Consider the following 57,671-nt stretch of genomic DNA (forward strand, 5'->3'; position numbering starts at 1 on the left):
GTATCCCTCGTCTATGGGGGCGATATGGATAGGTCAAAAAACGGCTTGCAATCTTCCTTTTTCCTTCGACAATCAATCTCAAAGTGTTTAAGCCTGTTAAAATTAATATAGCGACATTTTTTACTGGGTTAACAAAATATAATTGCTTACCACAAAAATGATAACTAATCATTATAAATCGTATATTTGTATCGTTCTTTTGTAAGAAACTGACACGAGTTATTTAATTGTCTTTTAACTAAAATTCAATCTGTTATGAAAAAAAATCACTATTTACGGGTTGTGTTTAACCCTATGCCTATCTGTAATTGGGTGTTCGTCCAGTGATGTTGAGGAAACGAACAAGTTATCAACAAAAGAGGTACAAGCCCTAACAGAACTCAAGAGCGATTTGTATGCAGTTAATGCTGAGTATGCAAAAAGTAATACCCGAGGTCTCAAAAAGTGGCTAAGATGGTTGATCTTTGGTGCTGCAGATGCTGCAGGATTCGTTACAGGGGGAGGGGCGGTTGCGATTTCCGCTTCTACTCTTGCTTGGACAGTCACCAAAGCGGAGAAAGAAATTAGCACAAACTCAGACTTTAAAGACTGTGCAGAAGTAGCTCTTGATAAAGGATCAATTGGTTATGCACACAATGAACTTTCTCAAAAAATAGTAAGGGAACATCAGGACTCTTTACTAGGTATGCCTATTGACCAATTAGCAGAAATCGTCGAAGAAGAGTCAAAGGCTTATCCTGCCATTGAAAATAAATCAGTAGATAGAGAGATTCTAAAACAGATCATCTCTACTTTCAATGCGGATGCCTCCATACAAGATAACATGAATGCTTTTAAACAGTTTATAAATGACCCACAAAAACAAGAGGCTCTGGACATTTGTGGAATTGTTCTAGAAGGATTACAGAATGTCTCTGATGAAAATACTACATACATTGACCAAGTAAACAGGCTCGTTGATGCCTCACCCGTCGGTTTCCAAACCAAAAAGATGATAAAGGGTGGTATTTCAGTAGCTGATGCAAGTGCAAAGCTATGGAACAGCAGCGAGTTAGAAGAACTTCCAAAAGCAAAATAATGAAAAGTTTACTGTTGTCCTTTCTTTTAGCGATTCCCGCTCTTGCTTTCTCGCAAAAGGAAGATGTCCGGGCGGAGATCCATTTCCAAGGGAATGCGTTCTACCACGAATTTCGGCCTTATGAATTTGTAGGCAGCGTGGGCTACAACATCACCGATAGGTTTTTCGTCAATGTCAGAGGTGAGAGTACGGTTGCCTTGTTCAAGATCAACGGGCTCAAAGACTATTACACCAACGTGATGTATGGCGCGAACGTGGGCTATACGTTTCTGAAAAACGACCTCGGCAATTTCGATGTGCGCATCGGATTGGGAGACAACCTGCTCCGCAAGCAAGACTGGAAGTACAATTACTACGATGCAGGCGTCTATATGCACTTGGGCAAAGCGAAAATAAAGCCCGACTTCGGTTTCGGCATTAGGCGTTATCACTCCAAAGGTTCTATGTTTAAGAGCTACACCAGGGTGTTCGTGGCCATAGGCCTCAGCTTTGGCACATAGTTTCATGCGCATCTCTCGCTCCCTGGGAAGAGATGAATAAAGTGGGCGGGTGTACCGAAATGGGGCACACCCGCTCTCTTTTGTACAAAGTCCCAACTTTCTCAAACCAAGCCTTTTCTATTTGAGGGCGTGCCAGAAAACGGCCCGCAAGCATCGTGCGCGGTGAACGACATGGAGCAAGCACCAAGTAGTCTACCGTTATAACAAATCGGGACAAGCCGATTGCCGTCTTGGGCAACATCAATGTTTCAATTGCCCTTGCAACGCCAACAACCCAACGCTTTCTCTTAACCCAAACCGACAATGAACTTATTCCGAACTGCCGTAGCCTTATAAACCTATAAACTCAACAAAGCATAGTCTTAGTAGCTTATAAACTCACGAACTTAACAGTTCGCAAACTCACCAACTCATAAGCTTTCAACCTTACGAACTAATAAACTCGCAAACTCACCAACTCATAAGCTTGCAACCTTGCAAGCTCATAAAGTCCAACCGTTCATGGGTGTAAGAATACTTTACAAAAGAGGTCTTATTCGCCACCCTCTTCTAGCGAAAATAAAGGTGTTTAATCAAGCAATTTGCCTCAAATTACAAGTTTTCAGACTCCACGATTAGTCTATTTTTGAGAAGATTACCTGCATTTTGCACCATTTCACCTTTCTATTTTGCTTGCCGACACGCGTTTTTTCAACCCCAATAACTCACTTTTAGCCCCTAAAACTCCACTTTTAGATGGCCATTTTGCCCTTTTTAGCCCTATTTTTAATGGTTCGAAAAGGTTTTATTTATACCATTGCTGCGTATTTTTATGCTTTTCGTCTTGTATTTTGCAGCATTTTGCACTGCGTTTAGCACCATTTTACCTTGCGTTTAGCACCAAAACGCACTGCATTTAGCACCAAAACGCACTGCGTTTTGCAGCAAATTGCAGTACATTTAGCCGAAAATAGCCCCAAATGTGGTGCAAATGGCGGCCTTCTTAAATAAATATTCATTTCGCTGCATTCACATGCTAACCCCTTTTTGCATCAAAACAAACCTTCGCGAGAATCGATTTTTTGCGGCAAGGTGGGCGGTTGTGGATAAAAAGGGCACTCATAGTGTTAAAATTTCTGCTGAAAAGACGACAAATTTGGTTGGCGAGTAGACAAGTTAACGAGTAGACAAGTTAACGAGTAGACAAGTTAACAAGTAGACAAGTTAACAAGTAGACAAGTTAACAAGTAGACAAGTTAACGAGTAGGCAGGTTTACGAGTAGACAGGCTTACGAGTAAGCCAGTTAACAAGCTTACCGGTTGACTTGTTTGCCAACTCCAACTTGCCTATCGGCATGGCGTTTCGGTGTAAGAAGTGCTTAACGTCTCGGTTATCACGGCTAGAAAAGTGCTTTTTCTCATGAAATGGTGCGTAATAAGCAGGTTTTTACTTATATTTGCAACTTAAAAGCACTGATATGCACAGCATCCCCAAGAAAGGAAATGAGAGTAACGAATTGTTAGACACGGACGAACTGTCTTCGCCGCAACAATTGGCAGAAGATGGTAAGCCTTGGTATGCCGTGCGTTTGTTTTCGTTGCGGCTAAACGAGGCAATGACCTACTTCACCACTGCTGGTTTAACATGCTTTGTGCCGATGGAGTGGAGCGGAAAACGAACGGACGACAACGACGGCAAACCCATTTTTAAGCCTGTTGTGTTTAATTTGGTGTTCGTTAAGAAAGACAAAGAAGAATGCGAGCTGCGGCGCATCTTTGCTAACGCACGCTTTAAGATGTCGGTGATAAGGAAAGATAGAGTGGCTGGCACGTACTACGAAATCCCTTCTAAGCAAATGCTAGACTTTATGCTGATGTGCAGCCCTGAAATAGAAATGCGCAAGTTCTTATCGTCTACAGAGGCCAAGCTAAAAAGCGGTACGCCCGTGATAGTAAAACACGGACCGCTGAAAGGCCTTACGGGAAGGCTGGTGCGTAGCAGCAAAAAGTACTTTTTGTTGAAAGAAGTGCCCGAATTGGGCGTGATGATAAAAGTTAGTAGATGGTGCTGTGCGCCCATCGAACAACAATAATGATTAAGCAATTATGGACATTGACTTTGCACTTAGAATTTTTATTGCCGGCATGTTGGGCGGTGCTATCGGCTTAGAACGCGAATATCGCGCGAAAGAAGCTGGTTTTAGGACCCATTTCTTGGTGTCGTTGGGCAGTGCGCTTTTTATGATATTGTCGCATTCTGGTTTCGACTTCATCTTAGAACATGGAAAAAACGTTTCGCTCGACCCTTCTCGTATTGCCTCGCAGGTGGTTACGGGCATTGGTTTTATAGGTGCTGGCATCATTATTTTTCAGAAACATGTGGTACATGGGCTAACTACGGCGGCAGGACTTTGGGTTACGTCGGCCATTGGCTTGACATGTGGATCGGGCATGTATCTCTTGGCTACTTCGGCCACGGTAATGGTGCTTATCTGTTTAGAAGCGTTGCACTTAATACTGCGAAAGATTGGTACACGCCACATCGTGTTGACACTTTCCACACCTTCGCACGACAATATCAAGGCCGTGCTGAAAGACATGAGAGCTAAGAATATGACTATTGTTAGCTACGAAATGCAAGAAAAAGCCTTGGGCAATGGACAGCACTTGCTGGTGGCCACCATCGAACTGAAATTAAAGAAACAGATTTACGAGAATTGTTTGCTCCAATTTATGGAAGAATATGAGGGAGTAGACATTAACAAGATAGAATAAGGAGAAGATAACGATGACTAGTTTTGCCGACTTGATGCACCGCAGGCGTAGTTGCCGCAAGTTTACCCATGAGAAAATAGATGCCGATGAGTTGAGCATGGTGCTGAATGCCGCCCTTATTTCGCCCTCGGCCAAAAACAGGAGGTCGTGGCATTTTGTGGTGGTAGAAGACAAAGAGACGCTCGAAAAGCTGTCGGAATGTAAGGAATCGGGGGCTGCCCTGCTGAAAGATGCGGCCGTGGCAGTGGTGGTTCTGGGCAATGTTGCCGAGAACGACTGCTGGATTGAGGACTGTTCGATAGCTACTTTGGCCATGCAATTGCAGGCCGAGGACTTGGGACTGGGCAGCTGTTGGGTGCAGGTGCGCAATCGCGGACTGAATAGCGGCGAACGCGGAACCGACATCGTGCGCGGCATTTTGAACATCCCGGAGACGTTAGACACGCTTTGTGTCCTTGCATTGGGCCATAAGGCGAACGAATTGCCAATGAAAGACGACGAAGATGCACGCTGGGAACAGGTGCATGTGGGTGGTTTCTAACAAGCATGAGCAATATTAAAGCAACAAAAATAGTACTGCTTGGGGCTGGAAACCTTGCCACAAGTCTTGGTTTGGCTTTGCAAAGGGCTGGATTTAGCGTGGCGCAAGTGTACAGTAGAACGCAGACGGCAGCTGAAATATTGGCTGTGCGTTTGGGCGCAACGGCCATTAACAGCTTGGAAAGCCTTTCGGCCGATGCCGATGTGTATTTGTTGGCCTTGAAAGACGATGCTTTGGCAAGCGTACTGCCGCAAGTTTGCCAGCTAAACCCACACGCCGTGTATGCCCATACGGCAGGAAGTGTGCCCATGAACGTGTTTGAAGGGGTGGCTAAAAACTACGGTGTGTTTTATCCCTTGCAAACGTTTTCAAAACAAAAACCTTTGGATTTCTCTTCTATCCCTTGCTTGATAGAGGGTGCGAACGAGTTTTCGGAAGATGTTTTGCTGAAAATGGCGCGCGCTTTGAGTCACGAGGTGCGCTTAACTACCAGTGCCGACCGGCGCATCGTTCATTTGGCGGCGGTGTTTGGATGCAATTTCGTGAACTTGTGTTACTCGTTAGCCAACGAAACGCTGAAACGTAGGGGGCTTGACTTTGGGTTGTTGTTGCCGCTGATTGACGAAACGGCAGCCAAAGTGCATCGTCTGTCGCCCAAGGATGCACAAACAGGCCCTGCCGTTAGAATGGATAAGGCGGTGATGGAGCGACAAATGAGCCTTATCGACGATGCCGAAGAACGCCGACTTTACGAGCTAATGAGTGAAATGATACATAAATTGGCAAATACATAACGCAATGATAAACTACGATTTACAGCGCATTCGCGCCATCATTTTTGATGTAGACGGCGTGCTTTCGGCCTCTACCATCACGCTTTCTGCCGATGGCGAACCCCTGCGCACGGTGAATATCAAGGATGGTTATGCCATTCAGTTTGCCCAAAAGGTGGGTTTGCGCATCTGCATCATCACAGGTGGCGACACCAAGGCCGTGCGTATGCGGTTTGAAGGCTTAGGCGTAGAAGACATTTACATGAAGGCTGGCGTGAAGTTGCTAGCTTATGAGGACTTTAAGGCACGCTATGGCTATGCGGACGATGAGCTGATGTTTGTTGGCGACGACATTCCCGACTACGAAGTGATGTCTCGTTGTGGCTGTGCTTGTTGTCCTGCCGATGCTTGTGCCGACATTAAGTCTGTTAGTCGCTATGTAACCACGTGCGCAGGTGGTATGGGTTGCGGACGAGAAGTTATCGAACAGACCTTGCGCGCAAAGGGATTGTGGATGAAAGACGCTAAGGCCTTTGGCTGGTAAGCATTGAATAATAACAAGGAAAATGAAAAACAGATTGGTGTTGGCGAGTAATTCGCCAAGAAGAAAAGAGTTGTTACGTGGCTTGGGCATCGACTTCGAGGTGCGATTGATACGTGATATTGACGAGAGTTTCCCCGCAGCGTTGCCTGTAAACGACGTGGCTGTGCATATTTCGAAGGCTAAGGCGTCCGCATACTTGGACACAATGGCCGAGAACGAGGTGGTTTTGACGGCCGACACGGTTGTGGTGTGCGACGGACAAATACTAGGAAAGCCACAAGATGCCGAAGATGCAAGGCGCATGTTGGGCTTGTTGAGTGGCAAGAGCCATGAGGTGATAACGGGTGTTACGCTGTCTACACTTCAATGGCAGCGTAGTTTCGCTGTAACAACGGTGGTTTGGTTTAAAGAACTGACTGCCGACGAGATTGGTTTTTATGTAGATAGCTACCGTCCCTTTGACAAGGCGGGGGCGTATGGCATTCAAGAGTGGATTGGATATGTGGGCGTTCAGCGTATAGAAGGTAGTTATTTCAACGTCATGGGCTTGCCTGTGCAACGCATTTACGAAGAGTTAAAAGATTGTTTCGACTTTTTGCATCCCTTTGAAGTGTAGGTTGGTGGAGTTTATGAGTTGGCGAGAGTGTGAGTTTATAAGTTGGTGAGTTCATGGGTTTATAAGTTTGTGAGTTCGGGAGTTTATCAGGTTATAAGTTGTTGTTATTGTGAGTTGATGGGGTTATGAGTTTGTAACTTAATGGTTTTGTGTGTTAACAAGCTGACAACTCTTGTCTTTTCATCGTTTGTTTTTAAATCTCCTGTCCATCGTTTACGCCATATCCAAACAGAGCGAAGTCGGCTTTTAGTGGGTCGTTAGGGAATACTTTGGCCATTTCGGCAGTCAGTTTCTTGGCGATAGACATGGAGGTAGACTTGCTTTTGAGCAGTTTTAGGCGTTGTGCTTGCGTCAAAACGTGGGTGTCTAGCGGCATGATGAGGGTGCGTTTGTCGATGGTGTCTTTCCAAATGCCTAAGTCTACGGGCGAATTGTCGCGTACCATCCACCGCAGAAACATGCAAATGCGCTTGCAAGCAGAGCGTGCATTGATGGGAACGATACCTTCTTGCCCATGCGCTGCAAAGTATTTGCAAAGCGCAACCACGGCCGTTTCGGCATCGTTGGCGGCTGTTGCCTGTACGTATTGGTGCAGAGAATGGTGTTCAGTTAATAGCTTTTGCAGCGTTTTAAGGAAACTATTCATCATCCTTTTGGTGTAAAGGCGATAGTAACAGTCGTCGGTTGGCGGTATGTCTTGTTCAAACAGTCCGCTTTTCACCCAGTTGTAAGGTTCACCTTGCGACTTTTCCAGCACGAAATTTATCTTTGGAAAGAATTGCTTTCGGCTTCCATAGCTTAGGTTTGCCGCAATGAAAGCCATCGTTTCTTGGTTGTTTGCGCCCTGTACAAGGTGCATAAAGCGTGCAGGGTCTTCCTTTAAGAAGGCCGTTGTCTCGTAACGTGCGGCGTATTCTTTGAGCTGTGCTTTGGTCTTTAAGTTCATTTTGTGCTGTTTTTTTATTATCATACAGACTTTCTCTGGGCTTATCTAGCTAATGGTTTTTGCCAAAATGTTGCGCAATGGTACGCGAGAAGGCGTACAAAGCGTGTGCGCAATGGCTTGGCACGAACGGATAAAAAGCGTAAAAAGAGGATGTGCACAGGTTGTCACATCCTCTTTCATTTTGTTACTTGGCAGCCAATGGGCAGGCTATGAGCCTGATTTGGCTATGTGTTGTTAGCAAACTTTGCGCGAACCATCGCTAATTACCACATCGTAAACGGCGGGTTCGTGCTTGTATTTGGCTGCATATTTCTGCTTAGCGTCTGCTATAAACTTGTCGTAAAGTTCGTCTTTAACGAGGTTGATGGTGCAACCACCGAAACCACCACCCATGATACGGCTACCCGTAACGCCATTTTCCTTGGCCAATTCGTTCAGGTAGTCCAGCTCTTCGCACGAAACCTCGTACTCTTTGCTCAGTCCTTCGTGTGTTTCGTACATCTTCTTGCCCACTGTTTCGTAGTCGCCAGCGTTCAAAGCATCGCAAACGGCCAGCACTCGATCCTTCTCTCCAAGCACGAAATGTGCGCGTTTGAAGTCTTCTTCCGAAACGTTTGCCTTCACGGCATCAAGTTCTTGCCAGTCGGCATCGCGCAAAGTATCGAACTTCTTCTCAGGGAACTTGGCGTTAAGAGCGGCAACCACGTTCTCACAACTCTTTCTTCGGTGGTTGTAAGCCGAGGATGCGAGTTCGTGTTTCACCTTAGAATCGAGCAAGACAAGCTTATATCCCTGTGGGTTGAAGGGGAAATACTCGAACTCTCTCGACCTGCAATCAAGTCGCATTAGCTTTCCTTCTTGTCCGAATACGCTTGCAAATTGGTCCATAATGCCGCACATCACGCCACAATAGTTGTGTTCGGTGGCCTGTCCTGCAAGCACCATGTCCCATTTAGACACCTTGTTGTCGCCAAAGAGGTCGTTTAGTGCAAAAGCAAAGCAGCTTTCGAGTGCGGCCGATGATGACATTCCTGCTCCAAGTGGCACGTCGCCAGAGAAGGCGGTGTTAAAGCCTTTGACGTTTACACCTAGCTTTTTCATCTCCTGGATAATACCATAGATGTAGCGTGCCCAGCTTGCGCGCGGACCATTGGGGTCGTCTACTTTAAACTCTACGCGGTCTTTCAGGTCGATAGAGTAGCACATCACCGTGTCGGTTCCATTGGGGCGTACCTCGGCCATAATGCCTTTGTCTACTGCTCCTGGGAAAACGAACCCACCATTGTAGTCGGTATGTTCGCCAATAAGGTTGATGCGTCCGGGTGATGCGTATATGTTGCCGGTCTTTCCGTCGAAGTGCTTGATAAAACGACTTCTTACATGTTCTATATTCACCATGTTGTTGTGTTTTAGGTTAATGATGTATGGAATTTGTTTAATACTTAATTGTTTCGCGTTTAGCGGGTGTTAGTCCACGCGGATGTCCTTATTTACATTCTTACTGCCGATAAGTGCATAGAAAAGAATGAATGCCAGGCCGATTAGCGGTATGGAGTAGGAGATGAGATAGCCCGCATGGTCGGCGACAAAGTTCTGCATAAGGGGCAGAACACCACCACCAACAACCATCATCATGAAGATTCCAGATGCTGCGGCAGAGTATTTGCCGAGACCTTCGGTGGCCAAATTGAAGATGCTGGACCACATAACCGAGGTGCACAAGCCGCAAAGAACCAACAGCGGTGCTGCTATGGGCACCGTAACAAACTGGAACGACGAGCCAGTGAACACAGGCATGGCCATCGTTGTGCTTTTACCTAGAACCATAGCCAACAGTATGAGGAAGATGCCGAGGCTTGCTGTGACAATCATCATGGCCTTACTAGAAACCTTATCGGCAATAAATCCTGCCGAGAAACGGCCTACAAGCATGAGAAACCAATAGGTGCCAGCCACGAAGCCGCCAATCTTAACGGCCGTTGCAGGGTCTAGGCCACCGCCATTGGCACTGGTATCGGATAGGTAGAAGTTCAACGTGCCGGGTATTCCAACCTCAACGCCCACGTAAATGAATATGGCGATGGTGCCAAGAACGAAGTGACGGAATGCCCACGGACTTCTTTCGTACACCGTTTCGGCTGTGGTCTTACCCATTTCTGGGTCGGCTATGGGGATAAAGAGCAGTGCAACGAAGGCGGCAGCAAATACACCCATAGCGATATAAAGCACAAGGTTGATGTCTACCATTGCGGTTTTAGCCGTTACTGTGCCGATAAGCGCACCCACGAGCATAGGCGTTAGCGTACCAGCAAGCGAGTTAAGCGTTCCACCTACAAGGTTTAGCTGGTTGCCACGGTTGCCGCCGCCACCCAAGAGGTTGAGCATGGGGTTTACAACGGTGTTAAGCGTACACACACAGAAACCAGAAATGAATGCGCCTAGCAGGTAAACGGAAAAGCCCGCAACCTTATCGCCTACGCCACCAGAAAGGAACTGCACCAGTACGCCAATGAAACCTAGGGCTATACCAACAAGAGCGGTGCGCTTGTAGCCAATTTTCGAAAGCAACTTACCTGCAGGGATGCCCATAAACAGGTAAGCTAAGAAGTTCATTGCGTTGCCGAGCATGCCTACCGTGTTGGCACTGTCGCCTTGGAAAGCATTTTTCCAGATAATGCCGATGGGTGCGGCGAGGTTTGTCACGAATGAAATCATTGCATAGAGGAACATCATTGTGACAATGGCTACTATGCTACCACTTTTTGCTTGTTTATTTTCCATTTTAGTTTAAGTAATAAATGCTTTTAGTTATGGCTTGTCTTGAAAAGCCTGCTCTGCCTGTTTGCGTTCTGTTGATACGTGGTAAACTTGTTGCTTTCTACGTTTTTCGTCGGCTTATTTCACAACGGCGGGGCAGAAAAATGGGCAATGGCTTACCAAAGGCATTGCAGGCGCATTTCAAGAGTGGGCCTACTGATGATGAATGTTTATGCTATCGTTCCGAATTTATAAATTGTTTTCTGCTTATATTGCTCGCCAGGGTTCAGCACCACCGAGGGGAAGTAGGGGTGATTGGGCGAATCGGGGAAGTGTTGTGCCTCAAAGCAGATGCCACTTCTTCGTGGGAAGGTGGCTCCATGTTGCCCTTTGTAGCCGTCGGCCCAATTGTCGGTGTAGAGTTGTACGCCAGGTTCGGTGGTATATACCTCCATTGTGCGCCCCGTTACAGGCTCCATTATCCGTGCGGCAAAGCTTAATTCGCCTTCTTCGCGCTTGTTAAGCACAAAGCAATGGTCGTAGCCGGCACCGTTTTTTTATTTGTTCGTGGTCGGCGTTTATGTCTTGTCCGATGGTCTTTGGCGTTCTGAAATCGAACGGCGTACCTTTTACGAAACGTATTTCTCCTGTGGGAATGCTCACCTCGTCGATAGGAATATAAAAGTCTGCATTGATTTCGCACTCTAAATTCTCAATGCTCGGTGTGGGGTTGGCGATGCCAGCCAACGAGAAAAAGCCGTGACTTGTAAGGTTGATTACTGTTTTCTTGTTTGTTTTGGCCATGTATTCGATAACCAATTCGTTGTCGTCGGTGAAGGTATAGATAACCGTTGTTTTTAGTTCACCCGAGAAACCCTCTTCGCCGTATGCGCTTATGTAGTTCAATACAAGGGTGGTGTCGTTCATTTGCAGTGCATCCCACACCTTGGCGTTAAAGCCTTTCTTTCCACCGTGCAACGAGTTGGGGCCGTTGTTGATGGGAAGACTGTACTCTTTACCATGTAATTGAAACTTGCCTTTGGCAATTCTGTTGCCATATCTGCCCACAAGGGTAGAGAGATAGGGTTCGGGCGAGTTCACAACATCTTGTATGTTGTCGTGGCCTTGTATCACATTGGCCAGGTTTCCGTGTTTGTCGGGAACCATAATGGCCACAAGCGCCCCGCCATAGTTGGTTATGGCTACTTCGTTTCCATCCTTGTTGCGGAGAATATACAAATCGGTTTCTTTTCCGTTGATGTGAGTCTGAAAGTCTTCGCGTTTCAGCCCGCATACGTTTTGTACCTTATCTGTGTTCGTCATAAAAGAAAGTTTTTAGTTATACTTTGTTGCAAAGTAAACGAAAAAAACTGAATGCAACAAATATTAATATATTAAAAGCGGTGGTTTCCTGTTAAAAATGTTCAACAGAAGGCTCCACCGCTTTCTTTTTGATAATATATGGTTTGATATTGGTAGGTTTGTGCGCGTTTTTAAAGGTTTGAAGTAGATTTTGCTTTCTTCTCTGGCATGCTTTATTCCGTGTTTTCTGAGCACATTTTAAGATTTGAAAGCAAATCGGCCACCACATAACTGCTGCCACCAACAAATACAAAATCGTCTTTTGCAGCATCGTTTAGTGCGGCCTTGTAAGCTGCATACACATTATTATATATAGAGCCGTTCAATGCGTTTTGTTCGGCTTTTTGCGCCACAACCTCACTAGGTATGGCGCGATGTGTGCTTGCTTGCGTGAAATAATAGGTTGCCTCTTTGGGCAAAAGGGTTAGAATTGTGTCTAAATCCTTGTCGTCTACCATGCCGAACACCATTCTGAGCGTGCGATAGCTTTGTGCACGAATTTGCGGACTAAGGTATTGCCAGCCTGCAACGTTGTGACCTGTGTCGCAAACCACTAAGGGTGCATGCCCTAAGATTTGCCAACGACCTTGTAAACCTGTTGATTGGCATACCGTGGCCATGCCTTGACCCACCTCTTTGGCGGTTATGTTAAAGCCTAAGGCTTGCAATTGCCGCGTGGCGGTTAAGATGGTGTTGGCGTTGTGGTGCTGATAGTTGCCACCTAGTTCGAAAACAATGTTGCCAAAGCTGCGTGTTTGCAGACTGATACCACCCTCGTTGCGGTGTTGCCACTGCAAAACTTCGGGATTTTGCTCGGCCCACACCACAGGCGCATGCCGTTCTTTCGCAGTATTTTCAAACACTTGGTGTGTCTCCACAGTGGTTTCGCCCACCACCACGGGGGTATTGGGCTTGATGATACCTGCTTTTTCGACGGCAATTTGAGCCAATGTGTTGCCCAGAAAGCCCGTATGATCTAGACTGATGTTGGTGATGACCGAGAGAATGGGGCTAATGATGTTGGTGCAATCGAGCCTACCGCCCAACCCTACTTCGATAACGGCCACATCTACATGACTTTCGGCAAAATAACTGAAAGCCATAGCGGTGGTCAGTTCGAAGAACGAGGGGTGAAGAGGTTCGAAAAATGCACGGTGTTGGGCAACGAAATCCACAACATAAGATTCTGAAAGCGGCTCGCCGTTGATGCGAATGCGTTCCCGAAAGTCTACCAAATGTGGCGAAGTGTATAGGCCTACGCGGTAGCCGCAGGCTTGTAGTATGGCGGCTAGCGTGTGTGCGGTAGAGCCTTTGCCGTTTGTACCTGCCACATGGATGCTTTTGAAGGCGTGATGAGGTGCGCCCAAGTGGAAATCTAACGCTAGCGAATTGTCTAAACCCTCCTTATATGCAGAAGCACCCACATGTTCGAAAACAGGGGTGCTATTGTAAAGGTACTGAATTGTCTCCTGATAATTCATCAGTTAAAGTAATTCTTGAATTTCTGAAATATCGTTTGCTTGGTAACTCTGTCGCCTTTAAAGTTGTCGCTTTGGGCTAGTTTGTCCAAGCAAGCCTTCTCTTCGCCGGACAGCGTTTTGGGCACATACACGCTAAGGTTAACGATGAGGTCGCCCATGCCTGGCCCATAACCTTGAACAGAGGGCAATCCCTTACCGCGCAGGCGCAATGCCGTGCCGGGTTGTGTGCCTGGTGCAACCTTCATGCGCACCTTTCCACCGTCTACCAATGGTATTTCGAGGCTCCCGCCCAATGCTGCCGTGGGGAAATCTAGCAGTTCATTATATATAAGGTCGTTGCCGTCGCGAACGAAAGTGTCGTTAGGCTCTTCCTCAATACATACTTGTATGTCTCCTGTTATGCCGTTGCGCTTACCTGCGTTGCCTTTACCGGGTATGTTCACAACCATTCCTTCGGCTACGCCGGCAGGTATTTTAATTTCCACCACTTCTTCGCCCTTGGTTACACCCGTTCCGTGACAAGTTTGGCACGGGTTCTTGATAACCGTTCCTTCTCCGTGACACGTTGGGCATTCGGTTTGCGTTTGCATCATGCCCAACATGGTTCTAACGGTCTTGGTAACGATGCCTTGACCGTGGCAAGTGGGGCAAGTCTCCGTTCCGCTACCCGCTTCTGCTCCTGTTCCGTGGCAGTGTGTACAGGTTACATCTTTCTTAACCTTAAATTTTTTGGTGATGCCCGTTGCAATTTCTTGCAGAGTTAGTCGCACTTTCAGTCGCAAATCGCTGCCCCTGAATTGCACATGCTGCCTTGATCTAGTCCCTCCGCCGAAACTGGAGAAACCAGAAAAACCGCCATGTCCGCCAAAGATGTCGCCGAACATGGAGAAGATGTCGTCCATATCCATGCTGCGCCACCGCCAAATCCACCACTACCGCCCATGCCAGCAGGCCCATCGAACCCAAATTGGTCGTATTGCTTGCGCTTTTCGGGGTCGTGTAGCACGTCGTAAGCCTCGGCAGCCTCCTTAAACTTCGCTTCCGCGTCTTTGTCGCCGGGGTTCTTGTCGAGGTGATATTTGATGGCGAGTTTGCGATAAGCTTTTTTTATCTCGTCTTCCGAGGCGTTTTTGTCAACGCCCAGCACTTCATAATAATCTCTTTTAGCCATTTTCTTTCCTTTCCAGCCCCATCAATTATTGTCCAACCGCCACTTTGGCATGCCTTATCACCTTATCGTTAAGGGTATATCCCGTTTGCAGGCAGTCGATTATTTTTCCTTTCTTGTCATCTCCCATGCCTGGCACCATTGCCACGGCCTCGTGGAAGTCAACGTCAAAGTCTTTCCCGTCTACCTCCATTTTCTTCACGCCCATTCCTTCGAGCGTGCTGAGCAATTTCTTGTAAATCAGTTCCCATCCCTCTTCCACAGCATCTACACACTCTTGCTTGTGTGCGTTTTCTATGGCTCTTTCCATGTCGTCGATGATGGGTAGTATGGCCGTGATGGTTTTTTCGCCGCCGTTGAGAATGAGTTCGGCCTTTTCTTTTAGCGTGCGACGCTTGAAATTCTCGAACTCGGCCACGGTACGTAGATACTTGTCTTTCAACTCTTCGAGCTGTTTAGCAAGTTTTTCTTCCTCCGTTTGGGGTTCCTCTTCGGTTTGTTGTGGCTGTTCTTGTGGCTCGTTGGTTTCTTCTTGGGGTGCATCTTGGTTTAGGTCAACAGCCTCCTCGTTGTTGTCGAGGTTGCCATTGGCCTTCTTTTTCATGTTTTCGTCTGTCATATTGTCGTTCATTCCAAATGCGTATTTGTTTGTTTACTGTTTTAATTGTATCTGTAAGTAACCTAGCAAATACCTTGCCAACCTGTTTTAGGCGTTATACATTTTGGCCCTTTGCTCCTTAATGGCAGGGTCGTAGATGTAATCGTCGTAGCTCATCAACTTGTCGATGGTGCCATTTGGCGTAAGCTCGATGATACGGTCGGCAATTGACTGTATGAATTGGTGGTCGTGGCTGGCAAATAGGATGTTACCCTTAAAGCCAACAAGGTTGTTGTTAAAGGCTTGAATGCTTTCCAAGTCGAGGTGGTTGGTGGGCGTGTCGAGTATCAGGCAGTTGGCGTTCTTCATTTGCATGCGCGCAATCATGCAGCGCATCTTTTCGCCTCCCGACAGCACGTTAACCTCTTTCAGCACGTCTTCGCCCGAGAAGAGCATGCGCCCTAGGTAGCTTTTCATTACCACTTCGTTGCCTGGTCCGTATTGGCTAAGCCAGTCTACAAGGTTGAGTTTGCTGTCGAAGAATGCCGTGTTGTCTAGCGGAAGATAGGCCGTGGTGATGGTTACACCCCACTTGTAGGTGCCTGCTTCGGCCTCGCGGTTGCCGTTGATAATCTCGAAGAGTGCCGTCATGGCCTTGGGGTTGTGGCTGAGGAACACCACTTTTTGCCCTTTCTCCACGTTGAACGACACGTTGTCAAACAAAACGTTGCCTTCGTTGTCGGTTGCTTTGAGGCCTTCTACCTCTAATATTTGGTTGCCTGGTTCGCGTTCCATCTGGAAAATGATGCCGGGATATTTGCGACTAGAAGGTTTGATCTCTTCAACGTTAAGCTTTTCGAGCATCTTTTTACGCGAAGTGGTTTGCCTGCTCTTTGCCACATTGGCAGAGAAACGACGAATGAACTCCTCCAATTCCTTTCGTTTCTCTTCGGCCTTTTGTTTCTGGTTCTGCGCTTGGCGCAAGGCTAGCTGCGAACTTTCGTACCAGAACGAGTAGTTACCAGAGAAAATGGTAACCTTTCCAAAGTCGATGTCCACCGTTTGGGTACTCACAGCATCGAGGAAGTGACGGTCGTGACTAACCACAAGCACCGTTTGCTCCACGTTGCCTAGGTATTCTTCGAGCCAGTTCACGGTATCGAGGTCCAAGTCGTTGGTAGGCTCGTCGAGCAACAGGTTGTCGGGGTTGCCAAAGAGTGCCTTTGCCAACATTACGCGTACCTTCTCGTTGTTCGATAGGTCGCTCATCTGCTTGTAGTGCAAAGCGTCGGTTACGCCCAAGTTGCTCAACATCTGCGCAGCGTCGCTTTCGGCCTCCCAGCCGTTCATCTCTGCAAACTTTTCTTCCAGCACGGCCGCGCGGTTTCCGTCTTCTTCGGTCATTTCCTCTTTGGCATATAGTGCCTCGCGTTCTTTCATGTTCTTCCACAACTTTTCGTGGCCCATCAGAACGGTGTCGATAACGCGATATTCGTCGAACTTAAAGTGATCTTGATCCAAAACAGAAAGGCGCTCGCCTGGTCCTAGCTCAACTGTTCCCTTGTTGGGCTCCAGTTCTCCGCTGATAGCTTTGAGAAGGGTTGACTTACCCGCCCCGTTGGCTCCGATGATACCATAAATATTTCCTGATGTGAACTTCATATTCACGTCTTTGTAGAGCACTCGCTTACCGAATTGAATAGCAAGATTTGTAACAGTTATCATTCTCTTTTATCTTGATTTGTAATTACGTACAACTTGAATGGGTATTGTTTGCCGACAAATTTATCGGATACAACCATGCAAAGGTAGTGGTTTTCATTGGATTATGCAAATTAATGGCGGCTTGAACGTCCTGTCGCCTTGTTTTCTCGGCTTGCATTGGCGTGTGGTTGTGGCATATAACGTGCTTTGCTTGGTTGGCTAATTATGTGTTCGACGAGGCGTTTGGGCTTGCGAACAAAAGTGTTCAAAGGCGACTTGGTTGCTTGTTGTTGGGAGCTTGTGTGTGCTGTTGGGGGCGATAAATGTGTTGTCAGGCATTATTTGAAGTTTATTTGTGATTAGATATCGTAAGTGTTTCGTTTTATTTTTGTATTTTTGTTTTCTGATATTGGTGGACTCTTCTAGTCCTTATCATTTAATTCAATAGCGCATGAAAAGGTTCTTGTTTCTTTTTATCATATTAAATCTTGCTTTCGTGTTGCCTTCTAATGGTCAGACGAAAGTAACGGGGCGAGTTGTAGATGCTAGTGGTCATGGTATAGAGTACGCAACAATTAGCGTGGACAGCCTGTTTTGCATTTCGGATGCTGATGGACACTTTAATTTGCAGTTACCACGCAGCGTAACAGCCGACATAAACGTTAGCCACATAAGCTTTAAAACGAAACTAGTTCCGCGCAGCGTGTTTCAGCAAGGATATGTGAATGTTATGCTAGAAGAACGGGCGTATAATTTGGGTAGCGTAGACATTGTTGCTAAGCAGACAAAGCTGGAAACAATTGTAGGGCGTGGAATGAAACTCCCTGGCGATGCCGCATTTGGGAAAGAACAGCAGGGAAAGGTAGAAATGGGACCATTGTTTAGTGTGAAAAGAGACTATGTGGTGGCGAGTTTCGACATGAAAGTGGAGGAGTGTACGTATCAGCAATGTGTTGTTCGCCTTATTGTGTACGAGGTTCATGGCGCAAAGTTCGAGCCAATTCAGTCAAAACCGCTTTATCTTGCATTGACTCCTGCGAACCAAAACACACATATAAAGATTAAAACGCAAGGGGACATTACCTTAAAGAAAGGCAGTACTTATTATGTAGGGGTGTCTGTTGTGTCGGGTTCTAATGCAGGAACACTTCATTTTCCTGCTCATCTGCGCTCATCTTATGTTCGAAACCTAGTTAAAGGCACTTTTAAAAAACTTCCTGCTACGCTTGGAATGGTTGTTAAGGGTTATAGAATTTAGCTTTTAGCTTTTAGGCTTTAACGTATTCAATATCGGGCTCAACACTAGTGTGTGTTAGGAAATAACATAAAAGTTAGACGTAAATATAAAAGGCTTACAATGGCTTTGCTTGATTATTAGTGAGTTGTCAAGATGGATTTAAGAGTGAAAAGGATGTTGTTTTGACCGTTTTTGGGGAGTAAAATAACCTTATTTGGTACTGCTTAATTGCACTTAGGTATGGGGCTAAGCATGATTTACATGGGATTATTTACGTTAAAAAATCGGAAACGGTGCATGGCTATCACTTTTTTATATAACTTTGCGACATAGTTCACATTTATTAAAATAAATCTTTTATGAAAAAAGTATTATCACACATGTTTGTTGCAGTTCTCTGCATATTGGGCACAATGCCTGCAATGGCCCAGTTTAACCTTAAAAAGGCTGTCGGCGGTGCAGCAAAGGCTGCCAAAGCTGTAACTTTGACTGATGCCGATGTGGTGAATTACGTTAAGGAATACATTGATTGGATGGACAAACACAATCAAGTTTGTCCCGACGACAACCCTTACGCCATTCGTTTAAAGAAACTTACGGCTGGATTGACCCAAGTTGAAGGCATTCCTTTGAACTTTAAGGTGTACTATGTTGTAGACGTGAACGCCTTTGCATGTGCCGACGGTAGTGTGCGCGTTTTCTCTTCTTTGATGGACATCATGACCGACGAGGAATTGCTTGGCGTTATCGGACACGAGATCGGACACGTTGCCCACAAGGATTCAAAGAACGCATTCCGCACAGCCCTGCTTACTTCGGCATTAAAAGATGGTGTGTCTTCAACCAATGGCAAGGCTGCCGCACTTACCGATTCGCAGCTTGGAGACCTCGGCGAGGCTCTACTGAACGCTACTTACTCGCAAAAGCAAGAAAGCAATGCCGACGCTTACGGCTATGAGTTCTTGAAGAAGAACAACAAGAACCCTTGGGCCATGGCTTTGTCGTTTGAAAAATTGAAGAAACTTGAAGAAGATGCAGGCTACCAGAAAGACAGCAAGTGGAAACGTATGTTTTCTTCTCACCCCGATCTCGACAAGCGCATTAAGACCATGAGCGAACGCGCACAAAAAGACGGCTTTACACGTCCAGAGAACAAGATGCCTGAGAAAACAGCTGCACAGAAGGTTGTAAAGGGTAAGAAGAAATAACGTTCATTACACTAAACTAAGTATGTTTTCATTTTTTTCATCTTTCTATTATGCCATATTTGGTGGGTTTCGTATAGATGAAACCACCACGTTAAGCAAGGAACAGCAGCGAAAACTGCTTTTGAGTGGTGTCTTTTCTGCACAGAAAGGCACGTTTATGAATGTGGTTAAGACAGGCATGTCGTATGGTGGGCGGCAGAAAATGTTTGGTCAGGGCTGGGGAATTACCGACAAAGAATCGGCAATTGATACGCTCGACTATCTGCAACACGCAGGTACACGCCGTTTCTTTCCCCTTATTGTAGAGGCTCTGAAACTTCAAAACAAGCGCGCTATTCAGCAGTATATCACTGAAAATCTTGAAGACGAAGAAGACATGCGCGATTGTTGGGAACAGGTTCAGTTCGCTTTTGGGTCTATGGACTCTTTAATAAATGCACAACTTATTAAAGACCAGGCCGACTTCGTACGTATCGGACCAGATGCTTGGGACGCTGGTAGGTTGGTGTTCATGGCTAGATTGTGCCGTGAACACGAGTATATCACTGACGAACAAATGTGGCAATACATCGATGCAGCCGACGAAATAGCCCACCAGACGCTTACTTCTTGGGAAGATTTCGGCAAGAGTTACATCATCGGGCGTTGCTTGTGGTGTGGCACAGCCAACTACTTTGAAGTGATGGCAGACCATGCAAAGGATATGTATTCCAGTCCGAAGAGTCCTTGGAAAGGTGTTCCTTTTGCATAATAAGCAATTGTTAAGCAAAGAGAACCTAATACAAGTTCTTGTCCGCCGTGTTTTTTCGGCGGACAAGATATAATCAATGAATATTAATATCGTGAAGAGTAATTCTATGAAAAAGAAAACCATTGTTAGTTTGATGTTCATGTTGTGTCTCGTTGCACAACAAGTTGCCGCTGCTGCTAGATTTCGCATTAGAGTACGTGGCGGAGGTTCGGATGATGTCGAAAGCGGTCCGTTAACTTGGATTATTTATGGCGTTGTTGCTATTGCCATTCTGGGCGGATTGTATATTTACATGACCGAATTAAAGAGCCTTGTGCTTAAAATATTTGGTGGCCTACGTATGGATGATAAAACCACATTAACCAAAGACCAACAGCGTAAGATGCTTTTGAGCAGCGTAAGTGCAGCATACGAAAAAGTGATATTGAACAGCCTGAAGACTGGTATGGCCCGAACAGAGCGTGATGATTACTTAAAGGAGCATTGGGACGTTGACGGACACGACTCGGCTATCAACGTATTAAACGACTGGAAGGCCGCTTGTACAAAAAACTTTATACCACATATCGGCGAAGCTTTCAAACTTAAAGAGCAGCAGCCTATCGATAAGTATCTCAACGACACCTTTGTGCTGGATAAAGACGCACGGGCTTGTGCCAGGCAGATAGAGAATGCTTTTAAAATGATGCCTAAACTCGTGAAACTAGGAATAGTTAAGGACGAAACAGACTTTGTGCGTATTGGGGCAGATGGTTATTACATTTCTGTTCTAGTTTATCTCGCTCGTTTGTGTGCCGAGTCTAAGTATATCAGCGAGGAAGAAATGTGGCAATATGTAGATGCTGCTGACGAATTTGCCCATCAGTCGCTCACTTCTTGGGAAGATTATGGAAAGAGTTACCTCATTGGGTACGCCCTATGGCTTGGTAGTGGTATCCAATTGAAGATGCAGGCAGATGTTGTGAAGAAACTGATAGAGAACCCGAAGAGTCCTTGGAACAGTTTCCCTTTTGCTAAATAAACAGATAATGGCCCTTTGCAGACATTGAATTATGGCTGCAAAGGGCTAATTGTCTCAAGCAAAGACAACTTGGTGCTCATTGATGCAGGCTGTTTAGAACAAGCGGATTGCATATAACCTCGCTGATAGCGGCTAATGCAAGTAGCGTACATTACTTTGATGTAGACTTGTTCTGTGGAGAAAGTTCTGTGGAGAAAGTTTCATGGAGAAAGTTAAGAGAGAATTTTTTGATGTAGACTTGTTCTGTGGAGAAAGTTAAGAGAGAAATTTCTCGTCTACTTATTAACTTGTCTTCTCATCCACTTGTTAACCGTTCCTTTGCCTAGTCATTCTCTTGTCTACTCTTTTTTGCCAACTCGTTCTCTTGTCTACTCGTTCTCTTGCCAACTCATTCACTTGCCAACTTGTTCTCTTGTCTACACGTTTTCTTGTCTACTCGTTTTCCTGTCTACTTGTTCTCTTGTCTACACGTTTTCCTGTCTACTTGTTCTCTTGCCTACTTGTTCTCTTGTCTACTCGTTTTCTTGTCTACTCGTTCTCTTGCCAACTCGTTTTCTTGCTAACTCGTTCTCTTTTCTGCTTGTTCTCTTGTATACTTGTTTATTAGTCTACTTATTTACTCGTCTTTTTGTTGGTTTTTGTCCAATTTTTAGTAAGTGTTTTAACATTATGAGTGCCTTTTCATTCACCAATCGCCCACCTCGCCCCAAAAAATCGATTCTCGCGAAGGTTGGTTTTGATGCAAAAAGGAGGTAGTCTGTGAGTGCATCAAAATGAATTTTTATTTAAAATAATCGCTATTTGCACCCGTTTGGGTGCTATTTGCTGCTAAACGCAGTGTGTTTTGGTGCTAAATGCAGTGTGTTTTGGTGCTAAATGCAGTGCGTTTTGATGCTAAATGCAGTGCGTTTTGGTGCTAAATGCAATGCGTTTTGGTGCTAAATGCAGTGTGTTTCGATGTAAAATGCGAGTCGAAAAGCATAAAAACACACTACAATCGTATAAATATAACCTTTAAGATCCATTAAATACATGCTCGAAAAGGGCGAAATAGTCGTTAAAAAGTAGGTTTTTAGGGACTAAAAGCATGTAATTGGGCTTGAAAAATGACGAGCTGGCAACCAAACTAGAAAGGCTAAATGGTGCAAAATGCAGCCTTTTTCTTGAAAATGGACAAGGCACAAGGCGTAAAAAACCAGAAATCGTGGCTATTTACCTGCTTTTTAGCCTATAATTTCGCTAGAACGGAGTGAAAATTAGAACGCTTTTGTAAAATAAAAGTAATAATTTGGGTTTTGAGTTGATGAGTTGATGAGTTCGTAAGTTGGTGGGTCTGTAAGTTTGTGAGTTATTGAGTTGACGAGCTTGTGAGTTGGTGAGCTTGTGAGTTGGTGAGTTGGTGAGTTGGTGAGTTATTGAGTTTTGTTAGTTGAGGGGTTAGTACGTTTGAGAATTATTGGGATTATTAGTTTTCAAAGGTAACTATTCAGCAACAATGAACGTTGATTATCAAGAACTTATAAACTTAATATTGCGGCAAAAAGGCTCGAAATGACATTACTTTACCAGAATTTGTATGTGTCTGTTTGTGTAACTTGTTGATAATCGATAATAGTTTATACGCCTTATTGTTGAATAGTTACTTTTCAAAGTTACGAGTTATGAAGTTTGTTAGTTGTTGAGCGTGTGAGTTATGATGTCTATTAGTTATAATGTTGGTGTGTTATTAAGCAGTTAAGTTGGTTATTTTTTCATCATACTCCTAGATATTTAGACCTCCTTAGCTCTTTAGTGTTTGTTTTCAAAAGAAAGTATAGAGGCAGTTTATACCCATTAATCCGAATAGATGTTGGCACTAAAAAACCGCCGACAACATTGCCGACGGTTTATAGCTGTTATTGTTTGTGTGCACCTTAAAGCCCAGGTGCGTTGTGTTCGGTTAATTGGCAGCTTGAAACTCTTGCAAGAAACGCACGTCGTTCTCGGAGAACATACGCAAGTCGGCCACGTGATATTTCAAGTTGGTGATGCGTTCTATGCCCAAACCAAAGGCGTAACCCGAATAAACGGTGCTGTCTATGCCGCAGGCCTCAAGCACATTGGGGTCTACCATGCCACAACCAAGGATTTCAACCCAACCCGTGTGTTTGCAAAATCCACAGCCCTCGCCGCCGCAGATGTGGCAAGAGATGTCCATTTCTGCACTTGGTTCGGTGAAGGGGAAATAGCTTGGACGCAGGCGGATGTCGGTGTCGGGGCCGAAAAGTTCGCGAGCAAAGGTGAGCAACACCTGTTTTAGGTCGGTAAACGACACGTTTTTGTCGATGTACAAGCCTTCTAATTGATGGAAGAAACAGTGCGCACGTGCCGAGATAGCCTCGTTGCGGAACACGCGCCCTGGGCAAATCACACGGATGGGTGGCTGTTGGCGTTCCATCACTCGGCTTTGGTCGTTAGACGTATGCGAGCGCAAAATAACATTCTTCGTTACATCGCTGGGATTTGTCTCGATAAAAAAGGTGTCCTGCATGTCGCGTGCGGGATGGTCGGGTGCGAAGTTCAGTTTGGTAAACACGTGCAGGTCGTCGTCGATTTCCGGTCCTTCGGCTAGTGTGAAACCCATTCGTTGGAAGATATCGATGATTTGGTTGCGCACAATGGTTAGCGGATGGCGTGTTCCAAGCTTGATGGGGTAGGGCGTACGTGTAAGGTCGGGCGCGTCTTCGGCCTTCTTTTGTGTACCCACAGCCTCTTTCAGTTCGTTCAGCTTGTCTTGTGCAAGCTGTTTCAACTCGTTGATTTTCATTCCTACCGCTTTCTTTTGGTCGGCAGCCACATTACGGAAGTCGGCCATAAGGGTGGTAATCTCACCTTTTTTGCTGAGATATTTCAGGCGCAGTTGTTCAATTTCGTCGGCGTTTTGTGCCGAGAGATTGCTCACTTCGTTCAACAGTTGGTCTATTTTATCGAGTATCATCTTTTATTGTGTTATTACAATTTGGATGCAAAGTTAATATTTTTATATTGAAATAAACATGGTGTGGAAATAAAGTTGTACTTTTGCATCAACTAGGACACATTTTGGCTGTGCAGAAAAGCGCATGCCGAGTTGCCCACTTTACGTTAAGAATAATTTGAGAGACTAACAAAAGGATATAGGAAACGAAAGGAAAGAGGATGAAGAAACTTATTTTCTTTGCTATAATGGTTGTGCTACTGATAGCGATGGGGAGCACAACCACGGGTTGTACGGATAAGAAACCGACAACCGCCGAGAGTACGCGCACTGATACAATTGTGGGCGATACCGCAACGCGCGACACGCTTGAGAGTATTATCGAAGAACAACCCATGCCGAAGGCGGCAGACGAATTGTTCGACGACTTTGTGTTCAACTTTGCTGCAAACCGCAAGTTGCAGTTTGCGCGAGTAAAGTTCCCATTGGACGTTTACCAAAACGATAAGGTGGCGAAACGTATTGAAAAGAAAGATTGGCGCATGGAACACTTCTTTATGAAGCAGGGTTATTATACGCTAATCTTCGATAACGCCAAGCAAATGGAATTGGTGAAAGACACAACGATAAGCCATGTGGTTATTGAGAAGATTGCGTTCAACAACAAATCGGTTAAGCAATTCCTCTTCAACCGCGTAAACGGACAGTGGATGCTTACATCGATGAACCTAAAAGCCATGTACGAAACCACTAATGCTTCGTTTTTGCAGTTTTATCAACGCTTTGCATCGGACAGTGCGTTTCAAGTTCAAAGTCTGAACGCCTTGGTTGAGTTCACCGCTCCCGACCCCGACGATGATTTCGGATCTATCACTGGTTCTATCTCGCCCGAACAATGGCCGTCGTTCAAGCCGGGGCTTATTCCGAAGGGCGAGATTTACAACATTATCTATGGCCAGAAGTACATGGAGAGCAACCGCAAGCTGTTTGTTATCCGTGGCGTGGCCAATGGTATGGAAACAGAAATGTACTTCAAGAAGTTGAAAGGCAAATGGAAACTCGTGAAGTTTAACAGCTAGGCTTTTATTTTGTGCATGACAGAGCATTACGATTACGATCTTACTCAACATAACACCTTTGGCATTAAGGCGAGGTGTAAGCGATATGTGGCCTTCGATACCGTGGCAGAGGCGCAGAAGGCTTTGCCAAAGCTGGTGAGTGCCAACGAACGATTGCTGATTTTGGGCGGTGGTAGCAACTTGTTGCTGACGGGCGACTTCGACGGAACGGTAATACATTCGCACATTATGGGCATGGAACAGCACGATGCCGGCGAAGAACACGTGCTGTTGCGTTGCGGTTCGGGGTTGGTGTGGGACGAGGTGGTGGCTCAGTGCGTGGCCGATGGCCTGTATGGAGCCGAAAACTTGTCGCTTATTCCTGGCGAAGTGGGGGCTAGTGCTGTACAAAACATTGGCGCATACGGTGCGGAGGTGAAAGATTTGATAACTACTGTGGAGGCCGTAGAGATAGGAACAGGCCGCATTGTGCACTTTACCAATGCCCAATGTGAGTATGCTTATCGCCAAAGTCGTTTTAAACGCGATTGGAAAAATCGTTTTTTCATCACCCATGTCACCTATCGGCTCTGTCGAACCTTTGTTCCACATCTTGATTATGGCAACATTAAGGCTGCATTGGCCGAGAAAGGCATCGTTATGCCCACGGCCATAGAGTTGCGCCAGGCCATTATTGACATTCGAAAGGCTAAGTTGCCCGACCCCAAAGTGGAGGGTAATGCAGGCAGCTTTTTTATGAATCCCATCGTGGAACGAAGTAAATTCGAGGCCTTGTTGGCCCTTTATCCCGACATGCCACATTATATAATAGACGCCGACAGGGTGAAAATACCCGCAGGTTGGATGATAGAACAATGCGGATGGAAAGGAAAGGCGTTGGGTAGGGCAGGCGTTCATCACAAGCAAGCATTGGTTTTGGTGAACAAGGGCGGTGCCGAGGGTAGCGACGTGCTGGCTCTTTGCCGTCGAATACAAGCTGATGTGAAGGCAAAGTTTGGCATAGACATCTATCCAGAGGTTAACATACAATGAAAATCACGTTATTAGGAACGGGCACTTCTAATGGTGTACCCGTGTTAGGTTGTGGTTGTGAGGTTTGCCGAAGCGACAATCCCAAAGACAAACGCATGCGATGTGCATTGCTTGTTGAAAGCAAAGAGCATCGTGTGCTGGTAGATTGCGGTCCCGACATCCGCATGCAGCTGATGCCGCAAGCCTTTCGGCCCATCGATGCAGTGTTGCTTACCCACATACATTACGACCATGTGGGTGGCATTGACGACCTACGGCCCTATTGTAGCTTTGGGGACATCCACCTTTACGGTAACGTTGACACCGTAAAGGGATTGAAACACAACATGCCTTATTGCTTTTCAGACGACCTTTATCCTGGTGTTCCGCTGCTGAAACTGCATGCCATCGAACCCCATCGGCCTTTAATGTTCGGCGACATCAACGTGATGCCCTTCGTGGTGCAGCACGGACAGATGCCCATCTTGGCCTACAGGTTTGGCAAATTGGCCTACATCACGGACATGAAGACCATTGGCAACGACGAGTTGCAGTACCTTAAAGATGTGGAAGTGCTGATAATAAATGCCTTGCGGTTTGAAAAAGAACACCATTCTCACCAATTGGTGAGCGAGGCCATCGACTTTTCACGGCAGTTAGGAGCAAGGCGAACAATACTAACGCACCTTACTCACCAGATAGGTTTGCACGAAAAGGCCAGTAAAAGGTTGCCTATCGGCGTGGAATTTGGGTATGATGGAATGCAGGTCGAGCTTTAAAAACCCGACCCACATTTACCATTTTAGTCTGAAAAGCGGCTTTCCGCTGAACTTTCGATATAGTTTCCACCCTAATATAAGGGCGTCTAACACGCCTGCTCCCGTGTTTAACACGTCGGTAAAACGCTTGGAAGGTGAGGTGTCCGCTTGTTCGTTGGGCCGGAACAGCTTATCCCACAGCGTCTTTATTTTCGCGTCCTCCTCTTCAATTTGCTTTTTCAAGGCCTCCTTTCGGGCCCTTATCTGTGTTAGCGACCTATACGATGGTGTTTGTATCGTTTCGTTTTCCATCATGTTAATCCATTAAGATACTTGCAAGAATTCTAACCACGGGTTTCTCTATCCATTGCTTGCGGAAAGCGAAAATGAGCAGAAAGAGAGCCAAGTAGAAGGCGGCCACGATGCAGAAACTAGCTGCCATGCCCAATTTGGGTGCCATGGCGTAGGCCGCAGCGAACGAACCGAAGATGGCAATCATCAGTATCGAGGCCGTGAGGATGCCCAACAAGGTGGCAACGGTGATGAGGCGCACCACCTTTTCGATTACATCGAGCTTCACAAATTCCTTTTGAAGCCCGATGTAATCTTTGAGCACCTCCACGAGTTGCCCGATGGTTTGCACGTTGTTGTCTGTCGAGAACATGGCCATGTTATTCAACAATCGACTCGGGAACGGCGTCCTTGATGTCGTCAACAAGGTCGTCAACCTGCTTGCGGCTCAACTTGAGGTTGTGTCTTTTGCAGAAGTCGTCAACGGCATCCGATATTTTGCCACGTGTTTCTTCGCCCTTTTCAGGAGCAACAAGCAGCCCTAGGGCTGCACCAGCGATGGCGCCGCCTAAGAATGCGCCAATGTAACCTAATGCTTTCATACCTTTTGCTTTTAATTGTTTATGTATGTGTATTAATAAAATAAGTATTGATCGCTTTTGTAAAGGCATACTAGCCTCATGGCATTCAATATAAAAGCAAATGTAGTAAAACTATGACAAAGCTCAAAATCTTTGCGTCATTATTTATGTTAAAAAGCGTGTAGAGTGCTCAATTAACAAACTTTATGCGAGCATATCTCGTGTTTTAGTTATATATTTTGTAATTTCGCCCATCATAAAGCGATTGTAAGTTTAATTCTAAATAGGATAGAAGATGAAGAAAAGTATGATTTTATGCGCCAGCTTGTGTGCTGCATTTATGTTGTCGAGCTGTGGATCGAGCAAGGAAAGTGCCTACAAGAGGGCTTACGAAAAGGCAAAGTCGCAAGAGCAGACGTCTGGTGAGAGCGCTGCGCCTGTTGTGACGCCCGTAGAGGAGTCGCCCGCAACACAGATAACCGTGGAAGAGAGTGTTGAAAATGCCTCAGTAAGGCAAGAGAACGTCACTGTTGTGAGCGGTTCCGGTCTGAATGATTACAGCGTTGTCGTTGGGTCTTTCTCATTGAAGACCAATGCCGAAGGGCTTTATAATAAGTTGAAGAGCGAAGGCCACGACGCACGTCTGGCATACAATGCCGACCGCAACATGTATCGCGTTGTTGCAGCCTCGTTCACATCGAAAGCCGATGCTGTAACTTCTAGAAATGAATTCCGTGCTACTTATCCCGACGCTTGGTTGCTATATAGAAAGTAAACCAACGTGGCCAGGATATTATCCGTAGATTACGGACAGAAAAGAACAGGCATCGCTGTTACCGACCCGCTGCAAATTATCTGCAACGGGTTGGTAACAGTTTCTTCGTCTACATTGGTCGACTTCCTGCTCGACTACACCAAACGGGAGGAGGTGGAGCTGATTGTTGTGGGCGAACCAAAACAAACTAATGGGCAACCCAGCGAAAACCTCGAACGCGTGAGGCAGTTCGTGGCGCGATGGAAGAAAGCGTGCCCCACAATACCCGTCGTATATTACGATGAAAGGTTTACGTCGGTGCTGGCTCATCGGGCCATGATCGACGGAGGCTTGAAGAAAAAAGCCCGACAAGATAAGGCGTTGGTCGACGAGATTAGCGCTACAATCATTCTACAAAGTTATCTAGAATCAAAAAGAAGATGATATTACCAGTATATATATATGGACAACAGGTGCTGCGTAAGGTGGCACAAGACATTCCGTTGGACTATCCCAACTTGAAAGAACTAATCCAAAGCATGTTCGAAACAATGGAAGCCAGCGACGGCATCGGGCTGGCCGCACCGCAAATTGGTTTAGACATCCGTTTGTTGGTGGTAGACCTTGACGTGTTAGCCGAGACTTATCCCGAATATAAGGGGTATAGAAAGGCGTTTATCAATCCCCATATCGTTGAGATTGACGAGCAATCGCCTACCGAGAGCTTAGAGGAAGGCTGCCTTTCGCTGCCAGGCATACACGAAAAGGTAACGAGACACACGCGCATCCGTATGCAATATGTTGACGAAGACTTAAAGCCGCACGACGAATGGTTCGAAGGTTATCTCACTCGCGTGCTGCAACACGAGGTAGACCACCTTGACGGCATCCTCTTCACCGACCACCTTTCGCCTTTCCGCAAGCAGCTCATTAAAAATAAATTGAAGGCACTGCTGCAAGGCAAATTCCGCTGCGGATACCGCACGAAGCAAGCAACGCGCTAAGCACCTCTTCGTTAATCCGAGCGTGCAAAGCCAAACTTGTTTGTCCTTTGCAGGGAACGTTAAACCGTTTTCATCGCAATGAGAAAAAGCGAAACAGCCTTTGCGCCTTAACAGCGCCAACAGTATTACATCAGAATTTATTGCCATAGGTTGCATGAGAAGAAAGATTGCACTTGTTTTTTTCGCACTAGTCGCGTTCATTGCCCGTGCGCAGTTCAACGTAGATAGGCTGATGACTAGTGGACAGATAGCCCTCCATTACGAGGACTACGTGCTTTCCATGCAATATTTCAACCAGATAATCTCACTTCGGCCTTACCTTTACCAGCCGTGGCAATACCGCGCCATCGCCAAATTCTATCTGGACGACTACGTGGGAGCCGAAGAGGATGCCGGCGAGGCCATCAGTCTGAACCCCTACATCGAGGACATTTACGACCTTCGAGCCATCTCGCGCATCAGGCAAAGCAAGTATCAAGAGGCAATAACCGATTACAACCGCGCCATCAAGCTCAATCCGAGCAACCGAAACTATTGGTACAATCGCGCTGCCTGCCGCATGAACGACAAGGATTATGCAGGTGCGCACCACGATATTGACACGATTGTGTCGCGTTGGGCCGACTATGCCAATGCCTATACCCTAAACGCGGAGGTGTATTTGCACGAAAAAGACACGCTGAAAGCGGCCGAATGGCTGGACAAAGGCTTGAAACTAGACCCATACGACGCCAATGTATGGACCATGAGAGCCTACATCAGTCTGTCGCGAAAGCAATGGCGCGAGGCTGATGAGTTCTTGGGAAAGGCCATTCACCTGAAATCCAAGAACGTGGACAACTATCTTAACCGCGCCATTGCTCGCGTTAACCTAAATAATTTGCGTGGAGCAATGGCCGATTACGACCTTGCACTGGAACTGGACCCCAACAATTTTCTTGGACATTACAACCGCGGACTACTTCGTTTGCAGCTGGGCGACGATAATAGGGCCATCGCCGACTTCGATTTCATCATCAAGATGGAACCAAACAACTTCATGGCCGTGTTCAATCGTGGCATACTTCACGAGAAAACGGGTAACATACGCGCCGCCATCGACGACTATTCTAGGGTCATCAAGCAGTTTCCCAACTTTTGGGTGGGGCTTTCTTATCGTGCCCGTTGCTATCGCCGACTAGGCATGGTGGCCAAGGCCGAACTCGACGAGTTTAAGATTTTCAAAGCGCAGATGGACAAACGCTTGGGCGTTCAGGCGCGTTGGACGCGTGCCAAGCTGAAAGAGGTGCGCAAGCGTAGCGAGATAAACATGGACAAGTACAACCAAATGGTGGTGAGCGACGAGAACGAAGTGGCCCACGAATACGAAAGTCGCTACCGCGGACGCGTGCAAGACAACGCCACCAGCACATCGCTCATGCCCATGTTCCACCTTTCGCTCGTGCCATACGCCAACGGAATACGTTCTTATCAGGCTTTCGACCGCGACGTAGAACAGTTTAATCGCGTGGCAAAACTTGGCCGTCCCTTATACGTTGCTTGTGGAAATGAACAGTTAGACGAACGCCACTCGAAAGATTTCTTTGTCCTTGCCGAGTCGTTGACGCAGAGAATAGGTGCCAATGCCAACAATGCTGAATTGCGTGCCTTGCTCTTACAGCGTGCGGTGACCTACGGAACACTGCAAAATTTCGATGCAGCGATAGCCGACCTCACAACGTTGCTCTCGCTCGATAGCACCTCCGTCCTGGCCTATTGGCATCGGGCCGTGTGCCAAACGGCCATGAGCGGTTTCAAGGCATCCAATGGAGCGGATGCTAAATTGTTGGAAGCAGGCGCATTGTCCGACTTGAACCGAGCCATAACCCTACAACCTCAAAGTGCTTACCTATATTATTGTAGGGCGAACTTGTACTACAACCAAGGCAACAACGACAAAGCCATTGCAGATTATACGACAGCCATCAAACTAGACAGTCGGTTTGCCGAGGCCTATTTCAATCGCGGACTGGCCCATGTTGCCCGTGGCGAACGCCCGCAAGGCGTTAAAGACCTTAGCAAGGCAGGCGAACTAGGCCTTTATTCGGCCTACAACATCATCAAGAAAAACAGTGCCACGACTGCAAAGAAGAAGTAAAGCTTGGCGCGTATAACGTTTTTTACCACAGCATTGTTGGCCAAACCATATACTACAAACCCTTTTGCGCAGGTGCTACAAGCGGCTTGTAGTGGAGCTACCAGTGGCTTGTAGTTGCGGTACAAGCAACTTTGTATTGTTTTTAAGCAACGTTAATGACTCCTTAACTGTTGGCTATTTCACTTCGTTTGTTCAAGCACATCAGCAAATGTTTTGGGTAGAATGATGTTTGTCATCGAAATGGCGTTTTGAAACAGTGGGGCAATCTCCCCATCTGTAAAGCCTGCAATGCCACACCCAATCCTTGTAACTAAGAATGTGTATTCGGGATGTTTGCTTGCAAAGCTGATGAACTTGTCTACAAACGGGCGTATTGTTTCTACTCCGCCTTCCATTGTCGGGATGGCGTAGGATTGGCCTTGCAGTCCGTCTCCTTTTCCCCATACCGCACCAAACTTGTTGAGTGCCATGCGTGCGGCACCTCCGCCGTGATAACCTTGAATGTTGCTGCCAAACACAAATATCTCGTTTGGGGCGAGTGTTGTTATTTGCTCTTCCGTGAATCGTTTCATCTTGTTTCCCCCTTTCTTGTAGGTTTGATGCCTATGACGTGCTGTCGGTTCATTATTTACTGGCAAAGTTACGCCTATTTCGTTTACGATGCAATAGCAGAAAGGCTTTTATTGACAACGAAGTCGTCCTAGCTTTTAGTCTTTCTACAAATTGAGAGAAACCTATGGTTTTGTGCAGCAAAACCAAGATAAACGCCCCGCCCATGTACGAAGTGCCAGCCAAGGGTACCATGAAATCTGAAATTCCGCCCTATTCGTCTGCGGCAAAACATGGCCATGCCTCAAAAAAAAGGTAGCCTGGCGGAAGTTTTCAATACATTCTTTACAAGTTGAAAGCATCTTTCCAGTGGCACATAATGAGGAAAAAGTAAAGCGCACTTCTTTATGTTTCTTATGTTTTTATGTCAAAATGGACGTATTTAGGTCACAATACGCAAAGATGAATGTTTTCGCTAAGCCAAATGAACAATGTCGAGCTTGCTCAAACATTGTCATGGCAAGAAAACGCACTTTTCGAGTAACGGGAAAAGAACGATTAACCCGCTCACTTATCCACTCGTCAACTTGTCCACTCGCCAACTTGTCCACTCGTCAACTTACCAAATATTGTCAGCTTTTCAGTAAGAAATTTAACACTATGAGTACCCTTTTTATCCACCAACTGCTCACCTTACCGCAAAAAATCGATTCTCGCGAAGGTTTGTTTCGATGCCAAACAGGGTAAGATTGTGCATGCGGCAAAATGAATTTTTATTTAAAGAAAACGTCCTTTGCACCATTTTCGGGGCTGTTTGGTGCAAAATTAGTGCGTTTTGCCGCTAAATGCAGTGCGTTTTGATGCTAAATGCAGTGCGTTTTGGTGCTAAATGCAGTGCGTTTTGGTGCTAAACGCAAGGCAAAATGGTGCTAAATGCAGTGAGATTTGCCGCAAAATGCAAGACAAAAAGTATAAACATTCATAGCAATTGTATAAACAAAACCTTTTAGAACCACTAAAAACATAGTTCGAAAAGGCAAAATGGCCATGAAAAAGTGGGGTTTTAGGGGCTAAAAGTGGGTAATCGGGCTTCAAAAATCATGAGTTGGCAACCAAATTAGAAAGGCAAAATGGTGCAAAATGCAGGTTCTAGGCTTAAAAATAGACAACCCCCAAGGCACGGAAGGGTAGAAATAGTGGATTTTTACCGACTTTATAACCAATATTTTTGCTAGAACGGAGCGAAAATTAGAGTGGTATTGTAAAATAAAAGATAACAATTTAAGTTTTAGAGTTGATGAACTTTTGAGTTGATGAGGTTGTAAGTTGATGGTCTTTTGGGTTGGTGAGCTTTTGGGTTGATGAATTTGTGAGTTGAAGAACTTGTGAGTTTGCAAGTTAATTAGTTGGTGAGCTGGCCAGTTGAAGTCTTCTGGAGTTGTTGGGTCTTAGTTAGTTTATATGGCCGTGAGTTGACTTGTGCTACACGTTTCTCCATTTGGAGAAAGATTAAACGTCAAAACAACTTCGGCATGTAACTAACTGTCTTCTAAAAACTATTGCCAGAACGGATGGTGGATAGATGTGCGCGAAATGTGTTTGTAGCGAATGTGTTTTTACCATTCATCATCGTTTTACACATGATTATATAATAAGAGCGTTTTCGCTAAGCCAAATGAACGATGTCGAGCTTGCCAGAACATTGTCATGGCGAGAAAACGCACTTTTCGAGGAACGAGAAAAGAAGGGGTGCTTGTTGGTGAAGAAACTCCCTGTTTAAACACTGCAAATCCCTTGGATAAGTGCTGTTACAAGGGCAAAAGAGTTGCCAATGCTCTTGGATTTTACTGCTTACAAATCGCGTGGTTGGACATTATTCTTAGCGTAAAATTTGTTTTTCTCCGCATATAGCGTTAACTTTGCAAAGTCGTTAGGAAGAAAACGCCATCTAATTTTGCCAGTTTGGTTGTGCCTTGTGTACGACAAGGGCAGGGTAGGGCGGTACTTTTGCGCGACGCTCATTATTATTAAAAGATAAGGATATGAAGAAATTGGTATTGCTTTCAATGATGCTTTTTGCATTTGTTGGATTTGCTGTGGCACAGCAACAGGCAGAAATTAAATTTGATAAGATTACCCATAACTTTGGTACTTTCAGTGAAAAGAACCCTGTTCAGGAATGCACCTTCACCTTTACCAATGTAGGAAAGACCCCCCTTGTCATCAACGAGGCCACGGCTAGCTGTGGCTGCACTGTCCCCTCGTACCCCAAAACGCCCATTAAACCAGGTGAAAAGGGCGAAGTGAAAGTTGTTTATAATGGCAAGAACATGTTTCCTGGCCACTTTAAGAAAACCATCACTATCCGTACCAACGGTGTTACTGAAATGACACGCATCTATGTGGAGGGTGTTATGGAAGAGGCGAAGTAGCTAAACGGCAGACGAACGTTTTCGTTAAGCCAAGTGAACGATGTCGAGCTTGCTCGAACATCGTCATGGCGAGAAAACGCACTTTTCGAGGAACGAGAAAAGAACGTTTTTCGTTAAGCCAAATGAATGATGTCGAGCTTGCTCGTAAATTGTCATGGCGAGAAAACGCACTTTTCAAGGAACGAAAAAAGAACGGTTTTCGTTAAGCCAAATGAACGATGTCGAGCTTGTTCGTACATTGTCATGGTGAGAAAACGTACTTTTCAAGGAACGAAAAAGAACGAAATTGACTGGCTATAAAACGCTACACGAACAAAGATTGTTCTGTAAGCGAATTTTATAGGATTAGCCCTAAATTATAAGGTGTTTAAAGCGTGGCTTTAAGCACCTTTTTTGTAACTTTGCACCATTATGCAACTCGAAATACTCTCACAGTCCGATTCTAATACCTTGAACGGATTGATACAAGCGGCAAACAACATCGTGGTTTGCTGCCATAAGTCGCCCGATGGAGATGCTATCGGCTCTTCATTGGCGTGGGCCGAATACCTGCGGCAAGTGGGTAAGGAGCCGCTCATCATCGTTCCCGACGCCTTCCCCGATTTCCTTAGATGGTTGCCAGGCGTAGAAAAGGTGATGCGTTACGACAAACACACCGCCGTTTGCAAAGAACGTATTGCCGAGGCAGACCTTATTTTCTGCCTAGACTTTAATGCAACGAACCGTGTTGACGACATGCAGCAGGCCTTGGAAACCACCACAGCCCAGCGAGTTGTGCTCGATCATCACCTCAACCCGCAGATGGATGCTCGCCTGATGGTGTCGTTGCCGCAGATGAGCAGCACCTGCGAAATCGTGTTCCGCATCGTTTGGCAGCTCGGAGGTTTCGAAATGTTCAGTAGGCAGGCCGCCATTGCCGTGTATTGTGGCATGATGACCGACACGGGAGGCTTTACTTATAACTCCACTCGCCCCGAAATATATGTCATTATCGGGCATTTGCTGACCAAAGGGTTTGATAAAGACAAGGTATATCGCAACGTTTACAACAATTATAGCTCGTGGGCCATCCGTTTCCGCGGCTACCTGATGAGCCAGAAACTCAATGTGCTGAACGAACTTAACGCCTCGTACTTTTGCATTACGCGCCAAGACATGAAGAATTTTCATTTCGTTAAGGGCGATGCCGAAGGGCTTGTTAACGAGCCTTTGCGTATAAAAGGGCAGAAATTGGTTATTTCGTTGCGCGAAGATACCGACAAAGACAACCTCATTTTGGTAAGCCTGCGTTCGGTAGACGACTTTCCTTGCAACGAGATGGCGGAGCGTTTCTTCAACGGCGGCGGCCATCTCAATGCCAGTGGGGGTAAGCTTTTCTGTTCGATGAGCGAGGCCGAGCGCGTTGTTCGCGATGCCATCATTGCCTATTCGGGGCGTTTGCGGGCTTGACCAACGTCGTTTTCGCGGTTTTGGTGTGGCATTAAGGTTGCTTCGCTGCACCCGCTTTGCCCCCGACATGTGGGATTTGGACGGCCAACAGATGTGTAAAAATCCAAAAATACGAGGTCGTTCATCCCGAAAACGTAATATTTTTATTATCTTTGCAGCATTGTGGACGAGGTGTAGCCCAATGTTCCTGACGGAGCGAATGGCAGTAACGGCAGTCTGCAACCTCATCATATAAAACTTAAACGACGAATGAAGAAATTGTTCTTTTCTCTTTTCCTCTTGGCGGGTGCGCTCTCGTGGCAATCGTGTAGCAGGTACGAAACCTATGCCGACCAAGTGGAATCAGAACGAAACGCCATCAGTAATTACATCACGAAGAAGAACATCAAAGTTATTAGCGAAAACGAATTTGTTGCAAACGGTGAGACTACCGACACGGCTAAGAACGAATATGTGCTCTTTGAGAGTTCGGGTGTGTACATGCAAATCGTACATAAGGGTGTAGGTAAGAAGATTGAAAAAGGCGAACGCATGAATGTGACGTGCAGGTTCAGCGAAAGAAACTTGCTTACCGACAGCCTTGAACTTTCTAGTTTCCATCCGCGTTTTAGCGCTTGGCTTGATAGGATGGACGTAACAAACACTTCTGGCACGTTTACCGCAAGCTTTAATGGTAAGGGTGGACTGATGTACGTGGCACGCCAACGCACCAATGGGACGGCAGTTCCTTCTGGTTGGCTCACGCCTTTCTCCTATATATTGCTCGACAGGCTTTCTTCTTCCGAAGAGGCAGGTGCTCGCGTTCGCCTAATCGTACCCCACGACCGAGGTCATGGGGCGGCCGTGAATGGCGTGATACCTTATTTTTATGAGTTAGAATTGAGCAAGGCACGATAAAAAACATATTTGGTAATGACACTAATTAAATCTATTTCAGGCATCCGCGGTACAATTGGCGGAGGGGTTGGAGACACACTTAACCCGTTAGACATCGTTAAGTTTACTTCGGCATACGCCACTTTCATTCGTCAAAGCATGCCTAAGGGCAACAACACCATCGTTGTTGGCCGCGATGCACGTATTTCTGGCGATATGGTTAAGAACATTGTGTGTGGTACGCTCATGGGAATGGGCTTTGATGTGCTGAACATCGGGCTGGCCACAACGCCTACTACAGAGTTGGCCGTTACTATGGCAGGAGCCGATGGGGGTATAATTATCACAGCAAGTCATAATCCACGTCAATGGAACGCATTGAAACTACTAAACAATAAAGGTGAGTTTCTTACGGCCGAAGATGGCGCAAAGCTTTTGAAAATAGCCGATAAGGGCGACTTTACTTATGCGGATGTAGACCACTTAGGCCATTATACCGAGGACGATAGTTTCGACCAACGTCACATTGATAGTGTGTTGGCGTTAAAGTTGGTTGATGCCGATGCCATTCGTAAGGCTGGGTTTAAGGTCGTGGTCGATACAGTAAACAGCGTGGGAGGCGTTATCCTGCCCAAACTGCTCGACCAATTGGGTGTGAAATACACCATGCTCAACGACCAACCAACGGGAGATTTCGCCCATAACCCTGAACCTTTGGAGAAAAATCTCACAGAGATTATGACCGAGGTAAAGAAAGGAAACTACGATATGGGTATCGTAGTAGACCCCGATGTGGACCGTTTGGTGTTTATTTGTGAAGACGGAAAGATGTTCGGCGAAGAGTACACGTTGGTTAGTGTGGCCGACTATGTATTGTCGCAAACACCAGGCAACACCGTGTCTAACCTCAGTTCCACTCGTGCCCTGCGCGATGTTACCCTCAAACACGGCGGTCAATACACGGCTGCGGCTGTTGGCGAGGTGAACGTAACCACGCAGATGAAGGCCGTTAATGCAGTTATCGGCGGTGAAGGTAATGGTGGAGTAATCTATCCTGAGAGCCATTATGGGCGCGATGCTTTGGTTGGTATCGCCCTTTTCCTTAGCAATTTGGCACACAAGGGCTGCAAGGTGAGCGAACTGCGCGCCACTTATCCCAACTATTTTATCGCCAAAAACCGCATCGACCTCACGCCGTCTACCGATGTAGACGCCATTTTGGAGCGAGTAAAAGAACTGTATAAAGACGAGCAAGTGAACGATATTGATGGCGTAAAGATAGACTTTGCCGACAAATGGGTGCACTTGCGCAAGAGCAATACCGAGCCTATCATCCGTGTTTACAGCGAGGCTGCGACGATGGAAGATGCCGATGCAATCGGTAAAAAGCTGATGCAGGTGGTGTACGACATGAGTAAATAGCACAAACAAGGTTTTGAGAACTTGCCCATAGCAAAGAGTAGCACACATCTAATTACCCGTTTCCCGATTCGGGAAGTAAGTTATAAAGCGCCGCTTTCACTCCTCACGGCCTGTTACCCATTTGGGGGTACACGCTGTGTTAGGGCGAAAGTGGTGTTTTCGTGTATATGCTAGTCTTGCTTTTCGTTACAAGGAAAGATGAAAATAAGCATAACGAACCGCATAAACCTCTCCCGGCATGCCGTGTTTTTTGCTCAATTTTCAACCTTTGTTTATGCGCCAGCCATTGGCCATCAACCAAAACTTATCGTGTTTAGCACCCATTGTCTTCTTACCAATGCCCAAAAACTACCTTCTAATCACTTGAAATTAAGGCCATAAATTGCTGTTTCCCCTTTTTTTCGTACTTTTGCAGCTAGTATTCGCTCCACTCGTGGCATTCACCTTGTGCCTAAGGCATGGGATATAGAGGGAGCACACGTCTATTTACATTATTCGAAACAAAACAATTATGGGATTATTTTCCTCAATATTCAAAAGACAAGTCGACAAATCGAAGACGGGTGGCATGGAAGACTACATGACTCTGGTGCGAGTTTACTTCCAGGCAACCCTCGCCGCCAATCTAGGTATAACCAATTTGGCCATGCTTCCCGATTTGAGAACGTACAAAACAACCTTGCGCATACCAACGCAGAACAACAAGTTGGGCCTTGGTGAAAAGGCGCATTGCCGTAAGATGTTGAAAGAACTGTATAAAACCGACGAGGGTTTCTTTAAAGAAATAGATGCCAGCATTAGGAAAAACTGCCACAAGCTGCAAGATGTGCAGGTGTACTTGATACAATTCCAGAACTTCACACAAGATCTCATGATGCTCATGGGCAATCTCATGAAGTTTAAGTTGCGTTTGCCCTCGTTCTTCAAGAAGGCCATTTACACCATGACGCAACGCACCATCAACGACATTTTCAACAAGAACGATTTTTCGGATGCAGGTGTGTTGAAGACCGTTGCCTCGATCAGGCAATATAATAAAAGGCTTGGATTTAGCCAAAAATGGGTAACAGACTTCGTTTTCCAAGTGGTAATGCTGGCCAAGAAAGAGCCGCGTCCCGACGAAAAAGCCAAGTAAGCCACACTTTCGGGGCAAGAAAAGGCCATTCCTCGCTGTCGTCTTTTGGCTTTCCACGCTCGCATAACGGGGTGTTTACGTGGCATATTAGCCCATTGATGCAGCTTAATTACATTTTTACAAGATGTAACAGGTTGAAAATTTGCGCCATCCAAATAAATAAGTTAAATTTGTAGTCAAATTGGTGTTTAATTATGGATGCAAACGAATTCACATTGTCGCTGTTTACCACACGGCTGCGCCAGCTACTTCTCCAATATAAAGAATTGGAGAAAAAGAATGCTGAGCTACAGACGATGATTGATGAGCGCGATGCCCGAATAAAGGAACTGGACGACAGTTTGCAATCTGTTTACAAGAGCTACGACAGCCTGAAAATGGCTAAGATGGTTGAAATCACCGATGGCGACATGGAGTCGGCCCAGAAAAGGCTCTCCAAACTCATTAGAGATGTGAACAGATGTATCACACTTCTAAGCGAAAATAGCATTGACAATGGCTGATAACAAAAAAGACTTCTTCAAGATAACGCTCAATGTATACGACAGGTCGATACCTGTTAACTGCTCACGAGAAGACGAAGAGAAGTATCGCAAGAGTGCAAAGCTTATTACCGACCTTGTGAACTTCTACTCGGCTAGGTATGCAGGCAAGAAAAGCGATATTGACATTCTCTACATGGTACTCATAGACATTGCTATGCGTTACCACAATGCGGACGAACACAACGACGTTGAGCCGTTGATGGATAGCCTTAAAGGGCTTGCCGCAGAGATTGAAGAGACTTTGGGCATCGAGCCAACGTCTGTTTAAGCTGTTTTCTTTTCCGAGTTTTATTGCCTTATGGCAACTTTCGCCAAGGTGTTCGCCCCATAAACACCAAAAGAGAACAGAACAAAAACATTACATAATCAATATAAATCTGTATGATAGAAACGATAATCGCTGCCGCCGTTGCACTTGTTTTAGGGTGCTTTGTTGGCTATCTCCTTTTTAGATACGTCATTAAGGGACAGTATAACGAGATGATAGAAAACGCTAACAAAGAGGCGGAAGTGCTGAAAGAGAAAAAATTGCTCGAAGTTAAAGAGAAATTCCTCAATAAGAAAAGCGAGTTGGAAAAGGAAGTGCAAATCCGCAACCAACGTATTCAGCAAAACGAGAACAAGCTTAAACAGCGCGAGATTTCGCTTAACCAACGCCAAGACGAGTTGGCACGCCGCAAACAAGAGGTGGAACAAAACCAACAGCGCGTGGATAACGAGAAAAAACTGCTGAATATCAAGCAAGAGGAACTCGAAAAGATGCAAAGTCAGGAACGTTTGAAACTCGAAGAGCTGTCGGGACTTAGCGCAGACGAGGCCAAGGAACGACTTATCGAGAGCTTAAAAGACGAAGCGAGGACCGACGCAGCTAGCTATATCAACGAGATTATCGACGAGGCTAAACTCAATGCCAACCAACAGGCCAAGAAGATTGTTATACAAACCATTCAACGTGTGGCTACCGAAACGGCAATTGAGAACTCGGTGAGCGTATTTCACATCGACAACGACGAGGTGAAAGGTCGCATCATCGGTCGCGAAGGCCGTAACATACGTGCTTTGGAGGCTGCCACAGGTGTTGAAATAGTTGTAGACGACACGCCCGAGGCCATCGTTATATCGGCTTTCGACCCCGTTCGCCGCGAGGTTTGCCGTCTTGCCCTTCACCAACTTGTTGCCGATGGCCGTATTCACCCTGCCCGAATAGAGGAGGTTGTGGCCAAGGTGAAGAAACAATTGGAAAACGAAATCATTGAGACGGGTAAGCGTACAGCCATCGACTTGGGTATTCATGGCTTGCACCCAGAACTTATTCGCATTGTAGGAAAGATGAAGTACCGTTCGTCTTACGGACAGAACCTCTTGCAACATGCACGCGAAACGGCCAACCTTTGTGCCGTTATGGCCTCAGAGTTGGGACTAAATCCCAAAAAGGCAAAGCGTGCAGGTCTGTTACACGACATTGGAAAAGTACCCGATGAGGAAAGCGAATTGCCCCACGCCCTTTATGGTGCCAAGATTGCCGAGAAGTATAAGGAGAAACCCGACATCTGCAACGCTATTGGCGCACACCACGATGAGATAGAAATGAATACCTTGTTGGCACCCATTGTGCAAGTGTGCGATGCCATTTCGGGTGCTCGTCCAGGTGCACGTCGCGAGATTGTTGAGGCCTACATCAAGCGTCTCAACGACTTGGAGGCTATTGCCATGAGCTATCCTGGAGTTACCAAAACCTACGCCATACAGGCGGGTAGAGAGCTGCGTGTTATCGTTGGTGCCGACAAGATGGACGATGCTGAGAGCGAGAAACTAAGCGGCGAGATTGCAACGAAGATACAAAACGAGATGACTTACCCCGGACAAGTGAAGATTACCGTTATACGCGAAACGCGTTCTGTGGCCTTTGCCAAGTAATTTTCGTCCACCATGGGTGGCTCGTCAAGCCCATATATAATAAGGTGTGCCGCGTGGCACACCTTATTTTGTTTTTCTGCCCATCTGTTTTTATCTGGCAAGTTGTATGAAAAATACGGGCAATTTGTTTGCTTGTTTCTCCTTCTCTGCGTTAATGGTTTTCAGAGGCGTGGCACCAATGTTGCCTTTAAAAGCTGTTACCGCTTTCACAACTTACCTCCATCCCATGAACATCTTCACCGTTTCGGGGTCGTTATGGTCGAAAAACAGGCTTTTTCCAAGGTCTAATGCCTCAATGCGAGCCATCTCTTCGGGTGTGAGTTCAAAGTCGAAGATGTTGAAGTTCTGTTCCATCCTGTTGCGATGTGTCGACTTTGGTATAATGATGATGTCGCGTTGTATTAGGTATCTCAGTGCCACTTGTGCGGCCGTTTTGTTGTGTGCCTGTCCAATGGCCACGAGTTCGGCATTGGTAAAGAAACCATTTCGCCCCTCGGCAAACGGCCCCCACGACATGGTTAGCGTTCCAAACTCGTTCATATACTGCTGTGCGCGACGTTGTTGGCAAAACACATGGGTTTCAATTTGGTTTACTGCCGGTACAATCTCAACGTTGTTGGCCAAGTCTATAAAGTGGTTTGGTTGGAAATTGCTAACGCCTATGGCCCTAACTTTGCCCTCGCGGTATGCCTCTTCTAAGGCGCGATAAGCTCCGTAATAGTCGCAAAAGGGTTGATGTAGCAGCATGAGGTCTATATAATCGCTTTGCAGCCTTTTCAAACTTTCGTCAATGCTCAGCTTAGCACGTTCATAACCATAGTTGCTAATCCATATTTTGCTAACGATAAAAACCTCGTTGCGTGCTATGCCGCTGTCTTTCACGGCCTGTCCCACGCCTTCTTCGTTGCCATAGACTTGTGCCGTGTCAACCATTCTGTACCCAACAGCCAAGGCATCGCTAACACATCGTTTAGCCTCGGCAGGCTCAACTTGATATACACCATAGCCCAATTGGGGCATCTTAACGCCATTGTTTAATGTCACTTCTTTCATTTCCATTTTTCTTTTCTTAGTTTTCTATTTGCAAAGATACGCTTTTGTGGCAATATTGTTGTCTAATATTACAACATTGAAACCGTCTTTCCTTTGATATTTTACGAGTTGAGTGGAGTTTATTGTTTTTGCTGTAAACCCAGATAAACACCTCACTCTTGTACGCGGAGTGATAGACAAAAATACAATAAAATCAGAAAATCTACCTCTTTTGGCTGAGGCAAAATGTGGATATGCCCCAAAAGGTTATCTGGCGTAGGTCATTCAATGCCTTCTCTACAAGCTGAAAATTGGCTGTCGAGTGCAGACTGCTTCTGCGTTTCCACCAACTTGTCCCCATTGCCCAAGAGCAACACGCTTACTACCGTTCGCGCTAGTGGTAGTAAGCGTGCATGCTTTCCGTGCTATTGTCAATGCGGTGTGTACGGCGTAATCTTCCTTTTGTCTAGTTTTCAGCAAGAAATTTAACACTATGAGTGCCCTTTTTGTCAACCAATCGCCCACCTTGCCGCAAAAAAACGATTCTCGCGAAGGTTTGTTTTGGTACGAAATGGGGTTAGCTTGTGAATGTAGCAAAATGAATATTTATTTAAACAAACAGTCATTTACACCAGTTTTTGCGTGATTTGCAGCAAAATGTAGTGCGTTTTGGTGCTAAATGTAGTGTGTTTTGATGCTAAACGCAAGATGTTTTGGTGCTAAATGCAATGCGTTTTGCTGCAAAACGCAAGGTATTTTGGTGCTAAATACAGTGCAAAATGCTGCAAAATGCGAGACGAAAAGCATAAAAATTCGCACCAATGGTATAAATATAACCTTTCCGAACCATCAAAATCAAGGCTAAAAAGGGTAAAATAGCCATAAAAAGATGGGGTTTTAGGGTCTAAAAGCTAGTAATTGGGCATGAAAAATTACGAGAAGGCAACCAAACTAGAAAGGCAAAATGGTGCAAAATGCAGGTTCAGTTCTTGAAAATAGACAAAATAAAAGACGTGAAAGGCTAGAAATAGTAGCTATTTACCTACTTTTTAGCCTATTTTTTTCGCTAGAACGGAGAGAAAATTAAAGTGGAATTGTAAAATAAAGAATAATAATTTAAGATTTCGAGTAGATGGGTTATTTGAGTTTGTGGGTTTGTAAGTTGATGGGTTGCTTAGCTTGTGATTTCTTGAGTTGATGAGTTATTTGAGTTTGTGGGTTTGTAAGTTGACGGGTTGATGAGCTTGTGATCTTTTGAGTTGATGATTTTTTGAGTTGAAGTAGTGGGGAGCTGTTGTTCTTTTCGTGAGATTATAGGCCGTGAGTTGATTGTTCTGCACTTCGTTTATTAGCGGGATGATTATCTTGTGCAGGCATCACAAAGACAACAAACTCTGCTCAATTTTAGAAATATAAAGCCCCAAGCGGCATAATGAACCGATTGGAGCTAATGCACGATTTGGCTTTAAGCATCTACAAACTGTTCTTTTTCGTTCCTCGAAAAGTGCGTTTTCTTGCCATGACAATGTTTGAACAAGCTCCACATTGTTCATTTGGCTTAACGAAAACTGTTCTTTTCCGTTCCTCGAAAAGTGCGTTTTCTCGCCATGACAATGTCTGAACAAGCTCGACATTGTTCATTTGGCTTAACGAAAGCTGTTCTTTTTCGTTCCTCGAAAAGTGCGTTTTCTCGCCATGACAATGTTTGAACAAGCTCGACGTTGTTCATTTGGCTTAACGAAAACTGTTCTTTTTCATCCCTCGAAAAGTGCGTTTTCTCGCCATGACAATATGTCCGAGCAAACTCGACATTGTTCATTTGGCTTAACGAAAACGTTGGTAAATATGCTAAAAGCAATCGGGAAACTTCACGTTAAGAAGTCTCCCGATTGTATGTTCTGCGCTTTGAAAGCATTAAAAATGGAGGCTTATGGGTTAGAAATTCACGTTACGGTCTTCTTCCGCTCCCTGCAAATCTCCCAACGCCTCGCGCACTTCGGCCCTTTCTTTAAAAGCATCGGCGTGGAAGGGATTGGCCTCTATCACCTTATCGTAGTATTCTTGTGCGGCCGCATTGTAGCCTTTGGCCTTCTCAACACGCGCTTTCAGCAGCAACGCGTCTTCGTTACCGGCCACATGTTCAACCAAGAAGTTGGCATCTTCTTCCGCCTCCTCCAAGCTTTCCATAGCCAATAGCGTTTCGCCGCGCAGCAGGTAAGCGTCTAAATAGTCGGGGGTGGTAAGTATAGCTTTGGTTAGCATGGCCACGGCATTCACGTTATCGCCTTGCCCGATGCAGGCTCGCGCATAGAGATAATGCACCGTAGGACTGGCTTTATCTATAAGTAAGGCCTTTTCGCAGGCATCGGCCATTGCGCCATAGTCGTCCATCCGGTAGGCAACATCTGCCATTCGCACGTAAATCTTTGGGTTATCGGGCTGAGCCTCGGCCAACTTTTGCAGTTGTTCGTAGGCTTTCAGCGGTTCGTTAGTCATCAAGAAAGCTTGCGAAAGATAGTCGCGTGTTTCCAAATCGTCTTTATAACTTAATGCTTTGGTAAAGCAATTGATGGCGTGATCGGCCTGTCCAAGGTGCAATGCCTTTACTCCATCAAATTTAAGGATGTCGAAATTTTTGGTTTCTTCGTCTTTCTTTCTTTCTTCAGGGTCTTCGGTTTTCCCACCGAACAAGGCTTTTAGAATGTTCATGGCTTTGTTTGCGTTTAGTATTTAGTGTTGTTATATTATGTTTTAGGTGGGGCAGGTGGGGCGAATACCGTGGCATTCGCCCCCTCCCTTCACTTAGCTTAATAGTTTTTCAATTCATCGTAAACAGACGGTGTAAGTACGTCGGTGCGGTCCCATTGTGGCCACCGTCCGTTAACCGAACCATACTCTTTGCCCACATCCTTGTAGCGTTGAAAGCTGAATCGGGCGTTGATATAGCCGTCGTCGCCGTCTTGTGCAAGAACGTAGCAATACATGTATTGCAGGTAGCCTATAACCTTTCCGCCGTCTTTCACGGCTTTGCTCACCCATCCCTCTTGGGGAATGGTAACGCTGAGAACGTTTGTGCGCGGATACTTCTTGGTAAACGCCTTTTGGCAAGTGTTCTTAAACTTATCGGCGTCTTTGCCGTTGTAGATGTTTAGCGAGTATATGGGCATGTAGTAGGTGCCGTCTATCTTCACTTCATCGCCGTCTCTGCTCTTGTCGTTAATGCCAATAGCCTTCTCCACCCGCTTTCCAGCGCGCTGCATGGACGATTTGGCCTTCTTCACAATAGTAGAAACCTTATCGGCTAGGCTCTCGTCTTGATTGCCATTGTTGCTTTGCGCCCACGTTTGCGATGCTGACAAGAACATGGCCACGAGCGCACAAATTACTGTTTTCTTCATCATAATTCCTCTTTTAGTTAGTGCAAAAATAAGGCAAATAGGCTATTTTGCAAAACAAATAGTGGTAAATAATATAAAAACAGGCCGTAAGTGGTGTGATATTGGTTAATAGCACCTTGCATAAAAGCGTGTTTGAAACCATTATTAAGGCATGTTCTATAAATTCCCCGCAAAGGTTTAATTGTTGTTCCTTGTGTTGCTCTTCACTGTCTTTTTGCTTTTATCTGGCATCTTTCGCTTTCTCTTTCAGAAAGCATAGTACCCTATGCTCCTTCAAGAAGTAAGCAAACCTTGCTCAGCTAAAAGCTAAAAATACAGCAAAGGTAATTGTTAGAACCTGCCTTAAAAAACGTTTAATGTTTTGTTTTTCGACGTTTATCGCTTATCTTTGTTGCATGATGAAGAAACATTTGCTTGTAACGATAATATGTTGTGCTGTTGCTGGTACGGCTTTCGCTCAAAAAGAGCGGAAACAAAACGTGCGGCGTACAGCCGAAAATGCTGTTGTGGAACAGCCAAAGTTGGTTGATAGCATCGTTGTAGACACGCTGCATAAGCTGGTAACGCCCGTTGTGGCCGTAGAACCAACCATTGATGGGGCGATGGCTTTGCCGTCTTTAACCCTCAACGGACAAATAGAACCGCTGGGTTATCGCCCTTGGTTTTGGGCTGGATGGCAGCGATGGGACTTGCATCCGGGGCTAAACCTAAGCCTTGGTGCGTCTGTATTCGCGCAGTTTGGCAAGCATGCGCGCCACGGGGCAGGCTTTATGCAAAACATTTCGGCCATGTATGCCCAGCCGTTGGGTAAAAAGTTCACGGTGGCCGCGGGCGGTTATCTTAACAATGTGTTTTGGGGCCACGACAATTATCGCAATGCTGGCTTGCAAGCCATTGTGGGTTATCGTTTAAACGAGCATTGGGAGGCCTACCTATATGGACAGAAAAGCTTGGTTAGCAATAGGCTTATGCCCTATCCGTTGTACGATATGCAAGCCTTGGGCGATAGGGTTGGCGCGGCCGTTAAGTACAACTTCAACCCTTCTTTCAGTGTGCAGGTGTCGGTTGAACAGGTTTGGGGACCGAATATGCCACGCGGATATTACGACACATTTAACGATATTGGGCGTTAAAGGCTGGCTTTTGAAAAGTCTACGCAACGTTTCTGCTTGCTTAGGCAAGGTTTAAGCATCAGGCTAAACGCACGAGCTACATCATAAAGGGGATGAGGGCAGCGCGCCTTTCATCCCCTCTTTATTTTACCCGTTGCCGTTCGTTCTATTTCTTTCACGGGGAAATAGGCTTTGGGTTGCCAGTATTTGGGCAGCGCTTTTTGGCAGATTTGTTTTACCATAGCAGTTTCGCTTTCTGCGTTTTCGGCCGAAAGGGGTACGAATTGCAGGCCAACCACCTCGCCAAACTTTTGGTCGTGGCACTTCACGATGCGGTAGGGCACGGACAAATGCTGATGAAGTGCGCGCTCAACTTCTTCTATTTGTATTTTTATACCACCGCTAACAAGCACGTTGTCTAGTCTGCCCAGTATGCGAAAAGCTTGTTTGGGTTCATCGTTATGTTGCAAATCGTCTTCCTGCTTAGCCATTATTATGTGCTTAATGGTGCCAACATCGTTGGTCTCCAACAATCCTTCGCATAGGTGTGGGGCATCTATCACCAGGCAACCTTTATCGTTCAGGCTCACTTTAACCCCTGGAAGAGGTGTGTACCATTGGCTAGCTGCTGGCCCATTAAGCCGACGTAGGGCGATGTGCGACAGCGTTTCGGTCATGCCGTAGGTGCTCCATACGGCATTGGGAAAAGCACTTAGCTCTTTTGCCAAGGCCTCGTCGATGGCACTTCCACCAATAATGAGGTGCTTAATGCGCATTAACCGTTGGCGTTCGGCTGGTACTTGCAGGCTGTTGTACACTTGTAGAGGCACCATTGCTGCAAAGTCGATGTCGGTTTCAAGGTCTTTTAGGGGGTGCCCATCGGGTTCAACCACAACTAGTTGTAGGTTAGCCACGAGCGAACGCACCACCATCATCTTCCCAGCAATATAATCTAGCGGCATGCAGAGCAAGGCCGTGTTGCCTGCTTTCAGCCCCAAGTATTGGCAAGTAGCCCTTGCGCTGGCCTCCATTCGGCGTTTTTCCACCCACAGCGGCTTGGGTTTTCCAGTTGAACCACTAGTGTGAACCAGCATGCGAGGTGCCTTATCGTCGTTCCATAGGTCTAAGAATTCGGCAAGAACCATAGGCAATCTCCTTTTATTTGTAAGGGCATGTCGATGTTATTGGTAAACAATTGGCCCGTGCCAAGCCCTTGTGGCATGGCAATTTGTGGGCCGTAAACCTCTGCTGCTAAGTGGGCGATGGCGTTTAGGCCTACATTGCTCTCTAACGCACTGGTTATCCACGACCCGATTTGGCGGTTTTGGGCCAGAGAAATCCATTCGTTTGTACCCCGAATACCGCCGTGGAGCGATGGTTTCAGCACCAAATATTGTGGTGCGATGGTGTCGAGGAGCTCTTCTTTGTCGGCAAGTGTGTTGATACCGATCAGCTCTTCGTCGAGTGCAATGGGCAAAGGCGACCGCTTACACAAGTCGGCCATCTCGTTCCACAGACCTTTGGCGATGGGTTGTTCAATGGAATGGAGGTCGAGTGCGGCCAACTTTTCGAGTTTCGACAAAGCCTCGGCAGGTGCAAAAGCCCCATTTGCATCTACCCGAAGTTCCACTTGGCGGGACGAAAACGCGGAGCGGATATGGCGAAGTAACTGCAATTCGCGTTCGAAATCTATCGCGCCAATTTTCAATTTCACACATCTGAACCCTTGATTCAGCTTTTCTTCAATGCGCATAGCCATTTCTTCGAATGTTCCCATCCACACTAAGCCGTTGATAGGGATGCCCATTTCGCCCCGTGCAAACGGTGTTTGCGAGAGGTTTGCATGGCCATCGCGTTGCCATTGCCATAGGGCAGTTTCCAATCCAAAGCGAATGGAAGGGAAGGAGCTTAGTTCATCGTGGTTGATTACGCCCGTTTCGCAGAACCGTTGGCATGCTTGGCGCAGGCATTGCTCGTAGTTCGGCAGGTCGTCGCAGCTGAGATTGGGCAGTGGGGCGCACTCTCCCACGCCCACAACGCCAGGCTTTTGCGGCGAAGAGAGCTTAACGAGCCACGTCTTTCGGGTGCGATACACCCCGCGCGACGTGCCTGCCGGCTGCTTGAAATGCAAGGTATGTGGGGCTATGTCGATGTGGAACATCATCCGAAGGCTATGGAAGTTTGGGGTATTTCTTAAAGTCGGGTTTCCGTTTTTCAAGGAAAGCCTTTCCGCCTTCTTGGGCCTCGTCTAGGAAATAGTAAAGCATGGTGGCGTCGCCTGCTAGTTCCTGAATGCCAGCCTGTCCGTCTAGTTCGGCGTTAAGGCCTGCTTTAATCATGCGCAACGCAAGCGGACTGTGTTGCATCATCGTTTCAGCCCAGGCCACGCATTCGTCTTCCAGCTTGTCTTGTGGCACAACCTTGTTAACTAAGCCCATACGTTCGGCCTCTTCTGCGTTGTATTGGCGACAGAGAAACCAAATCTCGCGCGCCTTCTTTTGTCCGACAATGCGCGCCAAATAAGATGCGCCGAAACCCGCATCAAATGAGCCTACCTTCGGACCAGTTTGTCCGAAGATGGCGTTTTCGCTGGCAATGGATAGGTCGCAAACGAGATGCAGAACGTGGCCGCCACCAATGGCATAGCCGTTAACCATTGCCACCACGGGCTTTGGTAGTCGCCTAATTTGCATTTGCACGTCAAGCACGTTCAGTCTAGGCACACCGTCTTCGCCCACATAGCCGCCACGACCCTTCACGTTCATGTCGCCACCTGCGCAAAAAGCCATGTCGCCTGCACCTGTAAGCAATACTACACCGATGTCTTGGGCCTCGCGACAGTAGGCGAAGGCCTGACTCATCTCCCACGTAGTGCGCGGAGTGAAGGCATTTCGGTAACGCGGGCGATTGATTGTTATCTTGGCAATGCCCTGATATTCCTCGAATAATATTTCTTTGAAGTCGAAAACTTCAATGGGTTTCCATTCTCTTTTCATATAATGATATTTGTTTTTTGGGTAAGGGATGTTTCTATTAGCAAGGTGTTGCTGAACATTTGGTTGTTGTAACGCCCTATTATGTTAAGTTCACTTCCAAAACGAAAGGGCGGTTTCCGCCATAGCCGATAAGTTCGGCGATACCTTTTTGCAATGTCTCAATATCGTTTACAAATAGGTGTCTTGCGCCGTTCTGTTGGCAGATTCCTTGCGCCGAAGTGTTGTGCGTTGCCGAAACAAAGGTGGCTTGTATGTCGTCGGCAGGCATTCCTTTAACGTGTCGGAATATTTTTCCACCACCATTGTTGAGCAACATTATGCGTAGATTGCCGCCCAGACGGGTGTTCCACAGGGCGATTTGGTCGTAAAAGAAACTCAAATCGCCAATTACACAATACACATTAGCTTGTGTTGCCAGTGACATGCCTGCCGAAGTAGACAGCGAACCCTCGATGCCGTTTACGCCACGGTTGCACCAAACATGGTGTTGAGCATGCTTATTGGCCAAGCGAACGCTGAGGCTGTTGGCATAATGTACCTCAAACGGTTGGTAGGTTTGTTGTAATTGTTGCTCGAAACACTGCACGGCGTAGCCTTCGGAAAAGGTGGGAGCCGCTTGATTGAGCTGTTCGCGATAGGCGTTGTGACCCGTTTGCCATAGTTGGCGAAAGGCTTTGGTGCGCTCTTCGTGTTGTTTGGCGTCCGTTTGTTGCATCATTTGCACCATCAGCGACAGCACTTCGTTGGGTTTGGCCTCAACAATAGCCGTGAGATTCATAAAGGTATCAACCACTTCTCCGCCCTCGTTAACGAGCCATTGGGGTGCGTTGTGCATCTGCCGCAATAGCGATTTGAGGTTTTTCCCAATGAGATGTCCGCCCATATACAATACGAAATCGGGCGTATAGGGTGCTGTTTCTGCGCAAGTGGCTAACAATTCGTCGGCATTTTGCAGTCCACCGAGATGGCTCAATACTTCTGAAACCACTACGGCTTGCCCCTCTAAGGCCTTGACAAGCGATGGGTTGACAGAGCCAGGAGACATTTGTCCCAACACAATCATGGGCTTTTCGGCTTTGCGGAAGTCGGCCATTAGGTTGTTAAGTGTTGTTGCTGCAAGATTGCTGGGCGTGCAACGGCTTATCGTTCGCTCGCTGGGTAGGGTCGTAACATCGTATTTAAAGAGCGGTTCGGATAAGGGAACGTTGATATGAACGGGCCCTACGCCATGATGATTGGTAGCCAAAAGAGCCTCGTTTGCCAAGCGGTTGCAGTGCCAACGTTGGGTTTCGTCGGTGGGTTCGTTTAGTGTTACGGCCTTCTTCACAAAGTCGGCAAGGGCGTTTTGCTGGCGAATGGTTTGCCCGTCTTGTTGGTCTATCCATGCCAAAGGGCGGTCGGCAGAGATAACTATCAAGGGAATGTGCTGGTAATATGCCTCGGCCACGGCTGGCAGAACATTGAGCAAGGCCGACCCCGACGTAACGCAGACGGCCACAGCATCGCCATCGAGCAAGGCCATACCCAAGGCATAGAAACCTGCCGAGCGTTCGTCGGTTACGGGATAGCAGCTAATGGCACCCGACTTTACCAGGTTGTGCACGATGGGCGCATTGCGCGAACCGGGGCAAACCACGGCTCGCCTTACGCCATGAGCCACGAGTAAGGAGGTAAGGATGTTGATGTTTTCTTTATTCGAATACATGTTTACTGTTTGGTTTCATGTTTGGGCTTGTAAGTTTATCAGTTCATGCGTTTGCAAATTCATGCGTTAGGCGGTTGGCTTTTGTTCATAAGCGTTTATACTTATAAGCTATTCGCTGCCGAAAACTCAGATGGTTTAAGCCTGAGTGGTTTACATTAAAACTCATAAACTTATTAGCTCATAAGCTTAAAAGCTACAATTATGGCTGCATTAGCCCCAACATCGTTTCCATTTTCGCCCTCGTTTCTTCCCATTCTTGTTCTTCGGTGCTGTCTTTAAGCAGTCCGCCACCTGCATAAAGGCACGCTTTGTTGGGCCACAGCTGCATGCAACGAAGTGAAACATATAGCTTTGTGCCGCCATTAGCCGTTACCGGACCGCAAAAACCGCTGTAATATAGCCGGCGATGGGGTTCGTTGTCACTGATAAAACGCCATGCCTCGGCTTTGGGTAAGCCGCAGATGGCAGGCGTGGGATGCAGCATTTGCACGAGGTCGCCTAGTCCGTAGGCAGGTTTTAGGGTAAAGGCGAAGTCACTTCTAAGGTGAACCAAGCCCCCTGCCCTTTGGGTATAAGGCGGTGTTTCTTCGATGTTGTCGGCCAAATGTGCAAGACATTGGGCGATGTAACGCGCCACCAGTCGCTGTTCTTCTTTGTTCTTCGCACTCCATTCTAGGGGTGTGGTGGGGGTGTTCCACGTTTGGTCTGGCCATTTCTGTTGCTCGCCAGTAAGCCGCATTGTGCCTGCAAGGGCCATGGTATGCCAGTGGTGCATGTCGTTTCGCACCAGAACTTCGGGCGTAGCCATAAGCCAAGTGCCTGCACTGCGTGTGTTAACCAGCGCGATAAACAAACGGGGATAGCGTTGGCAGGCTCTCCAAAACAATTCTTCGGCATTGGGGATGTGTTTAAACGCTACCTCTTCGGTTCTGCTTAGTACGATTTTGGCAAACTGCCCTTGTACAAGCTGTTGGTGAAAGCGACGGAAACTTTCTTGGTACGATTGGCTCACCTGCTGTTGGCTGTTGCTGGCTGTTGTTGTTTCAACGGCTGTGGCATTACGTGCGAGTGTCGACACATGCGTTTCAACATCAAGTTGTTCCACCTTGTCGGGGGCGATAACGAGCAACGGACAATCGTCTTCAATGGCGAAAGGAGCGAAGACAAAGCCCTGAACGTGGTTCAAGGCTGCATAGTTTGGCAGACTTTGCGCCTCTCCATGTAGCTGAACATAACGTGTGGCATGCGTGGCATGCGGTTCGCGAAACAGCGCAAAGTCAGTCATCTTTGCGGCCTTTGATCACGTAGTTGGTTACTTGTACCGAGCAAACCAGTTCGCCTGCTGTGTTTCTGATTTCTACCAGCCATTGGTGTAGCGTTCGTCCCTTGTGCAAGATGTGTGCCGTTGCGGTTACGGTATCGCCTTCTTCAACGGCGATGAGGTGGCTCCCGCTAACGTTGATGCCCACGCTTATCTTGCCCGGACACAGTGCTAGCGAACCAACGCCCGCTAGATTTTCGGCCAAGGCTAGCGATGCACCGCCGCTAAGAAACCCGAAAGGTTGCCTGTTGCGCTCGTCTACCTTCATTCGCGCCATGCATGTGTCGGGTTCGGGGGTGGACATAAATTCCATACCCAATGCCGTAGATAGGTTGGGCAACTTGTTTATCCTGTCTTTAATGTGCTCGATGTTCATGATGCTTGCTTTTTTTGTTAGTGCAAACTTACACAAAAATGCTGTAAAAATGGCATGAAAAGCAGATTATTAGTTGTTGAGTTTATTGGTTGTTGAGTTTATAAACTCAATAACTCACAACCTACTAACCCTCATAAACTCAATTTAACCCCAATCGATCGTTATGCCGCTTATTAATAATTTTTAGGTTATTTCCTTCGCTTCCTGTCCATCTTTCGTTTGCTTGTCGGGCATCTTGCCTGTCTTATTCTCTTGACGTAACCCGCTACACCTTCAAGAATAAGGCAGGCAAGATGCTCAACAATCAATCAAAATCTGCACAGAATCTAGCGACCGATTTGGGTTTAATTGTATCGCGAACCTTGTGCGAACGGCTTTTTATTCGTATCTTCGTTTGCTAAAAATAAGGAGATACAATGACGGAACAATTAAATATAGCAGTGGTTGGCGGTGGTGCGGCAGGATTTTTCGCCGCCATTGCAGCCAAACAAACAAACCCCAAGGCGCGAGTTACGATCTTTGAACGCGGACAAAAGGTGCTGGCCAAGGTGCTTGTAACGGGTGGCGGACGTTGCAACCTTACCAATTCGTTTGCACGGATAGGCGACTTGAAACAGGCTTATCCGCGTGGCGACAAGATGATGAAACGGCTTTTTAACGTATTCGACCACGACGACACATGGCGGTGGTTTGAAGAGCGCGGCGTGAAGTTGCTTACGCAGGAAGACGAATGCGTGTTTCCCGTGTCGCAATCGGCACAGAGTGTGGTAGACGCCTTAACGAACGAGGCTCGTAGGTTGGGAGTGGAAGTGCGTACAGGGCATGCGTTAGGGTTGGTGAAACCTTTGCCTAATGGCGACTTGCAGTTGGAGTTTAAGGCGCAAAAGCCGCTTACGTTCAATCGGGTGGCTATCACAACGGGCGGTTCTCCGCGTGCCGAAGGCTTGCAATATTTGGCTCGTTTGGGGCATGATATTATGCTGCCAGTGCCTTCGCTCTTTACGTTTAACATTGCCGATGCTGCTTTTAAGGCCTTGATGGGTACGGTGGTAGAGGATGTTACGGTGTCTATTGTTGGCACAAAGCATAAGGCATCGGGTCCATTGCTCGTTACGCATTGGGGTGCAAGTGGTCCTGCTATACTCAAACTTTCGTCGTATGGTGCGCGTTTTGTGCACGATTGTGGCTATCGTTTCTCTATTGCAGTGAACTGGATTGGGCTAACCAACGGCGCATTGGTGGCTGAACACTTGCAAGGTATTGTGGAAAACAACAGGCGAAAGCAGTTGTCGAGCGTGCATCCTTTTGGCTTACCCTCGCGCATGTGGCTGTATATATTAGACAAGACAGGACTTGGAGCAGAGAAACGATGGGAAGAATTGGGTAAGAAATGTTTGAACAAGCTGGTTGAAACGCTCACTAACGACTTGTATAGCATTACGGGCAAAGGGGCGTTTCGCGAGGAGTTTGTTACTTGCGGCGGCGTATCGCTCACGAACATCAACCTCAATACGATGGAAAGTAAGGTGTGCAAAAACCTATTCTTCGCAGGCGAAGTGCTGGATGTGGATGCTATTACGGGCGGATTTAACTTGCAAGCGGCGTGGACAACGGGCTATGTGGCGGGTAAAGCGATGGGGGTATGAATTGATAAGTTGAGTTGTTAACTCGGAGCCGTCTTGACTTTTAGTCTCTATAAATTGAGAGGAGTGCAGGACAAGTCAACACACTGCCTTATAAACTCACGAAAGCCCAACAACTCCCGAATACATCAACTCGCAAACTCATCAACTCACAAACTTAAATTGTTATCTTTTATTTTACAATGTCACTCTGTTTTTCGCTCCGTTCTAGCGAAAATGTTGGTTAAAAAGTAGGTAAAAAGCCACTTTTTCTAGTCTGTCACACCTTGGTGTTTGTCGATTTTTAAGCCTAGAACCTGCATTTTGCACCATTTTGCCTTTCTAGTTTGGTTGCCAACTCGTATTTTTTCAACTCCAATTTCCCACTTTTAGCCCCTAAAATCCTACTTTTTAACGACTATTTCGCCCTTTTCAGCCATGTTTTTCATGGTTCGAAGAGGTTTTGTTTATACAATTGCTGTGGATATTTATGCTTTTCGCCTCGCATTTAGCAGCATTTTGCACTGCGTTTAGCACCAAAATGCGTTGCGTTTAGCACCAAAATGCACTGCATTTAGCACCAAAACGCACTGCGTTTAGCGGCATATTGCAGTGCATTTAGCATCAAAACGCACTGCATTTAGCGGCAAATCGCCCCAAAACGGGTGCAAATGGCGGTGTCTTTAAATAAATATTCATTTTGCCCATTCGCATGCTAACCCCTTTTTTGCATCAAAAAGAACTTTCGCGAGAATCGATTATTTGCAGCAAGGTTGGCGGGTGGTGAGCAGAAAGGGCACTCATAATGTTAAAATTCTTACTAAAAATTAGACAAGGAGAGATTGTGCCGAAGACGCGTGTGTGGGCAATGGCATGGCAAGCATGTACGCTTTCGACTGCCAGCGCGATCGGTTGCGGCTCATGCTGCTTACGGACAACTTGCCTGTCCGCTCATTAACTTGCCCATTTACAATAAACGGGATGCAGCCCAAAGGTGCATCCCGTTTGTAAAACAGTTGTTGCGTACGTGTTTAGTAAGCGAAGAGTGGATAGTCTTTCATCTTTTCGTTTACGCGTTGGCGTACGTTGGCGATAGTCGTTTCGTCGGTTGGGTTGTTCAGAACTTCCTCAATCAGTTCGGCAATAAAGCCCATGAGGTCTTCTTTGGCTCCACGAGTAGTGATGGCAGCCGTGCCCAAGCGGATGCCGCTTGTTTGGAAAGCACTGCGTGTATCGAAGGGAACCATGTTCTTATTAACGGTAATGTCCGCAGCAACAAGAGCGTTTTCGGCAACCTTACCCGTTAGTTCGGGATACTTGTCGCGCAGGTCTACCAGCATAGAGTGGTTGTCTGTTCCACCGCTAACGATGGTGAAACCACGCTTAACAAGCTCTTCGGCCAACACTTTCGCATTTTTCTTAACTTGCAAAGCCCACTCCTTAAACTCAGGTTGAAGTGCCTCTTCAAAAGCAACAGCCTTAGCTGCGATGACGTGTTCTAGCGGTCCACCTTGGATTCCGGGGAACACAGCCGAGTTGAGCAGTTGGCTCATCATCTTTACTTCGCCCTTCGGCGTTTTCTTTCCCCACGGATTTTCAAAGTCTTTGCCCATAAGGATGATACCACCACGCGGTCCGCGAAGTGTTTTGTGCGTGGTAGAAGTAACGATGTGTGCGTATTTCAACGGGTTCTCCAACAAGCCAGCGGCAATCAGACCGGCGGGGTGAGCCATGTCAACCATGAAGATGGCACCCACCTTGTCGGCGATGTCGCGCATGCGCTTGTAGTCCCATTCGCGGCTATAAGCCGAGCCACCACCGATGATAAGCTTTGGCTTATGTTCCAGCGCAAGGCGTTCCATTTCGTCGTAATCAACGCGCCCAGTTTCCTTGTTGAGGTTGTAGCCCACGGGGTTGTACAAAATACCCGACGTGTTTACAAGGCTACCGTGGCTAAGGTGTCCGCCGTGTGCAAGGTTCAAACCCATGAAGGTGTCGCCAGGGTTGAGGCAAGTAAGCAGCACGGCCTCGTTAGCTTGTGCGCCAGAGTGGGGTTGTACGTTGGCAAACTCGGCACCGAACAACTTTTTAATTCGCTCGATGGCCAGGTTTTCCACCTTGTCAACCACCTCGCAACCGCCGTAATAGCGTTTTGCGGGTAGGCCTTCGGCATA

At 46.5% G+C, this 57,671-nt stretch carries 50 protein-coding genes and 2 pseudogenes (1 of these 52 only partly in view); 29 read left to right on the plus strand and 23 right to left on the minus strand.

The window, feature by feature from the left end; translation table 11 throughout:
- Window positions 1-391 precede the first annotated feature (391 nt).
- From BN93_RS04050 to BN93_RS04085, 8 genes are all read left to right on the plus strand, one after another.
- Complete coding sequence (locus BN93_RS04050) at window positions 392-1,078, plus strand: hypothetical protein (protein ID WP_157462653.1); 687 nt, start codon at window positions 392-394, stop codon at window positions 1,076-1,078.
- A complete protein-coding gene (locus BN93_RS04055; RefSeq protein WP_232211099.1) occupies window positions 1,078-1,578 on the plus strand; it encodes a hypothetical protein in 501 nt (166 codons plus the stop codon). The genes BN93_RS04050 and BN93_RS04055 overlap by 1 nt, the downstream gene beginning before the upstream one ends.
- Before the next feature lie 1,457 nt (window positions 1,579-3,035).
- A complete protein-coding gene (locus BN93_RS04060; RefSeq protein ID WP_019187079.1) occupies window positions 3,036-3,650 on the plus strand; it encodes a UpxY family transcription antiterminator in 615 nt (204 codons plus the stop codon).
- A 13-nt stretch (window positions 3,651-3,663) separates the two neighbouring features.
- The gene (locus BN93_RS04065) at window positions 3,664-4,332 is read left to right on the plus strand and encodes an MgtC/SapB family protein (RefSeq protein ID WP_019187080.1); all 669 of its coding nucleotides are present in this window, start codon (window positions 3,664-3,666) and stop codon (window positions 4,330-4,332) included.
- Between the two features lie 13 nt (window positions 4,333-4,345).
- A complete protein-coding gene (locus tag BN93_RS04070; protein WP_019187081.1) occupies window positions 4,346-4,873 on the plus strand; it encodes a nitroreductase family protein in 528 nt (175 codons plus the stop codon).
- A gap of 5 nt (window positions 4,874-4,878) precedes the next feature.
- A complete protein-coding gene (locus BN93_RS04075) occupies window positions 4,879-5,667 on the plus strand; it encodes a Rossmann-like and DUF2520 domain-containing protein (RefSeq protein ID WP_019187082.1) in 789 nt (262 codons plus the stop codon).
- 4 nt (window positions 5,668-5,671) lie between these two features.
- On the plus strand, window positions 5,672-6,190 hold the full coding sequence (locus BN93_RS04080) for a KdsC family phosphatase (protein WP_019187083.1): 519 nt from the start codon (window positions 5,672-5,674) through the stop codon (window positions 6,188-6,190).
- Between the two features lie 22 nt (window positions 6,191-6,212).
- Window positions 6,213-6,806, plus strand: a complete 594-nt coding sequence (locus BN93_RS04085; protein ID WP_019187084.1) for a Maf-like protein — start codon at window positions 6,213-6,215, stop codon at window positions 6,804-6,806.
- A 193-nt stretch (window positions 6,807-6,999) separates the two neighbouring features.
- On the opposite strand, the gene BN93_RS04090 is transcribed toward BN93_RS04085, so the two are convergent.
- The 8 genes and pseudogenes from BN93_RS04090 to BN93_RS04130 form a co-directional block, all read right to left on the minus strand.
- On the minus strand, window positions 7,000-7,752 hold the full coding sequence (locus tag BN93_RS04090; RefSeq protein ID WP_044259824.1) for a TIGR02757 family protein: 753 nt from the start codon (window positions 7,750-7,752) through the stop codon (window positions 7,000-7,002).
- A 234-nt stretch (window positions 7,753-7,986) separates the two neighbouring features.
- Window positions 7,987-9,147: a galactokinase gene (gene galK, locus BN93_RS04100; protein WP_044259826.1), complete on the minus strand. Its 1,161-nt coding sequence runs from the start codon at window positions 9,145-9,147 to the stop codon at window positions 7,987-7,989.
- A 72-nt stretch (window positions 9,148-9,219) separates the two neighbouring features.
- Window positions 9,220-10,533: an MFS transporter gene (locus tag BN93_RS04105; RefSeq protein ID WP_019187088.1), complete on the minus strand. Its 1,314-nt coding sequence runs from the start codon at window positions 10,531-10,533 to the stop codon at window positions 9,220-9,222.
- 206 nt (window positions 10,534-10,739) lie between these two features.
- Window positions 10,740-11,832 (minus strand): annotated as a pseudogene (locus tag BN93_RS04110) (aldose epimerase family protein).
- A gap of 212 nt (window positions 11,833-12,044) precedes the next feature.
- Window positions 12,045-13,352, minus strand: coding sequence for a bifunctional folylpolyglutamate synthase/dihydrofolate synthase (locus BN93_RS04115; protein ID WP_019187089.1), 1,308 nt, complete (start codon window positions 13,350-13,352; stop codon window positions 12,045-12,047).
- Window positions 13,352-14,523, minus strand: a pseudogene (dnaJ, locus tag BN93_RS04120) (molecular chaperone DnaJ). The gene BN93_RS04115 and the pseudogene dnaJ overlap by 1 nt, the downstream one beginning before the upstream one ends.
- 25 nt (window positions 14,524-14,548) lie before the next feature.
- The gene (locus BN93_RS04125) at window positions 14,549-15,151 is read right to left on the minus strand and encodes a nucleotide exchange factor GrpE (RefSeq protein WP_019187090.1); all 603 of its coding nucleotides are present in this window, start codon (window positions 15,149-15,151) and stop codon (window positions 14,549-14,551) included.
- Window positions 15,152-15,226: 75 nt separating this feature from the next.
- On the minus strand, window positions 15,227-16,843 hold the full coding sequence (locus BN93_RS04130; protein ID WP_009230079.1) for an ABC-F family ATP-binding cassette domain-containing protein: 1,617 nt from the start codon (window positions 16,841-16,843) through the stop codon (window positions 15,227-15,229).
- Between the two features lie 430 nt (window positions 16,844-17,273).
- Between BN93_RS04130 and BN93_RS04135 the strand changes: the two genes are divergently transcribed.
- The 4 genes from BN93_RS04135 (at window position 17,274) to BN93_RS04150 (ending at window position 21,039) form a co-directional block, all read left to right on the plus strand.
- The gene (locus BN93_RS04135) at window positions 17,274-18,080 is read left to right on the plus strand and encodes a carboxypeptidase-like regulatory domain-containing protein (RefSeq protein ID WP_019187092.1); all 807 of its coding nucleotides are present in this window, start codon (window positions 17,274-17,276) and stop codon (window positions 18,078-18,080) included.
- A 338-nt stretch (window positions 18,081-18,418) separates the two neighbouring features.
- A complete protein-coding gene (locus BN93_RS04140) occupies window positions 18,419-19,267 on the plus strand; it encodes a M48 family metallopeptidase (protein ID WP_019187093.1) in 849 nt (282 codons plus the stop codon).
- 22 nt (window positions 19,268-19,289) lie between these two features.
- The gene (locus BN93_RS04145; protein ID WP_019187094.1) at window positions 19,290-20,018 is read left to right on the plus strand and encodes a DUF1266 domain-containing protein; all 729 of its coding nucleotides are present in this window, start codon (window positions 19,290-19,292) and stop codon (window positions 20,016-20,018) included.
- A gap of 76 nt (window positions 20,019-20,094) precedes the next feature.
- The gene (locus BN93_RS04150) at window positions 20,095-21,039 is read left to right on the plus strand and encodes a DUF1266 domain-containing protein (RefSeq protein ID WP_019187095.1); all 945 of its coding nucleotides are present in this window, start codon (window positions 20,095-20,097) and stop codon (window positions 21,037-21,039) included.
- A gap of 1,939 nt (window positions 21,040-22,978) precedes the next feature.
- On the opposite strand, the gene pheS is transcribed toward BN93_RS04150, so the two are convergent.
- A complete protein-coding gene (gene pheS / locus BN93_RS04155) occupies window positions 22,979-24,016 on the minus strand; it encodes a phenylalanine--tRNA ligase subunit alpha (protein WP_019187097.1) in 1,038 nt (345 codons plus the stop codon).
- Between the two features lie 200 nt (window positions 24,017-24,216).
- Between pheS and BN93_RS04160 the strand changes: the two genes are divergently transcribed.
- From BN93_RS04160 to BN93_RS04170, 3 genes are read left to right on the plus strand one after another with little or no spacing between them, the layout of a single operon-like run.
- Window positions 24,217-25,074 (plus strand): DUF4348 domain-containing protein, encoded by an 858-nt coding sequence (locus tag BN93_RS04160; protein ID WP_019187098.1) that lies wholly within the window; start codon window positions 24,217-24,219, stop codon window positions 25,072-25,074.
- A gap of 15 nt (window positions 25,075-25,089) precedes the next feature.
- Window positions 25,090-26,106: a UDP-N-acetylmuramate dehydrogenase gene (gene murB / locus BN93_RS04165; protein ID WP_019187099.1), complete on the plus strand. Its 1,017-nt coding sequence runs from the start codon at window positions 25,090-25,092 to the stop codon at window positions 26,104-26,106.
- Complete coding sequence (locus BN93_RS04170; RefSeq protein ID WP_019187100.1) at window positions 26,103-26,864, plus strand: MBL fold metallo-hydrolase; 762 nt, start codon at window positions 26,103-26,105, stop codon at window positions 26,862-26,864. The genes murB and BN93_RS04170 overlap by 4 nt, the downstream gene beginning before the upstream one ends.
- A 15-nt stretch (window positions 26,865-26,879) precedes the next feature.
- Here BN93_RS04170 and BN93_RS04175 read toward each other — a convergent pair whose 3' ends face one another.
- Genes BN93_RS04175 through BN93_RS04185 form a run of 3 tightly spaced genes read right to left on the minus strand, consistent with a single transcriptional unit; the run spans window position 26,880 to window position 27,736 of the window.
- On the minus strand, window positions 26,880-27,155 hold the full coding sequence (locus BN93_RS04175; protein ID WP_044259830.1) for a hypothetical protein: 276 nt from the start codon (window positions 27,153-27,155) through the stop codon (window positions 26,880-26,882).
- A 4-nt stretch (window positions 27,156-27,159) separates the two neighbouring features.
- On the minus strand, window positions 27,160-27,507 hold the full coding sequence (locus BN93_RS04180) for a hypothetical protein (protein WP_044259833.1): 348 nt from the start codon (window positions 27,505-27,507) through the stop codon (window positions 27,160-27,162).
- 7 nt (window positions 27,508-27,514) lie between these two features.
- Window positions 27,515-27,736, minus strand: coding sequence for a YtxH domain-containing protein (locus tag BN93_RS04185; protein ID WP_019187103.1), 222 nt, complete (start codon window positions 27,734-27,736; stop codon window positions 27,515-27,517).
- 274 nt (window positions 27,737-28,010) lie between these two features.
- On the opposite strand from BN93_RS04185, the gene BN93_RS04190 reads away from it, so the two are divergent.
- The 4 genes from BN93_RS04190 (at window position 28,011) to BN93_RS04205 (ending at window position 31,610) form a co-directional block, all read left to right on the plus strand.
- Window positions 28,011-28,490, plus strand: coding sequence for an SPOR domain-containing protein (locus tag BN93_RS04190; RefSeq protein WP_009230068.1), 480 nt, complete (start codon window positions 28,011-28,013; stop codon window positions 28,488-28,490).
- A gap of 6 nt (window positions 28,491-28,496) precedes the next feature.
- Window positions 28,497-28,913 (plus strand): Holliday junction resolvase RuvX, encoded by a 417-nt coding sequence (ruvX, locus tag BN93_RS04195; RefSeq protein WP_009230067.1) that lies wholly within the window; start codon window positions 28,497-28,499, stop codon window positions 28,911-28,913.
- Complete coding sequence (gene def, locus BN93_RS04200; protein ID WP_019187104.1) at window positions 28,910-29,473, plus strand: peptide deformylase; 564 nt, start codon at window positions 28,910-28,912, stop codon at window positions 29,471-29,473. Before ruvX ends, def begins: the two co-directional genes overlap by 4 nt.
- Window positions 29,474-29,627: 154 nt before the next feature.
- On the plus strand, window positions 29,628-31,610 hold the full coding sequence (locus BN93_RS04205) for a tetratricopeptide repeat protein (RefSeq protein ID WP_044259834.1): 1,983 nt from the start codon (window positions 29,628-29,630) through the stop codon (window positions 31,608-31,610).
- A gap of 179 nt (window positions 31,611-31,789) precedes the next feature.
- On the opposite strand, the gene BN93_RS04210 is transcribed toward BN93_RS04205, so the two are convergent.
- Window positions 31,790-32,182, minus strand: a complete 393-nt coding sequence (locus tag BN93_RS04210) for an A1S_2505 family phage non-structural protein (RefSeq protein ID WP_019187106.1) — start codon at window positions 32,180-32,182, stop codon at window positions 31,790-31,792.
- A gap of 2,019 nt (window positions 32,183-34,201) precedes the next feature.
- Between BN93_RS04210 and BN93_RS04215 the strand changes: the two genes are divergently transcribed.
- The 8 genes from BN93_RS04215 to rny all read left to right on the plus strand — a co-directional run bounded on the left by BN93_RS04215 (window position 34,202) and on the right by rny (window position 41,935).
- Entirely contained in the window at window positions 34,202-34,591 is a 390-nt protein-coding gene (locus tag BN93_RS04215; protein ID WP_009230063.1) for a DUF1573 domain-containing protein, read from the plus strand.
- A gap of 411 nt (window positions 34,592-35,002) precedes the next feature.
- Window positions 35,003-36,040, plus strand: a complete 1,038-nt coding sequence (locus BN93_RS04220; protein WP_019187108.1) for a DHH family phosphoesterase — start codon at window positions 35,003-35,005, stop codon at window positions 36,038-36,040.
- 249 nt (window positions 36,041-36,289) lie between these two features.
- Window positions 36,290-36,937, plus strand: a complete 648-nt coding sequence (locus BN93_RS04225; protein WP_019187109.1) for a DUF4827 domain-containing protein — start codon at window positions 36,290-36,292, stop codon at window positions 36,935-36,937.
- 15 nt (window positions 36,938-36,952) lie between these two features.
- A complete protein-coding gene (gene glmM, locus BN93_RS04230) occupies window positions 36,953-38,338 on the plus strand; it encodes a phosphoglucosamine mutase (protein WP_019187110.1) in 1,386 nt (461 codons plus the stop codon).
- 511 nt (window positions 38,339-38,849) lie between these two features.
- Window positions 38,850-39,473, plus strand: a complete 624-nt coding sequence (locus BN93_RS04235; protein WP_044259732.1) for a hypothetical protein — start codon at window positions 38,850-38,852, stop codon at window positions 39,471-39,473.
- A 194-nt stretch (window positions 39,474-39,667) separates the two neighbouring features.
- Window positions 39,668-39,976 (plus strand): hypothetical protein, encoded by a 309-nt coding sequence (locus BN93_RS04240; protein ID WP_009230058.1) that lies wholly within the window; start codon window positions 39,668-39,670, stop codon window positions 39,974-39,976.
- Entirely contained in the window at window positions 39,969-40,286 is a 318-nt protein-coding gene (locus BN93_RS04245; protein WP_009230057.1) for a cell division protein ZapA, read from the plus strand. The genes BN93_RS04240 and BN93_RS04245 overlap by 8 nt, the downstream gene beginning before the upstream one ends.
- A 113-nt stretch (window positions 40,287-40,399) precedes the next feature.
- Complete coding sequence (gene rny, locus BN93_RS04250; RefSeq protein WP_009230056.1) at window positions 40,400-41,935, plus strand: ribonuclease Y; 1,536 nt, start codon at window positions 40,400-40,402, stop codon at window positions 41,933-41,935.
- 213 nt (window positions 41,936-42,148) lie between these two features.
- Here rny and BN93_RS04255 read toward each other — a convergent pair whose 3' ends face one another.
- From BN93_RS04255 to BN93_RS04275, 3 genes are all read right to left on the minus strand, one after another.
- Window positions 42,149-42,988: an aldo/keto reductase gene (locus tag BN93_RS04255; protein WP_044259836.1), complete on the minus strand. Its 840-nt coding sequence runs from the start codon at window positions 42,986-42,988 to the stop codon at window positions 42,149-42,151.
- Between the two features lie 1,914 nt (window positions 42,989-44,902).
- Complete coding sequence (locus tag BN93_RS04270) at window positions 44,903-45,676, minus strand: tetratricopeptide repeat protein (protein ID WP_019187116.1); 774 nt, start codon at window positions 45,674-45,676, stop codon at window positions 44,903-44,905.
- Window positions 45,677-45,774: 98 nt separating this feature from the next.
- A complete protein-coding gene (locus tag BN93_RS04275) occupies window positions 45,775-46,368 on the minus strand; it encodes a hypothetical protein (protein WP_019187117.1) in 594 nt (197 codons plus the stop codon).
- A gap of 392 nt (window positions 46,369-46,760) precedes the next feature.
- Between BN93_RS04275 and BN93_RS04280 the strand changes: the two genes are divergently transcribed.
- The gene (locus BN93_RS04280) at window positions 46,761-47,498 is read left to right on the plus strand and encodes a hypothetical protein (protein WP_019187118.1); all 738 of its coding nucleotides are present in this window, start codon (window positions 46,761-46,763) and stop codon (window positions 47,496-47,498) included.
- A 110-nt stretch (window positions 47,499-47,608) separates the two neighbouring features.
- Here BN93_RS04280 and BN93_RS04285 read toward each other — a convergent pair whose 3' ends face one another.
- The 6 genes from BN93_RS04285 to BN93_RS04310 all read right to left on the minus strand — a co-directional run bounded on the left by BN93_RS04285 (window position 47,609) and on the right by BN93_RS04310 (window position 53,875).
- Window positions 47,609-48,622 (minus strand): AMP-binding protein, encoded by a 1,014-nt coding sequence (locus tag BN93_RS04285; RefSeq protein WP_019187119.1) that lies wholly within the window; start codon window positions 48,620-48,622, stop codon window positions 47,609-47,611.
- Complete coding sequence (gene menC, locus BN93_RS04290) at window positions 48,601-49,641, minus strand: o-succinylbenzoate synthase (protein ID WP_019187120.1); 1,041 nt, start codon at window positions 49,639-49,641, stop codon at window positions 48,601-48,603. Before menC ends, BN93_RS04285 begins: the two co-directional genes overlap by 22 nt.
- A 7-nt stretch (window positions 49,642-49,648) precedes the next feature.
- A complete protein-coding gene (menB, locus tag BN93_RS04295; protein ID WP_009230050.1) occupies window positions 49,649-50,473 on the minus strand; it encodes a 1,4-dihydroxy-2-naphthoyl-CoA synthase in 825 nt (274 codons plus the stop codon).
- Window positions 50,474-50,552: 79 nt separating this feature from the next.
- A complete protein-coding gene (gene menD, locus BN93_RS04300; RefSeq protein ID WP_019187121.1) occupies window positions 50,553-52,178 on the minus strand; it encodes a 2-succinyl-5-enolpyruvyl-6-hydroxy-3-cyclohexene-1-carboxylic-acid synthase in 1,626 nt (541 codons plus the stop codon).
- 199 nt (window positions 52,179-52,377) lie between these two features.
- A complete protein-coding gene (locus BN93_RS04305; protein ID WP_019187122.1) occupies window positions 52,378-53,463 on the minus strand; it encodes an isochorismate synthase in 1,086 nt (361 codons plus the stop codon).
- On the minus strand, window positions 53,456-53,875 hold the full coding sequence (locus tag BN93_RS04310) for a PaaI family thioesterase (RefSeq protein WP_019187123.1): 420 nt from the start codon (window positions 53,873-53,875) through the stop codon (window positions 53,456-53,458). The genes BN93_RS04305 and BN93_RS04310 overlap by 8 nt, the downstream gene beginning before the upstream one ends.
- A 416-nt stretch (window positions 53,876-54,291) precedes the next feature.
- On the opposite strand from BN93_RS04310, the gene BN93_RS04315 reads away from it, so the two are divergent.
- Entirely contained in the window at window positions 54,292-55,521 is a 1,230-nt protein-coding gene (locus BN93_RS04315; RefSeq protein ID WP_019187124.1) for a BaiN/RdsA family NAD(P)/FAD-dependent oxidoreductase, read from the plus strand.
- Window positions 55,522-56,528: 1,007 nt separating this feature from the next.
- On the opposite strand, the gene glyA is transcribed toward BN93_RS04315, so the two are convergent.
- On the minus strand, window positions 56,529-57,671 hold the 3' portion of the coding sequence (glyA, locus tag BN93_RS04320; protein WP_019187125.1) for a serine hydroxymethyltransferase. The gene runs 138 nt beyond the window's last position; 1,143 of the gene's 1,281 nt are visible here — the last part of the coding sequence; the start codon falls outside the window, past its right edge; the stop codon is at window positions 56,529-56,531.

This window comes from Prevotella conceptionensis 9403948 (assembly GCF_000312305.1).
In the GTDB taxonomy this organism is placed as follows: domain Bacteria; phylum Bacteroidota; class Bacteroidia; order Bacteroidales; family Bacteroidaceae; genus Prevotella; species Prevotella conceptionensis.

What these genes read in the sequence shown, in the direction of transcription:
- BN93_RS04065 (WP_019187080.1), top strand. Translation starts at nt 3,664, where the DNA reads ATGGACATTGACTTTGCACTTAGAATTTTTATTGCCGGCATGTTGGGC.
- BN93_RS04205 (WP_044259834.1), top strand. Translation starts at nt 29,628, where the DNA reads ATGAGAAGAAAGATTGCACTTGTTTTTTTCGCACTAGTCGCGTTCATT.
- BN93_RS04080 (WP_019187083.1), top strand. Translation starts at nt 5,672, where the DNA reads ATGATAAACTACGATTTACAGCGCATTCGCGCCATCATTTTTGATGTA.
- rny (WP_009230056.1), top strand. Translation starts at nt 40,400, where the DNA reads ATGATAGAAACGATAATCGCTGCCGCCGTTGCACTTGTTTTAGGGTGC.
- BN93_RS04115 (WP_019187089.1), bottom strand. Translation starts at nt 13,352, where the DNA reads ATGAATTATCAGGAGACAATTCAGTACCTTTACAATAGCACCCCTGTT.
- BN93_RS04220 (WP_019187108.1), top strand. Translation starts at nt 35,003, where the DNA reads ATGCAACTCGAAATACTCTCACAGTCCGATTCTAATACCTTGAACGGA.
- BN93_RS04215 (WP_009230063.1), top strand. Translation starts at nt 34,202, where the DNA reads ATGAAGAAATTGGTATTGCTTTCAATGATGCTTTTTGCATTTGTTGGA.
- BN93_RS04055 (WP_232211099.1), top strand. Translation starts at nt 1,078, where the DNA reads ATGAAAAGTTTACTGTTGTCCTTTCTTTTAGCGATTCCCGCTCTTGCT.
- BN93_RS04140 (WP_019187093.1), top strand. Translation starts at nt 18,419, where the DNA reads ATGAAAAAAGTATTATCACACATGTTTGTTGCAGTTCTCTGCATATTG.
- menC (WP_019187120.1), bottom strand. Translation starts at nt 49,641, where the DNA reads ATGATGTTCCACATCGACATAGCCCCACATACCTTGCATTTCAAGCAG.
- BN93_RS04135 (WP_019187092.1), top strand. Translation starts at nt 17,274, where the DNA reads ATGAAAAGGTTCTTGTTTCTTTTTATCATATTAAATCTTGCTTTCGTG.
- BN93_RS04240 (WP_009230058.1), top strand. Translation starts at nt 39,668, where the DNA reads ATGGATGCAAACGAATTCACATTGTCGCTGTTTACCACACGGCTGCGC.
- BN93_RS04085 (WP_019187084.1), top strand. Translation starts at nt 6,213, where the DNA reads ATGAAAAACAGATTGGTGTTGGCGAGTAATTCGCCAAGAAGAAAAGAG.
- BN93_RS04315 (WP_019187124.1), top strand. Translation starts at nt 54,292, where the DNA reads ATGACGGAACAATTAAATATAGCAGTGGTTGGCGGTGGTGCGGCAGGA.
- BN93_RS04060 (WP_019187079.1), top strand. Translation starts at nt 3,036, where the DNA reads ATGCACAGCATCCCCAAGAAAGGAAATGAGAGTAACGAATTGTTAGAC.
- BN93_RS04185 (WP_019187103.1), bottom strand. Translation starts at nt 27,736, where the DNA reads ATGAAAGCATTAGGTTACATTGGCGCATTCTTAGGCGGCGCCATCGCT.
- menB (WP_009230050.1), bottom strand. Translation starts at nt 50,473, where the DNA reads ATGAAAAGAGAATGGAAACCCATTGAAGTTTTCGACTTCAAAGAAATA.
- BN93_RS04170 (WP_019187100.1), top strand. Translation starts at nt 26,103, where the DNA reads ATGAAAATCACGTTATTAGGAACGGGCACTTCTAATGGTGTACCCGTG.
- BN93_RS04210 (WP_019187106.1), bottom strand. Translation starts at nt 32,182, where the DNA reads ATGAAACGATTCACGGAAGAGCAAATAACAACACTCGCCCCAAACGAG.
- BN93_RS04150 (WP_019187095.1), top strand. Translation starts at nt 20,095, where the DNA reads ATGAATATTAATATCGTGAAGAGTAATTCTATGAAAAAGAAAACCATT.
- BN93_RS04285 (WP_019187119.1), bottom strand. Translation starts at nt 48,622, where the DNA reads ATGGTTCTTGCCGAATTCTTAGACCTATGGAACGACGATAAGGCACCT.
- BN93_RS04245 (WP_009230057.1), top strand. Translation starts at nt 39,969, where the DNA reads ATGGCTGATAACAAAAAAGACTTCTTCAAGATAACGCTCAATGTATAC.
- BN93_RS04145 (WP_019187094.1), top strand. Translation starts at nt 19,290, where the DNA reads ATGTTTTCATTTTTTTCATCTTTCTATTATGCCATATTTGGTGGGTTT.
- BN93_RS04105 (WP_019187088.1), bottom strand. Translation starts at nt 10,533, where the DNA reads ATGGAAAATAAACAAGCAAAAAGTGGTAGCATAGTAGCCATTGTCACA.
- BN93_RS04310 (WP_019187123.1), bottom strand. Translation starts at nt 53,875, where the DNA reads ATGAACATCGAGCACATTAAAGACAGGATAAACAAGTTGCCCAACCTA.
- BN93_RS04305 (WP_019187122.1), bottom strand. Translation starts at nt 53,463, where the DNA reads ATGACTGACTTTGCGCTGTTTCGCGAACCGCATGCCACGCATGCCACA.
- BN93_RS04275 (WP_019187117.1), bottom strand. Translation starts at nt 46,368, where the DNA reads ATGATGAAGAAAACAGTAATTTGTGCGCTCGTGGCCATGTTCTTGTCA.
- BN93_RS04180 (WP_044259833.1), bottom strand. Translation starts at nt 27,507, where the DNA reads ATGTTCTCGACAGACAACAACGTGCAAACCATCGGGCAACTCGTGGAG.
- BN93_RS04125 (WP_019187090.1), bottom strand. Translation starts at nt 15,151, where the DNA reads ATGAACGACAATATGACAGACGAAAACATGAAAAAGAAGGCCAATGGC.
- BN93_RS04270 (WP_019187116.1), bottom strand. Translation starts at nt 45,676, where the DNA reads ATGAACATTCTAAAAGCCTTGTTCGGTGGGAAAACCGAAGACCCTGAA.
- BN93_RS04160 (WP_019187098.1), top strand. Translation starts at nt 24,217, where the DNA reads ATGAAGAAACTTATTTTCTTTGCTATAATGGTTGTGCTACTGATAGCG.
- BN93_RS04075 (WP_019187082.1), top strand. Translation starts at nt 4,879, where the DNA reads ATGAGCAATATTAAAGCAACAAAAATAGTACTGCTTGGGGCTGGAAAC.
- murB (WP_019187099.1), top strand. Translation starts at nt 25,090, where the DNA reads ATGACAGAGCATTACGATTACGATCTTACTCAACATAACACCTTTGGC.
- BN93_RS04280 (WP_019187118.1), top strand. Translation starts at nt 46,761, where the DNA reads ATGATGAAGAAACATTTGCTTGTAACGATAATATGTTGTGCTGTTGCT.
- menD (WP_019187121.1), bottom strand. Translation starts at nt 52,178, where the DNA reads ATGTATTCGAATAAAGAAAACATCAACATCCTTACCTCCTTACTCGTG.
- BN93_RS04190 (WP_009230068.1), top strand. Translation starts at nt 28,011, where the DNA reads ATGAAGAAAAGTATGATTTTATGCGCCAGCTTGTGTGCTGCATTTATG.
- BN93_RS04130 (WP_009230079.1), bottom strand. Translation starts at nt 16,843, where the DNA reads ATGATAACTGTTACAAATCTTGCTATTCAATTCGGTAAGCGAGTGCTC.
- pheS (WP_019187097.1), bottom strand. Translation starts at nt 24,016, where the DNA reads ATGATACTCGATAAAATAGACCAACTGTTGAACGAAGTGAGCAATCTC.
- BN93_RS04225 (WP_019187109.1), top strand. Translation starts at nt 36,290, where the DNA reads ATGAAGAAATTGTTCTTTTCTCTTTTCCTCTTGGCGGGTGCGCTCTCG.
- BN93_RS04255 (WP_044259836.1), bottom strand. Translation starts at nt 42,988, where the DNA reads ATGAAAGAAGTGACATTAAACAATGGCGTTAAGATGCCCCAATTGGGC.
- glmM (WP_019187110.1), top strand. Translation starts at nt 36,953, where the DNA reads ATGACACTAATTAAATCTATTTCAGGCATCCGCGGTACAATTGGCGGA.
- def (WP_019187104.1), top strand. Translation starts at nt 28,910, where the DNA reads ATGATATTACCAGTATATATATATGGACAACAGGTGCTGCGTAAGGTG.
- BN93_RS04175 (WP_044259830.1), bottom strand. Translation starts at nt 27,155, where the DNA reads ATGGAAAACGAAACGATACAAACACCATCGTATAGGTCGCTAACACAG.
- BN93_RS04070 (WP_019187081.1), top strand. Translation starts at nt 4,346, where the DNA reads ATGACTAGTTTTGCCGACTTGATGCACCGCAGGCGTAGTTGCCGCAAG.
- BN93_RS04235 (WP_044259732.1), top strand. Translation starts at nt 38,850, where the DNA reads ATGGGATTATTTTCCTCAATATTCAAAAGACAAGTCGACAAATCGAAG.
- BN93_RS04090 (WP_044259824.1), bottom strand. Translation starts at nt 7,752, where the DNA reads ATGAACTTAAAGACCAAAGCACAGCTCAAAGAATACGCCGCACGTTAC.